Annotated in this window: 60 protein-coding genes (2 of these 60 running past the window's edge); 40 read left to right on the forward strand and 20 right to left on the reverse strand. The window is 45.3% G+C overall.

Going from position 1 to position 56,937, the window contains the following annotated elements; all coding sequences use genetic code 11:
* The 4 genes from atpD to OPS25_RS10350 form a co-directional block, all read left to right on the forward strand.
* Positions 1-315, forward strand: partial view of a F0F1 ATP synthase subunit beta gene (gene atpD / locus OPS25_RS10335; protein ID WP_265617642.1) — the final stretch only. The gene continues 1,074 nt to the left of window position 1, outside the view; the window shows 315 of its 1,389 coding nt (coding positions 1,075-1,389); its start codon lies off the left edge, out of view; it ends in the stop codon at positions 313-315.
* A gap of 59 nt (positions 316-374) precedes the next feature.
* Positions 375-791 carry a F0F1 ATP synthase subunit epsilon gene (locus OPS25_RS10340; protein ID WP_169211212.1) on the forward strand — a complete coding sequence of 139 codons (417 nt, stop codon included), beginning with the start codon at positions 375-377 and terminating at the stop codon, positions 789-791.
* Positions 792-899: 108 nt separating this feature from the next.
* Complete coding sequence (locus OPS25_RS10345) at positions 900-1,319, forward strand: GFA family protein (protein ID WP_265617643.1); 420 nt, start codon at positions 900-902, stop codon at positions 1,317-1,319.
* Positions 1,320-1,338: 19 nt separating this feature from the next.
* Complete coding sequence (locus tag OPS25_RS10350; RefSeq protein WP_265617644.1) at positions 1,339-1,692, forward strand: VOC family protein; 354 nt, start codon at positions 1,339-1,341, stop codon at positions 1,690-1,692.
* Here the strand turns inward: OPS25_RS10350 and OPS25_RS10355 are convergent, their stop codons facing one another.
* A complete protein-coding gene (locus OPS25_RS10355; protein ID WP_265617645.1) occupies positions 1,693-2,274 on the reverse strand; it encodes a tRNA-uridine aminocarboxypropyltransferase in 582 nt (193 codons plus the stop codon).
* A 27-nt stretch (positions 2,275-2,301) separates the two neighbouring features.
* Here OPS25_RS10355 and OPS25_RS10360 point away from each other — a divergent pair, with 27 nt between their 5' ends.
* The 5 genes from OPS25_RS10360 to OPS25_RS10385 all read left to right on the forward strand — a co-directional run bounded on the left by OPS25_RS10360 (position 2,302) and on the right by OPS25_RS10385 (position 7,410).
* Complete coding sequence (locus tag OPS25_RS10360; protein ID WP_265617646.1) at positions 2,302-2,643, forward strand: MGMT family protein; 342 nt, start codon at positions 2,302-2,304, stop codon at positions 2,641-2,643.
* Between the two features lie 68 nt (positions 2,644-2,711).
* Positions 2,712-3,941, forward strand: coding sequence for an HD-GYP domain-containing protein (locus tag OPS25_RS10365; RefSeq protein WP_265617647.1), 1,230 nt, complete (start codon positions 2,712-2,714; stop codon positions 3,939-3,941).
* 190 nt (positions 3,942-4,131) lie between these two features.
* Positions 4,132-4,770 (forward strand): OmpA family protein, encoded by a 639-nt coding sequence (locus OPS25_RS10370; protein WP_265617648.1) that lies wholly within the window; start codon positions 4,132-4,134, stop codon positions 4,768-4,770.
* A 327-nt stretch (positions 4,771-5,097) separates the two neighbouring features.
* Positions 5,098-5,808 (forward strand): NlpC/P60 family protein, encoded by a 711-nt coding sequence (locus tag OPS25_RS10380; RefSeq protein ID WP_320411956.1) that lies wholly within the window; start codon positions 5,098-5,100, stop codon positions 5,806-5,808.
* 276 nt (positions 5,809-6,084) lie between these two features.
* Positions 6,085-7,410: a DUF3883 domain-containing protein gene (locus tag OPS25_RS10385; RefSeq protein WP_265617649.1), complete on the forward strand. Its 1,326-nt coding sequence runs from the start codon at positions 6,085-6,087 to the stop codon at positions 7,408-7,410.
* A 143-nt stretch (positions 7,411-7,553) separates the two neighbouring features.
* On the opposite strand, the gene OPS25_RS10390 is transcribed toward OPS25_RS10385, so the two are convergent.
* Complete coding sequence (locus OPS25_RS10390) at positions 7,554-8,417, reverse strand: YicC/YloC family endoribonuclease (protein ID WP_265617650.1); 864 nt, start codon at positions 8,415-8,417, stop codon at positions 7,554-7,556.
* Positions 8,418-8,646: 229 nt separating this feature from the next.
* Here OPS25_RS10390 and OPS25_RS10395 point away from each other — a divergent pair, with 229 nt between their 5' ends.
* Positions 8,647-9,534, forward strand: a complete 888-nt coding sequence (locus OPS25_RS10395) for a MaoC family dehydratase (RefSeq protein WP_265617651.1) — start codon at positions 8,647-8,649, stop codon at positions 9,532-9,534.
* A gap of 29 nt (positions 9,535-9,563) precedes the next feature.
* Here the strand turns inward: OPS25_RS10395 and OPS25_RS10400 are convergent, their stop codons facing one another.
* A complete protein-coding gene (locus OPS25_RS10400) occupies positions 9,564-10,325 on the reverse strand; it encodes a 4'-phosphopantetheinyl transferase family protein (RefSeq protein ID WP_265617652.1) in 762 nt (253 codons plus the stop codon).
* 204 nt (positions 10,326-10,529) lie between these two features.
* Here OPS25_RS10400 and OPS25_RS10405 point away from each other — a divergent pair, with 204 nt between their 5' ends.
* The 10 genes from OPS25_RS10405 to OPS25_RS10450 all read left to right on the forward strand — a co-directional run bounded on the left by OPS25_RS10405 (position 10,530) and on the right by OPS25_RS10450 (position 18,997).
* A complete protein-coding gene (locus OPS25_RS10405) occupies positions 10,530-10,793 on the forward strand; it encodes a phosphopantetheine-binding protein (protein WP_265617653.1) in 264 nt (87 codons plus the stop codon).
* A 213-nt stretch (positions 10,794-11,006) separates the two neighbouring features.
* Positions 11,007-12,185, forward strand: coding sequence for a beta-ketoacyl-ACP synthase (locus OPS25_RS10410; RefSeq protein WP_265617654.1), 1,179 nt, complete (start codon positions 11,007-11,009; stop codon positions 12,183-12,185).
* Position 12,186: 1 nt separating this feature from the next.
* The gene (locus OPS25_RS10415; RefSeq protein ID WP_265617655.1) at positions 12,187-13,002 is read left to right on the forward strand and encodes a beta-ketoacyl synthase chain length factor; all 816 of its coding nucleotides are present in this window, start codon (positions 12,187-12,189) and stop codon (positions 13,000-13,002) included.
* Between the two features lie 8 nt (positions 13,003-13,010).
* The gene (locus OPS25_RS10420; RefSeq protein ID WP_265617656.1) at positions 13,011-14,582 is read left to right on the forward strand and encodes an NAD(P)/FAD-dependent oxidoreductase; all 1,572 of its coding nucleotides are present in this window, start codon (positions 13,011-13,013) and stop codon (positions 14,580-14,582) included.
* The gene (locus OPS25_RS10425) at positions 14,582-15,175 is read left to right on the forward strand and encodes a COG4648 family protein (RefSeq protein WP_265617657.1); all 594 of its coding nucleotides are present in this window, start codon (positions 14,582-14,584) and stop codon (positions 15,173-15,175) included. The genes OPS25_RS10420 and OPS25_RS10425 overlap by 1 nt, the downstream gene beginning before the upstream one ends.
* The gene (locus OPS25_RS10430) at positions 15,162-15,545 is read left to right on the forward strand and encodes an ApeI family dehydratase (protein WP_265617658.1); all 384 of its coding nucleotides are present in this window, start codon (positions 15,162-15,164) and stop codon (positions 15,543-15,545) included. Before OPS25_RS10425 ends, OPS25_RS10430 begins: the two co-directional genes overlap by 14 nt.
* The gene (locus OPS25_RS10435) at positions 15,542-16,285 is read left to right on the forward strand and encodes a glycosyltransferase family 2 protein (protein WP_265617659.1); all 744 of its coding nucleotides are present in this window, start codon (positions 15,542-15,544) and stop codon (positions 16,283-16,285) included. Before OPS25_RS10430 ends, OPS25_RS10435 begins: the two co-directional genes overlap by 4 nt.
* 3 nt (positions 16,286-16,288) lie before the next feature.
* Positions 16,289-17,296 carry an LpxL/LpxP family acyltransferase gene (locus tag OPS25_RS10440; protein ID WP_265617660.1) on the forward strand — a complete coding sequence of 336 codons (1,008 nt, stop codon included), beginning with the start codon at positions 16,289-16,291 and terminating at the stop codon, positions 17,294-17,296.
* 5 nt (positions 17,297-17,301) lie between these two features.
* Complete coding sequence (locus tag OPS25_RS10445; protein WP_265617661.1) at positions 17,302-17,772, forward strand: ApeP family dehydratase; 471 nt, start codon at positions 17,302-17,304, stop codon at positions 17,770-17,772.
* A complete protein-coding gene (locus OPS25_RS10450; protein WP_265617662.1) occupies positions 17,762-18,997 on the forward strand; it encodes a beta-ketoacyl-ACP synthase in 1,236 nt (411 codons plus the stop codon). The genes OPS25_RS10445 and OPS25_RS10450 overlap by 11 nt, the downstream gene beginning before the upstream one ends.
* A gap of 48 nt (positions 18,998-19,045) precedes the next feature.
* Here OPS25_RS10450 and OPS25_RS10455 read toward each other — a convergent pair whose 3' ends face one another.
* Positions 19,046-20,416: an AMP-binding protein gene (locus OPS25_RS10455; RefSeq protein ID WP_265617663.1), complete on the reverse strand. Its 1,371-nt coding sequence runs from the start codon at positions 20,414-20,416 to the stop codon at positions 19,046-19,048.
* A 199-nt stretch (positions 20,417-20,615) separates the two neighbouring features.
* Between OPS25_RS10455 and OPS25_RS10460 the strand changes: the two genes are divergently transcribed.
* The 11 genes from OPS25_RS10460 to tusA all read left to right on the forward strand — a co-directional run bounded on the left by OPS25_RS10460 (position 20,616) and on the right by tusA (position 29,420).
* A complete protein-coding gene (locus tag OPS25_RS10460) occupies positions 20,616-21,554 on the forward strand; it encodes a chorismate transformation enzyme, FkbO/Hyg5 family (protein WP_265617664.1) in 939 nt (312 codons plus the stop codon).
* 31 nt (positions 21,555-21,585) lie between these two features.
* Positions 21,586-22,371, forward strand: a complete 786-nt coding sequence (locus tag OPS25_RS10465) for a lysophospholipid acyltransferase family protein (RefSeq protein ID WP_265617665.1) — start codon at positions 21,586-21,588, stop codon at positions 22,369-22,371.
* Positions 22,372-22,406: 35 nt separating this feature from the next.
* On the forward strand, positions 22,407-22,673 hold the full coding sequence (locus OPS25_RS10470; RefSeq protein WP_265617666.1) for an acyl carrier protein: 267 nt from the start codon (positions 22,407-22,409) through the stop codon (positions 22,671-22,673).
* A gap of 6 nt (positions 22,674-22,679) precedes the next feature.
* Complete coding sequence (locus tag OPS25_RS10475; protein WP_265617667.1) at positions 22,680-23,105, forward strand: acyl-CoA thioesterase; 426 nt, start codon at positions 22,680-22,682, stop codon at positions 23,103-23,105.
* Complete coding sequence (locus OPS25_RS10480; RefSeq protein WP_265617668.1) at positions 23,092-23,796, forward strand: LolA family protein; 705 nt, start codon at positions 23,092-23,094, stop codon at positions 23,794-23,796. The genes OPS25_RS10475 and OPS25_RS10480 overlap by 14 nt, the downstream gene beginning before the upstream one ends.
* Positions 23,757-26,108: an MMPL family transporter gene (locus OPS25_RS10485; RefSeq protein WP_265617669.1), complete on the forward strand. Its 2,352-nt coding sequence runs from the start codon at positions 23,757-23,759 to the stop codon at positions 26,106-26,108. Before OPS25_RS10480 ends, OPS25_RS10485 begins: the two co-directional genes overlap by 40 nt.
* The gene (gene fabG, locus OPS25_RS10490) at positions 26,098-26,829 is read left to right on the forward strand and encodes a 3-oxoacyl-ACP reductase FabG (protein WP_265617670.1); all 732 of its coding nucleotides are present in this window, start codon (positions 26,098-26,100) and stop codon (positions 26,827-26,829) included. The genes OPS25_RS10485 and fabG overlap by 11 nt, the downstream gene beginning before the upstream one ends.
* Positions 26,830-26,862: 33 nt before the next feature.
* Positions 26,863-27,675 carry a hypothetical protein gene (locus tag OPS25_RS10495; RefSeq protein WP_265617671.1) on the forward strand — a complete coding sequence of 271 codons (813 nt, stop codon included), beginning with the start codon at positions 26,863-26,865 and terminating at the stop codon, positions 27,673-27,675.
* 124 nt (positions 27,676-27,799) lie between these two features.
* A complete protein-coding gene (gene rph, locus OPS25_RS10500; RefSeq protein ID WP_265617672.1) occupies positions 27,800-28,513 on the forward strand; it encodes a ribonuclease PH in 714 nt (237 codons plus the stop codon).
* Positions 28,514-28,524: 11 nt separating this feature from the next.
* Positions 28,525-29,172 (forward strand): orotate phosphoribosyltransferase, encoded by a 648-nt coding sequence (pyrE, locus tag OPS25_RS10505; protein WP_265617673.1) that lies wholly within the window; start codon positions 28,525-28,527, stop codon positions 29,170-29,172.
* Positions 29,172-29,420, forward strand: coding sequence for a sulfurtransferase TusA (gene tusA / locus OPS25_RS10510; RefSeq protein WP_265617674.1), 249 nt, complete (start codon positions 29,172-29,174; stop codon positions 29,418-29,420). Before pyrE ends, tusA begins: the two co-directional genes overlap by 1 nt.
* Before the next feature lie 17 nt (positions 29,421-29,437).
* Here the strand turns inward: tusA and OPS25_RS10515 are convergent, their stop codons facing one another.
* The 6 genes from OPS25_RS10515 to OPS25_RS10540 all read right to left on the reverse strand — a co-directional run bounded on the left by OPS25_RS10515 (position 29,438) and on the right by OPS25_RS10540 (position 34,197).
* Entirely contained in the window at positions 29,438-30,277 is an 840-nt protein-coding gene (locus OPS25_RS10515; protein WP_265617675.1) for a DUF1206 domain-containing protein, read from the reverse strand.
* 56 nt (positions 30,278-30,333) lie between these two features.
* Entirely contained in the window at positions 30,334-30,519 is a 186-nt protein-coding gene (locus OPS25_RS10520) for a hypothetical protein (protein WP_265617676.1), read from the reverse strand.
* A gap of 78 nt (positions 30,520-30,597) precedes the next feature.
* Positions 30,598-31,182: a YqaA family protein gene (locus tag OPS25_RS10525; protein WP_265617677.1), complete on the reverse strand. Its 585-nt coding sequence runs from the start codon at positions 31,180-31,182 to the stop codon at positions 30,598-30,600.
* A gap of 14 nt (positions 31,183-31,196) precedes the next feature.
* Complete coding sequence (locus OPS25_RS10530) at positions 31,197-32,480, reverse strand: metal-dependent hydrolase family protein (RefSeq protein ID WP_265617678.1); 1,284 nt, start codon at positions 32,478-32,480, stop codon at positions 31,197-31,199.
* A gap of 303 nt (positions 32,481-32,783) precedes the next feature.
* Entirely contained in the window at positions 32,784-33,356 is a 573-nt protein-coding gene (locus OPS25_RS10535) for a DUF1285 domain-containing protein (RefSeq protein WP_265617679.1), read from the reverse strand.
* The gene (locus OPS25_RS10540) at positions 33,343-34,197 is read right to left on the reverse strand and encodes a DUF3014 domain-containing protein (protein ID WP_265617680.1); all 855 of its coding nucleotides are present in this window, start codon (positions 34,195-34,197) and stop codon (positions 33,343-33,345) included. The genes OPS25_RS10535 and OPS25_RS10540 overlap by 14 nt, the downstream gene beginning before the upstream one ends.
* A 276-nt stretch (positions 34,198-34,473) precedes the next feature.
* On the opposite strand from OPS25_RS10540, the gene OPS25_RS10545 reads away from it, so the two are divergent.
* Entirely contained in the window at positions 34,474-35,721 is a 1,248-nt protein-coding gene (locus tag OPS25_RS10545; protein WP_265617681.1) for a sterol desaturase family protein, read from the forward strand.
* A gap of 80 nt (positions 35,722-35,801) precedes the next feature.
* On the opposite strand, the gene OPS25_RS10550 is transcribed toward OPS25_RS10545, so the two are convergent.
* Positions 35,802-36,635, reverse strand: a complete 834-nt coding sequence (locus tag OPS25_RS10550; protein ID WP_265617682.1) for a hypothetical protein — start codon at positions 36,633-36,635, stop codon at positions 35,802-35,804.
* Positions 36,636-37,108: 473 nt separating this feature from the next.
* On the opposite strand from OPS25_RS10550, the gene OPS25_RS10555 reads away from it, so the two are divergent.
* Positions 37,109-40,252: a ligand-binding sensor domain-containing diguanylate cyclase gene (locus OPS25_RS10555; RefSeq protein ID WP_265617683.1), complete on the forward strand. Its 3,144-nt coding sequence runs from the start codon at positions 37,109-37,111 to the stop codon at positions 40,250-40,252.
* Positions 40,253-40,703: 451 nt separating this feature from the next.
* Here the strand turns inward: OPS25_RS10555 and OPS25_RS10560 are convergent, their stop codons facing one another.
* Genes OPS25_RS10560 through OPS25_RS10580 form a run of 5 tightly spaced genes read right to left on the reverse strand, consistent with a single transcriptional unit; the run spans position 40,704 to position 48,182 of the window.
* The gene (locus OPS25_RS10560; protein WP_265617684.1) at positions 40,704-42,185 is read right to left on the reverse strand and encodes a c-type cytochrome; all 1,482 of its coding nucleotides are present in this window, start codon (positions 42,183-42,185) and stop codon (positions 40,704-40,706) included.
* A 20-nt stretch (positions 42,186-42,205) separates the two neighbouring features.
* The gene (locus OPS25_RS10565; RefSeq protein WP_265617685.1) at positions 42,206-43,714 is read right to left on the reverse strand and encodes a c-type cytochrome; all 1,509 of its coding nucleotides are present in this window, start codon (positions 43,712-43,714) and stop codon (positions 42,206-42,208) included.
* On the reverse strand, positions 43,715-44,173 hold the full coding sequence (locus tag OPS25_RS10570) for a hypothetical protein (protein ID WP_265617686.1): 459 nt from the start codon (positions 44,171-44,173) through the stop codon (positions 43,715-43,717).
* 56 nt (positions 44,174-44,229) lie between these two features.
* Positions 44,230-45,234, reverse strand: coding sequence for a catalase (locus OPS25_RS10575; RefSeq protein WP_265617687.1), 1,005 nt, complete (start codon positions 45,232-45,234; stop codon positions 44,230-44,232).
* A 26-nt stretch (positions 45,235-45,260) separates the two neighbouring features.
* Positions 45,261-48,182 carry a peroxidase family protein gene (locus tag OPS25_RS10580; protein WP_265617688.1) on the reverse strand — a complete coding sequence of 974 codons (2,922 nt, stop codon included), beginning with the start codon at positions 48,180-48,182 and terminating at the stop codon, positions 45,261-45,263.
* A gap of 330 nt (positions 48,183-48,512) precedes the next feature.
* Here OPS25_RS10580 and OPS25_RS10585 point away from each other — a divergent pair, with 330 nt between their 5' ends.
* Both OPS25_RS10585 and OPS25_RS10590 read left to right on the forward strand, forming a co-directional pair.
* Entirely contained in the window at positions 48,513-49,283 is a 771-nt protein-coding gene (locus tag OPS25_RS10585; protein ID WP_265617689.1) for an AsmA family protein, read from the forward strand.
* 71 nt (positions 49,284-49,354) lie between these two features.
* Entirely contained in the window at positions 49,355-49,495 is a 141-nt protein-coding gene (locus OPS25_RS10590) for a hypothetical protein (protein WP_265617690.1), read from the forward strand.
* A gap of 132 nt (positions 49,496-49,627) precedes the next feature.
* Here the strand turns inward: OPS25_RS10590 and OPS25_RS10595 are convergent, their stop codons facing one another.
* From OPS25_RS10595 to OPS25_RS10605, 3 genes are all read right to left on the reverse strand, one after another.
* A complete protein-coding gene (locus OPS25_RS10595) occupies positions 49,628-49,975 on the reverse strand; it encodes a hypothetical protein (protein ID WP_265617691.1) in 348 nt (115 codons plus the stop codon).
* Between the two features lie 105 nt (positions 49,976-50,080).
* Entirely contained in the window at positions 50,081-50,605 is a 525-nt protein-coding gene (locus tag OPS25_RS10600) for a DUF6702 family protein (RefSeq protein WP_407080233.1), read from the reverse strand.
* Positions 50,592-53,054, reverse strand: a complete 2,463-nt coding sequence (locus OPS25_RS10605) for a M1 family metallopeptidase (protein ID WP_265617692.1) — start codon at positions 53,052-53,054, stop codon at positions 50,592-50,594. The genes OPS25_RS10600 and OPS25_RS10605 overlap by 14 nt, the downstream gene beginning before the upstream one ends.
* A gap of 225 nt (positions 53,055-53,279) precedes the next feature.
* Here OPS25_RS10605 and proB point away from each other — a divergent pair, with 225 nt between their 5' ends.
* Together proB and OPS25_RS10615 are read left to right on the forward strand one after the other, a co-directional pair.
* Positions 53,280-54,371, forward strand: a complete 1,092-nt coding sequence (gene proB, locus OPS25_RS10610; protein ID WP_265617693.1) for a glutamate 5-kinase — start codon at positions 53,280-53,282, stop codon at positions 54,369-54,371.
* Complete coding sequence (locus tag OPS25_RS10615) at positions 54,372-55,313, forward strand: NAD(P)-dependent oxidoreductase (RefSeq protein WP_265617694.1); 942 nt, start codon at positions 54,372-54,374, stop codon at positions 55,311-55,313. It abuts the gene before it with no gap.
* On the opposite strand, the gene OPS25_RS10620 is transcribed toward OPS25_RS10615, so the two are convergent.
* A complete protein-coding gene (locus tag OPS25_RS10620) occupies positions 55,300-55,563 on the reverse strand; it encodes a hypothetical protein (RefSeq protein ID WP_265617695.1) in 264 nt (87 codons plus the stop codon). The two genes, OPS25_RS10615 and OPS25_RS10620, sit on opposite strands and share 14 nt — an antisense overlap.
* Positions 55,564-55,727: 164 nt before the next feature.
* Between OPS25_RS10620 and OPS25_RS10625 the strand changes: the two genes are divergently transcribed.
* The 3 genes in view from OPS25_RS10625 to can are tightly spaced (at most 38 nt apart) and all read left to right on the forward strand, a layout consistent with a single transcriptional unit that may run on beyond the window.
* A complete protein-coding gene (locus OPS25_RS10625) occupies positions 55,728-56,228 on the forward strand; it encodes an RNA polymerase sigma factor (protein WP_265617696.1) in 501 nt (166 codons plus the stop codon).
* Positions 56,218-56,790, forward strand: coding sequence for a hypothetical protein (locus OPS25_RS10630; RefSeq protein WP_265617697.1), 573 nt, complete (start codon positions 56,218-56,220; stop codon positions 56,788-56,790). The genes OPS25_RS10625 and OPS25_RS10630 overlap by 11 nt, the downstream gene beginning before the upstream one ends.
* Before the next feature lie 38 nt (positions 56,791-56,828).
* Positions 56,829-56,937, forward strand: partial view of a carbonate dehydratase gene (gene can, locus OPS25_RS10635; protein ID WP_265617698.1) — the 5' end (the start) only. Its footprint extends 479 nt past the window's final position; 109 of the gene's 588 nt are visible here — the first part of the coding sequence; the start codon lies at positions 56,829-56,831; its stop codon lies off the right edge, out of view.

The following is a 56,937-nucleotide window of genomic DNA, read 5'->3' on the forward strand; positions in this document are numbered from 1 at the left end:
GCTCGTGGCGTTCAGACTGTATTGCAGCGCTATAAAGAGCTTAAAGACATCATCGCCATCTTAGGTATGGACGAGCTGTCTGATGAAGATAAATTAGTTGTAACAAGAGCGCGTAAAATTCAGCGTTTCTTGTCGCAACCTTTCTTCGTAGCTGAAGTATTTACTGGTTCACCTGGTAAGTATGTTTCTTTGAAAGACACAATCAGTGGCTTTAAAGGCATTCTTGCTGGTGAATACGATGACCTGCCAGAACAAGCGTTCTATATGGTTGGTTCAATCGAAGAAGCAGTAGAAAAAGCCAAAAAAGCTAAATAATGTAGACCGGCTGCGGCCGGTTTAACTTATTTTTGCTGGGCACCTATTCGGAGGTTTAAATGGCAGCTATGACAGTACATCTGGATGTAGTAAGCGCAGAAGAAGCAATTTTTTCGGGTCGCGTTGAAACTATACAGGTGACCGGAAGCGAAGGTGAGCTAGGTATTTATCCTGGTCACGCGCCTCTGATCACTCCAATTAAGCCTGGTATGGTGCGTTTGGTTAAGCAGCATGGTGAGGAAGAAGTAATCTACGTGGCGGGTGGAATTTTAGAAGTTCAACCTGGTAACGTAACCGTTCTTGCAGATACCGCTGTTCGTGCAGAAGATTTGGATGAACAGTCCGCTGAAGAAGCTAAGCGCCGTGCTGAAGAGCACATCAGTAATCCAGGTGCTGACTTCAATTATGCAGAAGCGGCTCAAGAGTTAGCTGAAGCGATCGCTCAGTTACGCTTGATTCAAAAATTGCGTAAGTAAGGTTAGATTAAAACTTTAAAAAACCCGGTGAACTCACCGGGTTTTTTTATGGTGAACTTTCAGTAATCGGTATAAGGTTATAGTTGACTTAACGAACAAGGATGAGTCATGAAAGATCGCCCCCATCAAGCAAAATGTCTGTGTGAATCAGTCACACTTTCCATCGCAGAGTCCATCTCCGAATTACATGTATGCCACTGTTCAATGTGCCGACAGTGGGGAGGAGGGCCTATGATTGTCGCCAGTTGCGGTACCGACGTCACGTTTGAGGGAAAACAAAATATTGAAAGGTATCACTCGTCAGAGTGGGCAGAACGTGGTTTTTGTAAACGCTGTGGTACCCATTTGTTTTATCATTATCTGGAATCTGGTAATTACTTTGTCCCAGCGGGGCTAATGAAATTGCCTGAGAGCGTGCACATGGCATCGCAGATTTTCATTGACGAAAAGCCTCATTATTATGAATTTTCTAACGCTACAACGAATATGACCGGCGCTGAGGTAATGGCCAAGTATTCTGACTCCTAGTCAGAAGAGGAGCAAGCCAATGCCTAACAATTTGTCAGTAAACTACCTGGAAATACCCAGTCAAAATATTCCGCTTACCAAAACATTTTTTAAAAACGTGTTTAACTGGTCCTTCACTGATTACGGCGAAGATTATGTCGCTTTTTCTACGCCTGAAATAGAAGGCGGCTTCTATGCAAGTAGTGAGGCATCCCGTGTGAACAAAGGAGCAGCACTGATTGTTTTTTATAGCGATAATCTTGCACAGACGCAATCATTAATAGAAAACGCAAACGGTATCATCGTTAAACCAATTTTTTCATTCCCAGGTGGTAGGCGTTTTCACTTTATTGAGCCTGGGGGGAGCGAATTCGCTGTATGGTCAGATAAATAGTTATTTGCGCCGATGAGCTAGGGGGGAACGCCATTTTTGCTGAAAGGCTGCTTGCAGTTTAATCAGGGGGGTCGTATCTGCACTAAAGAGGGTTGTGACAGTATGACTAACCGCCTCCAGGGTTGAAAGACTGTTTTGCATTTTCACATGGCGGATTTCGTAATCACTTTTCGGCGCGTTATTTAAGTGGAACTGGGGTAGCGCGTGCAACCACGAATTAGCCTTCCAGATTGCATATGCTTGGCGCCAACTGCCATCAATAAAGATAAGTTGTTTAAAGGCAGGCTTCACAGTGCTATTGGCATAGTTTTCCAGAGCAACACTGTTTGCAGTGGGATAAACTACAGCACAGGCGTTCGGCATTATTTCAGCGCTTAAACCAAGAAAATCTTCAGTCGTTTTACCTTTGATAATGCGCGTTTCTGGAATCGCGAGTTTCAGTAGTCTCACCGTGTTTTTAGCGTGCGATGCTTCATTACTATGCTGGAGTATTATAAGCGAAACGGGACATGATACAGGCGCTATGTATTTACATAAGCAAGTAGATGCTGGGTAATGGCAGTGAGAACAATAAGGTCGCATAGTAATGACCACTGAGCTTCTAAAAATATGTCGGATCAGAGAAAGCTACAAATTTACCATACAATTAAGCTTGTTCCTGAAGGAAAAGTGGCAAGCTATGCACAAATAGCTGATTTGGCCGGCTTACCTCGCAGAGCCAGACTGGTAGGCTATTATCTCAAACAACTCGAGTCGACAAACACCATCCCGTGGCATAGGGTAATAAAATCTAATGGTGAAATTGCCTTTCCAAACGACTCTGAGATGGCTAAAAAGCAGTGCCAGTATTTATTATCAGAGGGGGTCTCAGTTACAAATTTTCGTATCAATATGAAAAAATATCAGTGGATGCCAGAAATTGTCGATATACTATATAACTTAAAATTTTAAAGACTTGTTACTACGAGCAAAGTTAGGTAACGTCTACTTTCTAAAATTAGTACTTTAGTATAAAGCTTATGTCTGATAACACACTCACAAAAATAAAAATTAATGAGCTCAAGCCTGGAATGTATGTGCATCATATAGATGAACAGTCGGGGAAGGTGCAAATCAAAAGTAAGGGACGTGTTACCAGCCAAGCAATAGTGGATAGTTTGAAAAAAAGGGGTGTAAAAACCTTAACCATTGATGAATCAAAAAACTTTACTGCTGAAGGCGAAATTTCTTCTTTAGAAAACAATGATGCAGCTTCTAATTCTACTTTAGAGCAATCAGCTGTGGCGAAAAAGGAAGGTGAAGAGCGCGTAAGTTTTAATAAAGAGTTGTTACGAGCAGAGCGACTTCACAAACGCGGTAAGGCAATTCAGAAACAATTGCTTAATGCGGTGAAGAAAGGATTGCCTTTTGATGATAAAATTCCGCGTGAGTTCAGTCAGAATCTAGTGTCTTCCATTGACCGCAATCCTGATGCATTAATTTGTCTAACCAAAATCCGGGAAAAAGACGATTATTTACTAGAGCATTCTTTAAATGTGGCTATTTTATTGGCCAATTTTGGACGCTATCTTGAAATGAGCGATCAGGAAGTAGAGGATTTAGCTTACGCCGGCTTTTTGCATGATATCGGTAAGATCAAAATACCCGATAGTATTCTTCACAAACCTGGTAGATTAGACGAGATGGAAATGAACGTGATGAAAGATCATGTTTATTATGGCGTAAAAGTATTAGAAGAAATGAGTATAGCTTCGCATTTAGTGCAAGCGGTGAGTGAACATCATGAACGACTCGATGGATACGGTTATCCTAATGGCGCCCGCGAAGAAGAAATTAGCCAAGCTGGCCGTATGCTAGCCATTGCCGATATGTATGACGCCTTAACGGCAGACCGCTGTTATAAGGCAGGAATGCCTAGTCAAAAAGCGTTACAGATTCTGCTCTCAGACACCCCCCATAAACTGGATGCAAAGTTGGTTCATTTGTTTATTAAATGTATGGGAATATATCCTGTCGGCAGTCTGGTTAAACTGGATAACGAGCGTCTGGCTATGGTAGTAGAACAAACTGACTCTGCCACAGCCCCGAAGGTGAAGGTGTTTTATTCGTTACGAGGTAATCACTTTCTGGAACCCAAGGATATCGATTTAAATGCATCTTCAGTGACTGCGAAGATAGAGAAACCCGTACTGGCTAGTGATTACAATATTAATTTCAATTCGTTTTTCGAAAAATCAATTTCTATTTAAGTACAAGATATCGTTTTCCGCTTAGTCGTTTCTTTAAGACATAAGGGGGAATAAGTTAGCTTGTGCTAGCTCTTCCCTACACACCATAATCATGAACCTATTCTGCATTCCCTTACGTATGAAACCGCAATAGTACATAGAATCTTTCGGTACGATGTGTGTGTTAGATTTCAATAAGGATGAGTTAAATATGAAAAAAGCAGTCATAGTAGCAATAATGAGCATAGCGGTAGTAGTTGCAGGATGTGCAAACGACCCTTCTAATACCCAAAAAGGTGCAGCGATTGGGGCAGTGGTAGGGGCCTTGTTAGGTAAAGCCACTGGCGATCACGACAAAAGTCGTTACGCATGGGGTGCAGCCGTTGGAGCCATTGCAGGAGGCGCAATAGGCAAGTACATGGATAAGCAAGAACAGGAATTACGCGAAGAGCTAGCTGATACCGGGGTGGATGTAGTTCGCGATGGTGACAATCTGCGCCTGATTATGCCTGGTGATATTACTTTTGCTACTGATAGTGCGTCAATCAGCCCTAACTTTAATCCCGTTTTAAATGATGTAGCCAAAGTGGTCAATAATTATGAGAAAACCGTTCTGATGATCAAAGGGCACACGGACGACACCGGCAGCGACCAATATAATCAAGGGTTATCCGAACGTCGGGCAGAAGCGGTCAAATCACAATTAACTTCTTATAATGTTAACCCCACCCGTATAACCACCGTTGGTCTGGGCGAGTATAAGCCTAAAGTACCCAATGACAGTGCCGCCAACAGACAGATGAACCGTCGCGTAGAGCTGGAAATTCGCCCACTTCGCGAAGGCGTTTAATTTAATCCACTCCGGGGGCCCCGGAGTGGATCCCTTATACGACTCATTAGTTTGCGATAGCCAGTCTGTCGCAGTCTTTACTGTCCTTTCGGTGAACGGACTAGTGGAGAACCCCGCCAGTTAACGATGATTTTCCTATAATTAAGTAGATTTTTGAACACAGCGAAGCTTGGTTAAATTACTGTCCGATAACAGTGTTAAAATGCTTACGCAGTTCAATGAATATTTAAATGTCCCCTACAATCCATTGAGCATTCTGTAATTTAAGCTATACCTCTTATAACCCGTTTATTTTTTACACTCGTGCACCCTTCTAAGGTATCGACAATGAATACCAAAGATATTCAACAAGCATTGTATGACCGAGGTTTTGACCCCGGCCCAATAGATGGTTTTCCCGGTCGGCTGACTACGAATGCGATTAAGCAATTTCAGCGGGCTAATGACCTGAAAGCAGACGGCCTGGTAGGACCGAAAACCCTGGCCAAATTATTTCCTCAAATGTCGACAATTGCTCAAGATGAGACAAGCCTTCCGCTTTCGCTACCCTGGCTGGAAATAGCTATGAACCTTCTGGATGTGAAGGAAGTGGTGGGGCAGGGTTCTAACCCGTTAATTATCGATTGGGCAGCCAAGTTAGGCCTCTCTGATTACCACGACGATGATATTCCATGGTGCGGATTATTTGTTGCCCATTGCATCAGTACGCAACTTTGCGAAGAGTCTATTCCGAATAACCCGTTACTAGCGAGAAACTGGCGAAAATTTGGAAAGCAAACCACACCAGGGTTAGGTGCGGTGTTAGTGTTCTGGCGCGAATCGAAGGAAAGTTATAAGGGACACGTAGGACTATATTGGGCAGAAGATGATACGGCCTATCACGTTATAGGCGGCAATCAGTCCAACGCTGTTACTGTCACGCGAATTGCAAAAGATAGACTATTAGAAGCAAGATGGCCTCACACTGGACTCGATGAACATCCAATCATCCGCATGGCTACCAATAAAGGGTATTTGTTGTCTACGAATGAGGTTTGAGGAAGGAACCACTAGATTACTAAGAAAAATATTTGTTGAAAACCTGTGATGAAGTTCGTAGATAAGTAACAGATACGAATAGTAATTTACACGTGCAGAAACTTGCATTATGTACAACTCTACATTGGTGTTTTCAGATATATTAATCTAGGGAGAGATTAATATAGGTGCGTTCTGCAGTTGGTTAAAGTAACGCTCAATTTCAAAGGTTTTGCATTCATCGACAAAATTGTTTAATAATGCTTCGAATTTAAAGATTATAAAAAATTAACTAAAATGGAATTAGTTTTACTAAACAACAGTAGACGACGAGATCACGAATCATTATTTGGTAATGGTGCGTTTTACGATCTAGATGTAATAGGGGGTCAGAGTAAGTATTTGACTGAAATTTCATATGGTCAAATTTGTGTAGTAGCCCATTTTAAGGATATCAGGACAAAAAATGTAGTTGTATTTAGTTGGTATAAATTTGAGTCTATAAAATATTTGATAGATGATAAAAATACTAAAGTCAGAGCCTTCTTTGGTATCCTATTATATGAAGATGAATATTATTATCATGGATTGAATGAGCACATTATTTATGGAGAATTATTTAATAAAAACTCAGTATTTAAACAAGTATCGGTTAAAACGAGCCATATCAATATTCAAGATCTGCCTGACCCAATTAAGCAAGATTTAATCGGTCAAGACCGTGAACACATTATCAAAAAAAAAATTCAGCTATCGAGTAGCCCATCTAAAAATAAGAAACTGCTGCAGCCAGTTATTGTAGACCTATTGTCTCAATATGGCTTTAGCGAAGCAATGTACGGCTTCAATGGTGACCTAAACTGTCATCATGTAATCTCTGAAAAATTTGGGTTTGTGCATATTACTAATACTTTAAGTGCAGAAAAGATAAATGGCTACGACGTAGCGGGCTACATTAGAGCTAGTTTAGTGGATCATTATGCATTAAGCTTTATAGATATTAATAGCAACACAGTAGAAACATATGTGTTGACATCTATTGCATGTCAAGAATTAGCAAGAGAACACGGTGCTTCGCTTCCCAAAATAGCAGTTTCAGAAAAAAGCCTAGTTAATTTTTTATCCGACCTTTCAAAATATAGTCTTGAAAAGACCACTCGCCCAAATAAGAAACCTTCCACTTCACGAAAAAGTAATACACACATAACATCAGAAGAATACCTAGAAATTTATAAAGAAAATCATAGGAAGGGTGAAATCGGCGAGCAATTTATTCTGGAGGTTGAGCGCAATTTTTTGATTAGCCAAGGTAGAGAAGACTTAGCTAAAAAAGTGGAGCATACTGCATTAACTGCCTCATCAGCTGGATATGATATTAAGTCATATTTTGTTAATGGGCATCCCAAATATATAGAAGTAAAAACTACATCTGGTAATCAAAATACCCCTTTCTTTCTCTCAAAAAATGAACTAGCTACGTCTAAAAAACTATCAGGCTCATATTATATCTATCGAGTATATATGGTTGAAAGCGAAAAAGAGAAAAGCTTTTTTATAATTGAAGGTGATTTGCAAGTAGAATTAAATCTAGAGCCAGCGCTATTTTCCGCTACTTTTCAATGACCGCATAGTCATGACGGTGTAAAACTTCTTTAATTAGTTACACTCATAATTAACGTTTTTCAGCTATGCTCAGTGAGTTGCCTAAAGATAGGGAGCCCTAAGCATTAAAGGGCTCATAGGGTGTTGTGAATTTTTCTTAATTCTTATTCAATATTCTGGATCTGCTCGCGCATTTGCTCAATCAAAACCTTCATTTCTACTGCGGATTGAGTGATGGAAGTATTAATTGATTTGGAGCCCAAGGTATTTGATTCGCGGTTAAATTCCTGCATCATAAAATCTAAACGGCGGCCGATTGCTCCGCCCTTTTTCAAAATTTTGCGGGTTTCGGCAACGTGGGCTTTTAAGCGGTCGAGCTCTTCGGCAACATCGATTTTTTGGGCAAGCATGATCATTTCCTGTTCAAGCCTGCCTGGCTCCAGTTCTACTTTTGCTTCTTCGAATCGAGACGTAATACGGTCTCGCTGCCATTGCATAATATCTGGCATTTCCTGTTCGACTTTTTTTACTTCCGCTTCAATGCCATCCAGACGCTGCTCGATCATTGCCTCTAATGCATTCCCTTCACTGGCGCGCGCCTGTAAAAAGTCTTCGATAAGAACGTCGAATTGTTTTAACACTTCGCTGTTAATGGCGTCCATATCGGCTTCTTCTGCCGCGATGACACCGGGCCAACGCAAAACATCCAGAGGATTAACTCCGGTTGATTGACCATGAGATTGTACCCAGTCTGCTGCGTGCAATACCTGTTTTGCCAGTTCTTCGTTCATGTGTAACTTGCTGACATTTGACTCATTTGCGGTGAAACGTAAGGTGCACTCCACTTTACCCCGCTGCAGTTTTTTACGCAGTCGCTCCCGAAGAACCGGCTCTAAGGCTCTGAACTGCTCAGGTAAGCGAAAGTAGGTTTCTAAAAAACGTTGGTTGACCGAACGAATTTCCCAAACGGCGGTTCCCCAATCTTGTTTAACATCGCTGCGCGCAAACGCGGTCATACTGTAAATCACAATTCACCTATGAAGTTATTAATTTCTGTATAAACAAACAGCCACCAGCGGCTCTTTGCGCCATTAAAAGTCAAATTGACAGAAACTTTGCATGTTCATCTTAGCTCATTTTAACCATGAAAAATGCGATCGCATTGTTTTTAATTTGAGGTATAACTTTGCACAGGCATTGACACCAGGTATAAACCAAGCAAAAAATAGCGAAACGGAATCATTTATTAGAAACTTCATGCAATTAATTCGCGCGGCATTGAAAAGAGGGAATAAAAATCAGCTCAATGCGTGGTTTCATAGCGGTCAGCCGATTGCGCTTCCTGACATCGTTTCTTCAATCCACTTTACTGCCACGGACTTTGACCCAAAATTAGCAGCGTTTAATCAGTTACATGACTGGCATTATTCATATCTACACCCGTGCTTTCCCCAGTTTCTCGGGTTGCCCCAGACCATTGACGCCTTGGCCCATCACCGTTCTCCTTTTCCGTTGATGGGGTTGGTTCACTTAGAAAACCGTATCGAATCGATTAAAAAGCTACGTAATGACGATTTACGGATAGATTGTCGGTTAAGTGATATTGCCACTCACGCTAGGGGCGTCACCACGACAATTGAAATGAGCGTCTATCAGTTTGATAAACTGTGTCTTCAGGCAAGCAGTAAATATTTATATCGAATAGTGTCGGACAAAGTTACACCCAATCCTTCTCACACGGACTCAGCCTCATCTGCGCCCATTTCCCGCGTGCTGGAAGACGCAGGAACGATGCGCTTTGGTGAAAATGCCGGTCGCAAATATGCCAGTTTAAGCGGTGACTACAATCCTATTCATCTATCCAAATTGACCGCCAAAATATTTGGTTTCAAAACGAATATCGCGCACGGCATGCATGTCCTCGCCCTGACATTATCTAAACTCAACACTAATTTGTTTGAACAACCCTATTTATTAAGTAGCCAATTCAACCATCCCGTTGCACTCCCCTGTACTGCTCATTTAAAACGTTCAGCTCACGTAATGCCTACAGAGCAGGATTTATCATTTGAGCTGCATGATCCGACTGCTTCGCGCCGAAAACAGGTGGTGTTAACGGGCACAGCATCGGCGCATATAGCTTAGGGGCTGGAATAGATATCAGGGTGCGTTGGTTAGCTTATATCGTCCAGGGCTAAGCGTTGGACGATGCTCACTGCTGTGTGCGAATCCTCAGCCACCCCTTCAAAGGCCATCGCTAAACTATAGTTGTCTGGAGTAAATTGGTGGTGAAACCGCCACGGGCACGCTGGCTTAAAATCAGCTGCGCTGTGCAATGTTACCTGTTTACTATTTACATCGCTGAAATAAAATGAATCAAATGGCAACGCTAAACCTTGGCCTTCCGCTTTGCTCAACGCTTCTTTTAACGTCCATAGCTTGTAAAAGCGCCGCATGTTTAATATGCAATTTTGCTCGACTATTTCGTCATTCCACTCAGTTGGATGAAAATAGTGCTGGGCTATATTATTGAAATTACGCGAGCGGTCCATGTACTCGATATCGACCCCTAATACTCTTTTATTTGCCACCGCTATCACCACTTTATCTTTTGAGTGGGAAAGATTGAAGTGAAGCGCTTGGGAGTTAGGGACAAGTTGGGGTTTTCCCCAGGCATTCTGGGTGAACACAAGCGAGTCAGGTGTACTATTGGCTATGTATGCACTGAGAATCTTTCGTAGTAGCATGCGCGTTAGCACAAATAGATGGCGACGGGTAGATGACCGAAACGTCTCCATCCGCTCGCGATCCTGTTGTGGTAATAGTGACGCAAACGCTGTTATCGTAGTCGGGTTTATGTCATCACGATCAAGTAGCCATACATGGACTTCATGAGAGCGTGGCGCACTAGAAGAAAGATGACGAAATCGACTCATAGCTCTACTTTACCCGCGTATAGTAATACATTAATTAGCGGGCGCCTTAGGCATTACCCTGCTTTTTCCCCCTTTGTGGAGAATATTTCAATATAAACAGATTCTTAACTTTTTCAAACCGTGAAAATAGTTTTTAACCCAACATTAGTTTAAACTAGCCACCCCATAAGTTCGAAGTAAAAATGGATTAGGACTGCAATACCAATGGCTACACAAACTGAATCCGAATTAAAAATGGCACAACTTATTGCGGAAGCGATAAATTTAGAAGATATGGAGCCAGAAGAGATCGATCCTGAAGAACAATTATTCGGTGATGGTCTTGGGCTGGACTCGATTGATGCGCTGGAAATATCGTTGGCAATTTCCCAAGAGTATGGCGTGCAAATGAAGGCTGAAGATCAAACCACTCGTGAAGCGTTTGCCACGTTGAGAAGTTTGACCGCGTATGTTGAAAGTAATAAGTAATTTTCCTCAGAAAAACGCTGTTCATGTTATTGAGACATCTCCAATCTGATTACATTTTCGTTTCATTGTCTACCAGCCACTGATAACTTCATGTGATCCTGATAATTTTAAAGGATGCTCATTTCGCTAATAGGCAACCCCTGAGTGGCCTTATGTGCACACGTAACATTGCCGTGGCGTAGGATATTGAGATCGGCTGTAAAAAGTATACGAATGAAAATAGATATAATCGATTATGACTCTTGTTCAGCAGCAGGTACTAATCTGACTGAACTGCGTGAATCACTTCAGCATTATAGAAGTGGCCTGATAAAGAATAATATACCGGGCTCTACGCTAGATACCTGGATAGGCAAAGTAGAGCAAGTTGATGCGATTACCGATTTAAAGCAATGGCAAAGTCGCAATAATGCGCTTGCTGCCCTCGGTCTGGAACAGGGTACGCTTAAACAGACACTTGCCGGGTTACTTAAAAAATACGGTAACACCCGTGTGGGCCTGGTAATGGGTTCGAGCACATCCAGTATCGACAGAACTGAAACCGCGTATACTGACTTGGACGAAGATGCCAATCTCAAGCCCCAATATCAGCAACCTTTGGTGCATAATCCCCACGCTCCCAGTTTATTTGTGGCCCATTATACTGGTATTGAGGGACCCTCCCTTACCATTAACACTGCCTGTTCGTCTTCCGCTAAAGTATTTGCCACCGCGGCGCGCTGGCTGGAATATGGAATTGTCGATGCCGTGCTGGTGGGGGGAGTAGATACGCTATGTTTAAGTGTATTGCATGGGTTTAATTCTCTGCAGTTGTTATCTGCTAATCCTTGCAAACCTTTTGATCAGCACCGAGACGGTATCAATTTAGGCGAAGCTGCGGGCTTTGCAATTTTACAGCGGGCGGGGGAAAACCCTAATGGCCTGGGCATTCTGTTAGCAGGTTACGGTGAAAGCTCGGATGCGTATCATATGTCCCATCCTCATCCAGACGGATTAGGGGCGCGTCATTCCATGACGCAAGCTTTACACCGCGCTGGTTTAGAGGCGAATTCCATCGACTATATTAATCTACACGGTACTTCGAGCCGAGCAAATGACTTGATTGAGGGGCGCTTAATAGCCGATCTGTTTCCTTCCTCAACCCAATGTTCGTCCACCAAGGCCTGGATGGGGCATACGCTCGGCGCGGCGGGGATCACGGAGGCGATTATTACCATGGATACCCTGCGTACCCATTTTATTCCTGGCTCAAAAAATTTAGAGCAGCTTGATGATGCGCTGAATTTTTCCATCCAGTCGTCGCATAAACAAAGAGTGTGTCAGCATGTCATGACTAACTCATTCGGTTTTGGCGGGAATAATTGCACGCTTCTGTTTAGTAGGGCTGAGTAATATGCAAACAAGAGACTTAACCTGTAAAGTGGCAAGTATTGGCGCGTGGGGGAGCTATTTTGATAGTTGGGAAACCCTTCAACAATTGATGCAAACTAAGTCGGTGCCCGCAGCGAAAAATAAAGGTCCGAAACCTGAAGTCATCCCTCCTAATGAACGTCGTCGCGCCCCCCTTCCCGTTCGGCTCGCGGTAGAAAGTTCGTGGCAAGCTTCCCAATCAGCAGGGATCGCACCCGATACATTGACCTGTGTATTTGTATCTGGCTTAGGCGATACCGATTTAACCGATTATATGTGTAAGGTACTGGCATCTGAGCATAAAGAATTATCGCCTACTAAGTTTCATAATTCAGTGCATAATGCGCCAGCCGGTTACTGGACCATCAGTACGAAAACCATGTGCGCGGCCAACTCGGTGGCGGGTTTTGAGGAATCTGTTTCGCTGACTTTGTTAGAAGCCATGATCCAATGTGAATCCGAAGGGGTCCCTTTATTGGTCACCTTTTACGATGCGCCAGTGGCGGACAGGTTAAAGCCACTTTTAACCAACCAGGAACCCTTTGCCTTTTCGCTGATTATTTATCCTCTATCTGCAGATATCGAGGGGATAGCGCTAAGAGCGCGTGTCAATAATAGTCAAACGGCCACCTGGCCAGTGTTATCCACCGAAAATCAATATATTTCAGGGTTATACACTGACAACCCAAGTGCGAAAATTCTGTGTTTGGCTGAAATATTCAACCAAAAGAACAAAGCACATGAGGGGATAAACCTGCCTTTAAGCAAAGGTACCTCCATCACGTTTTATGGTTCATAGGTTCTGATATGCAACACGTAGCTACGGATATTATTATTGCAGGTGGCGGGTTGGCGGGAATGAGTCTGGCGCTACAGATTCACAATCGAAACCCGCATCTGGCCATTACCATTATCGAGAAAAACACGTTCCCCGTACCGGATACCACCGCCAAAGTGGGTGAGTCAACCGTAGAGATAGGCGCACATTACTTTACCGAAGTATTAGGGTTAAAGGAGCATTTTCAGCAAAATCACTTACAGAAATACGGCTTACGTTGTTTCTTCGGTAATGTTCAGGGTAATTTCGACGAACATGACGAACTGGGTGTGAGTGAGCTCTTCGGCATTCCGGCTTATCAGATTGAGCGCGGTACATTAGAAAACCATCTTCACCAGTTGCTAACCAACAAAGGTATCACCATCGTTGATGGTGCGGTGCCGGAAAATATTGACCTGGGTGACAAACAACATACAGTGATATGTCGCAAGGGAAATAAGCAGCACGCCTTTACCGGTCGATGGCTTGTCGATGCGGCAGGACGGCAGGCCCTACTAAGAAACAAACTCAATCTGAATAAGGAAACTGGCCATAAAGGAAACGCGGTCTTTTTTCGGGTGGATAAAAGAGTCATTATCGACGACTGGTCTGAAAACCAGGTATGGCAGCAACGCGTATGCGAACCGGGAAAACGGTGGCTAAGCACCAATCATTTGATGGGGCCCGGTTATTGGGTCTGGGTCATTCCTTTAGCATCGGGAGCCACCAGTTTCGGTATTGTAATGGACGATCAGGCGCTAAATGATAGCAATATCCAATCGTTCGAGGATACGCTGGAGTGGTTAGCCAAAGAGCAGCCTAACTGTGCCCGGTCTTTACAAGGAGCAACATTATTAGATTTTAAAGTGATGCGCGATTATTCCTACGGTTGCAAGCAAATGTTTTCTGATCAGGGCTGGGCCATGACAGGGGAAGCCGGGGCATTTTCAGATCCATTCTATTCACCGGGCAGCGACTTTATCGCGTTGAATAATACCTTTATCACGCATTTAGTCGAACGGGATATGCAAGGTAAAGATATCCGCCTTGAAAGTGCGTTGTTTCACAAGTTTTACGATTCTTTTTTTGAAAATACCTTGTCACTTTATAAAGATCAGTACGGCGGGTTTGGCGATCGCAAAATGATGTCCGTCAAGCTGGTGTGGGATTACACCTATTACTGGGGGGTCTTCGCCCTCCTGTTTTTCACCGATGCTATCGGTGATATTGAGTTAATGCGGAAAATCACGCCGAACCTGTTAAAGTCACAAAAATTGAATAAAAAAATGCAAACGCTGCTAAGACAACGGGCGCAGAAACGGGCAGTGCTGCCCGCGAAAAGCATTTTTATGGACCAGTTCCTGGTCCCCTGCCTGAGCAAATTAAACGACGTATTAAAGACAAAAGACGTCAATGTTGAACATGCGCTAGAGGCAAATATCGCCATCATGCAGCAGGTGGTCCCATATTTTGAGGACATGCTTAGCGACGATCCGTCTATTGATATCGATGAAACCGAACAGGCCTTATTAGGCCATTATCGTCAAAGCGTGCTGGCTTAATGATGGCGCGCAGTCAGTTTGGAAAATCGGCATTGTTTACGCTTATTCTGCTATTGCTGATGCTCGCCTATCCTCTCGTGGTTTATCTGCACATCGACGAAGTGAGCCCGCGCTGGTATGGCGCAGTTTTACTTACTGTGTTGCTAATTCGTTCTGTACTCACTGGAGCTCGACGCGTAAGCGATTGGCTGATAGTGGGGCTGGTCAGTGTGTATTGTCTTTCTATAATGTTTTTCGACAGTCAGCTACTGGTAAAATTTTACCCTGTGCTGATGAGTGTTGGCATGGGATTGCTGTTTATTGCCTCGCTGTTTGATTCAGAAACCCTGATAGAAAAATTCGCCAAAGCAGGGGGAACAACGCCACCGCCCCAAGCGCAGAACTATTTAAGAGTATTGACCCTATGTTGGGGCGGGCTGTTACTATTGAATGGTTTGATAGCTGCCTATACTGCTTGGTTTGCCAGCTTGTCAGCATGGGCAGTCTATAACGGCGTCATCTCCTATTTAATTTTTGCATGCTTTGCCGCTATGGAGTGGGGTTATCGTGGGTATTACAAAAAGAGACACAATATTATCGATGATAAACCTTAACACGCTTAACGCCTTGTTTAAAAAGAACGAGGGACCAACGGTCACCGCGATTGAGTCACTCAATGAGAAAGTCATTATCGCCTTACATGTTGATGAGAAACTTAGCTGGTTCGAAGGACACTTCCCTGACCACAAGGTTCTCCCTGGCATCGTACAGGTCAACTGGGCAGGTACCATCGGCAAAGCGCTACTTGTTAAAGAATGTCGTTTTAAACAACTGGTAAATATCAAATTTAAAACCATGGTGCTGCCCAATATTGATATGAAACTTGAGTTAAGCTATAGCGCGGAAAAAGGCAGTCTTAAGTTCCATTATTTTAATGAAAACGAGTCGTTCTCGTCAGGTAGCTTTAAATTTATCCCATCATGAAATATTGTATTATCGTTCCACATTACAAACACGAAATTCTGTTCGAACAGTTTTTACCCTATCTGGCTCAACTCAAGTTGCCTTGTATTGTTGTAGATGATGGCAGCGGCGCAGCGAGTATTGCCAAGCTAACCAACATGTTGGCTTCTTACCCTGACTTTCATCTGGTACAGCACCAATCTAATAGGGGAAAAGGTGCCGCGGTGATCACTGGCTGTTACCATGCCAGTGCGATGGGATTTTCCCACGTGCTCCAGCTTGATGCAGATGGCCAGCACAATATAGAGGATGCGGAAAAACTGCTCAATTACAGTAAAGCACATCCATCTGCCATTATTTCTGGCCAACCTTATTTTGATGAAACAGCGCCCTTTATTCGCAAATACGGACGTAAAATTACGGATTTTTGGGTGGCCCTGGAGACATTGTCTTTCAGGATCAAAGACGGTCTCTGTGGGTTTCGCGTGTACCCGCTAAAACAAGTTGAACACTTGTTTGATAATTATTACTTGGGCCCGCGCATGGATTTCGATCCAGAACTACTGGTGAAAGCAGTATGGGCCAACATTAATGTGCATTTCATCCCAACTAAAGTCATTTATCATGAAAATACGGTTTCACATTTTCATTATCTGCAAGACAATCTTATGTTGATCAGACTCCATGTTCGATTAATGTTCGGTATGCTCATTCGCCTGCCACGTATTCTCTATTCGCGTATCGCCGCTATTTTCAGGTAAACCATGAACGTCACTAATTCTAAACAGTCTACCGACAATCCGCAGCACTGGTCGCATATTAAAGAGGCCGGTACGCTAACCGGAATGCGGCTTATCTATTGGTTATATCGACTGTTTGGACGCTGGTTTTTTTCGTTAATAATGTATCCGGTTGCGCTCTACTTTGTTATGACCAAACCGACCCAGAGGCAGGCTTCGCGCCAATTTTTAAAGGCACATTATAAGATAGCCCCCCATCGTTGGCGCATGCCACCCAATAACCTGCATGTTTTAATGCACTTTAAAAGTTTTGCCGAAGTGATACTGGATAAAGTGCTTGGATGGCTTATAAAAATTGATGAAAGCGACTTTGTGTTGACCTCGCCGCAAACCGTCGACACTTTGCTGGCCGATCCACGTGGTCAACTTATTATCGGCTCCCACTTTGGTAATCTGGAGTTTTGCCGTGGCTTTATGCACCGTTACAGAAGCAAGGTGATCAACATCTTACTGTACGACAAGCACGCCGGTAATTTTGTGAAAATGATGCAAAAGCAGAATGATGAGTCACGCCTGAACGTGTATCAGGTAGACGAGTTTGACATGACCACCATTCTGACGCTGAAAGAAAAAATAGCGGCAGGTGAATGGGTGTTTATTGCCGGGGATCGCATTCCACTAAGTGGTGTGGAGCGGACAGTGGAGGTGGATTTTCTTGGTGATAAAGCGCCATTGCCTATTGGGCCATATATGCTCGCCAAGGCGCTCGCCTGTCCGGTCAATTACATGTTTGCTTATCGATACCCCGCTGCGGGAAATAAAGTGCTGTTTGATGTGATGCCGATGGGCGATAAAGTGGCAATTTCCCGCAAAAACAGGGAGGCCGACATCCGCTATTATGCCCAGCAATTTGCCGATAAACTGCACGAGCACTGCTTAAAAGCGCCCTATCAGTGGTTCAACTTTTATAACTTCTGGCAACCACTCAAACAGGATAATGATGCCCTTGATAACACACGGGAAAGAGGGTGAACTGGATGCCGCCACGTTTCGATAAGCGCTTATATGATCTTATTCCCCATCGCCCGCCCATGCTGCTTATCAACAGGGTGTTGACGGTTAATGCATCTTCATCCTCTGCGCTGGTCACTATTGATCGCGAGACATCGTTTTACGAGGCCGAAAAAGGCGTGCCGGCTTGGGTGGGTCTTGAATACATGGGGCAAACAGCGGCACTCATTGCCGGTCACCAACTTCAACAAGGGTTGGTGGCACCCCATCTAGGATTTTTACTGGGCACCCGCTCCTTCAATGCTGAATGTGACTATTTTGAGGCTGGTACAATCAAAGTCAGTTGCAATGAAAAGGCAGTGGTGGGAGATGGACTGGCCACATTCGAGTGCAAAATTGAAATATATACTGAAGAGGCGCAACAAGCAGCATGTCTGGCAACAGCCGCATTGTCAGTTTTTCGGCGTCCACTAAATGAAGGGGCTAATGGTGAATAATAATTATAGACGCGTGGTTATTACAGGAGCCGGTGTCGTGTCATCACTGGGTGATGACTGGCAACAGGTCAAAGCAAGACTGCAGGGAATGAAGTCTGGCGTATGTTTCATGGAGGATTGGCAGAAATATGAAGGGTTAGGTACCCACCTTGCCGCCCCCATCCATGACTTTGAACTTCCCCCTCGCTACACCAAAAAGAAAAAACGCAGCATGGGCCGCGTGGCTCAACTGGGTGTGCTGGCGACAGAGCGAGCGTTGTCGAGTGCTAATTTACTTGATGATCCGCTCATTAATTCGCACGCCACAGGGGTTGCGTATGGCTCAGCAACGGGCAGCAGTCAGGCAGCCTTAGAATTTGCGCCAATGCTTGAGAATCTGTCTACAGCGCGCATTAACAGCAGCACCTATTTGCGCATGATGAGTCATACTGCTGCGGTAAACATAAGCGTGTATTTTGGTACGCAAGGGCGTATGTACACCACTTCCAGCGCATGCACGGCAAGTAGTCAGGCAATTGGTTATGCATTTGAAGCTATCCGTTATGGACAGCAAGATATAATGATCGCCGGTGGTGCCGAAGAGCTGTGCCCCTCACAGGCGGCAGTATTTGATACCTTGTTTGCCGCGAGTACTAAAAACGATACACCCGAAGCCACACCGCGTCCATTTGACAAAGATCGGGATGGGTTAGTATTGGGGGAAGGGGCATGTACGTTAATTCTAGAATCGTTAGAACATGCTAAAGCACGCGGCGCAACCATCCTTGCCGAGGTGGTAGGTTATGCCACCAATACCGATGGGGCTCACCTAGTCAAGCCGAATATGGATACGGTTAAACGGGTAATGTCGGACGCATTAAAAGATGCTAGTGTCAGCGCCGAACAAATTGGCTATGTTTCAGCGCACGGTACGGCCACCAGTCACGGGGATATTGCCGAAAGTAATGCTACCTATCAGGTAATGGGCGAAAAACCCGTTAGTTCTTTGAAAAGCTATACCGGGCATACACTAGGTGCATGTGGCTCATTTGAAGTATGGGCTACCATTATGATGATGAATGAGAACTGGTTTGCGCCCACACTGAATCTGGTGAATGTCGATCCTGAATGTGGACCGCTGGACTTTATTCAACATGAATGTAGAAATATTGAAACCGAGTATTTTATGAGCAACAACCTGGCTTTTGGTGGCATTAACACGTCGTTAATCATCAAACGCGTGTAGGGTATATCTTTTGCCTGGCATGGTAGTAATGCCAGGCGAATAAATTCGCTATGAAGACTTAACCACGCGCAACGATTCCAGTAACGCATCAATTTTTACTTTTAACAGCTTGCCATTATGTTCTCTGGGTAATGTTTCAACCAGATAAACAGGTCTGGGTATGAAGGCACTATCCAGATGCAGGCGCAGATAATCGAGCAATGCGGATTTTGTGATGCCAGGTTTAAGCGACACGATGGCACATAAACGGGGCACCGCTTTATTTGAGTCAGGAAAAATTACCACGCCGTCATTCAGGCCCTTAAAACCAAGCAGCGTTTGGTTAATTTCGAATAGTGACCCCCGTTTTCCCGCAATTTTGATCAGATCTGTCGCCCTGCCGGCAAGGGTAAAATGCTGCGGATCAATTACGTGAATAAAATCTTGTAATACGGTTGGTAACGGTAGATGATCCGCGCTGGCAACTGTTCCCTCACTTTCTTCACTAAATCGGATGCCGTCAAAACGGCGCCACTTTTCTTCCACAGCGGTTCGTCGGACAGCCATCGAGCCTACTTCACTGCAACCATAGACCTCTTTTAGGGTGGTGGAGAATTTTTGCTCCATTTCTCGTGCCAGTGCTGCGGTTAAGGGGGAAGTGGCGCACAGTACGAGCTTAAGCGGGGTAACCTGGACTACTGCGGTTAAAGCTCTTAAGTGGATCGGCGTCGACACCAGCATTCTAGGCAGAGGTAATCGCTCTAGCGTTTCTATAATATCCTGTGGGAAAAGGGGTTTTGCATCGCATACGCACACATTAGTGAACATGGGCATCAATACTGACGTTTCTAACCCCCACATATGTTGGGCTGGTACAGTAGCTAACTGAAAAAGTGTTTGTTCGGGTGCGTTGAGCATAAACGCATAGTTGATTGCCGTGCTGGCATGCAGAGTTCGCCAATATTTCAGGTTCGGCTTAGAATGCCCGGTAGAACCTGAGGTAAAACTAATACAAGCCAGGTGGTCGTTTGATATGTCAGGTACATCAGACAGCCCCTTCTGGGCCGGCGGCATTTTCACGTCAATGATATTAAAGCTCGAACTCGCTTCTGTAATTGCGATGCCGTCGTGAACGATATAGCCGTCGTGATAGTCCTGGAGTAATTGTTGTTGCGTGGCGATATTTTTATTGGGGGGTAATAAATTTGTTTGCCCTCGTAATATTACCGCGCAGAAGCTAACCATAAATAGATAGCGGTTTTCACATAAGTTGATTGCAAAGTGACCCTGTGGCAACTGCTCAGCCACCGCATTCACGTGGCAAAGAAAGGTGCGGGTATCAACTTTCCCTGCTGCCAAGCCTGTTGAGCTGATGGGCGTGGTCAAATAGGCAATAGGGTCATCAAGTTCTCGAGTGATTAGAGGAAATGTATTTGGCATCGCGGCCTTGCTTGTTGGTATTCACTTCATTTTTATCTGCCGCTAGTTTAAACTAATGCAAAATTAAACACTAATATTGTGCCCACCGGTTTCAGTCAACGTCATAGTTTGTGTTAATCAACAAGTTGTAATGAACAGAGAGTGTCGTCAGCGTCAGTCTCGACTTAAATTCACACTAATGTAGTAAGCGTCATCTAGCATGTTAAGTCACACTTTTTCTTCCTCTTCTACCTTCGAATTGTTATCCAGAAAAGATACCCTGGCCGTCATCCCGCTGGTTAAAAATTGCGAACCCTTCGAAGCAGGGGTGATTCCTGCGGGGCTTGAAGAGGCCAGTTCACAGCAAATGAATGAGGTGTGGACGGTATCTGATAGCGTTAGCAGGGGTAAAACGGGAAAGTGTTACTGGAGTAAAACCTCCGATTTGATATGCGTGGCGTATTGGCTGAGTAAGGACGATTGCGGCAATATTGAGGACTCAACCCAAAGAGGGTACGAAGCCATGTTAGCTTTGCTGGAAAAGGAAGGGTTTATTTATCCATTTCGGTTCTGGAATTATTTGCCCGGGATCAATGTAGGCCAAGGCGACGAAGAGCTATATAAAAAGTTTTGTACAGGTCGCTTAAACGCCTTCGAAAAGTCAGGTCTGACACCCGATAACTTTCCTTCTGCCTCAGCATTAGGTCATCATACTGAAGGGGCCGTGTTTTATGTTTTTGCCAGCGCCATAAAACCACTTCATTTTAACAATCACCACCAGGTTAATGCGTACGAATATCCGCGTCAGTATGGTATCAGCAGCCCTTCATTCGCCAGAGCTACCGCGTTAACATTGCAGCGCGCGCCATACTTATTTATCTCTGGCACCGCCAGTATTATTGGTCATGAAACTGTTGAAGCGGGAAACTTGGAACGCCAGTTAGAAGTCACGCTGAACAATATTGAACATCTGATGGCAAACGCCAATCCTGATAACTGTTCTTTGTCTACATTCAAGGTATATGTGCGTTATCCTGAGCATATCCAGCGCACTAAAGACTGGCTAATGCAGCGTTATCCGCACGTGGGGGCGGTGTTCACTCTTGCTGATATTTGTCGTAGCGATTTGTTGGTAGAAATAGAGTGTTTCTGTCGATAACCTTCGCCATCACTTGCCGTAGACTGTGTGCATGAAATATCTCAGCTTAAGTAAAATTAGGCAGCTCATCAGTGCGGCTGTCTGTTACTTCCTGTTCGGTCTTGGGGCATTATCAGTGGGCATTTTTTTCCGCTTACTACATCCTGTCCCCTTCATTTCCTCTGCTACCAAACGAACATGGATCCGTTGGTGCATTCATAAAGGATGTCACTCATTTATCCGCATTATGCGGGCGTTAGGGTTAATTCGTTATTCATTCGATGTGAAATCGATGATACGTGCCAAATCCGGCCATATTATTATTGCCAATCATCCAACGTTAATAGATGTGGTGTTGTTATTAGCAGTAAACAGGCAAATGTGCTGCTTTGTTAAAGGGGCGGTGTGGGATAATTTTTTCACTGGAGCAGTGGTAAAGCAGGCGGGGTTTATCCCTAACCACACCGAACAGCTCCTTCCCATGGCTGCTGCCAAGCTTGAAGCGGGTGAAAACATTCTTATCTTTCCAGAAGGCACGCGTACCAAGCACGATAATGTTATTCACTTTAAACGCGGGGCTGCTAATATGGCGGTAGCGGTGAACGCGCCGATTATGCCGGTACTGATAAAATGCTATCCTGGGGCGTTAAAAAAAGGCGATAAGTGGTATGATATTCCCGATGGTGGACCTGCATTTGAGTTGAAATCTGGCCCCTTACTTGAACTCGATGAGTGCATCGATACGTCACTACCGCGACCCAAACAGTATCGTCACTTGACCCAGTTTCTAGAGCAATATTATCAAGACTGGGTGGCTGTTGAATCCCCAAAAAAGTAGTATAAGTTGCAAACAAAAAATGTAGTGGATGTAATATGAACGAACAAAGAGAAAATATATTAGCGCAAATCAGAGCGACCCTCGTTGACCTATTTGAGCTGGATGGATCTGAAATTGTACCCGAAGCCCGGCTTTACGAAGATTTGGATATAGATAGCATAGATGCAGTCGATTTGCTGGTGGACCTGAAAAAAACCATCAGTGTGGAAATTACGCCTTCACAGTTCAAACAAGTTAGAACAATCCAAGATGTCGTCGATGTCTTTGCTGAGTTATCTGCAAAAGCACAAGCAAAAGCGTAAGATTTTATGAAGCGGATAGCGCTGGATTACGACATACCGTTTTTCGATGTGGATGCATATCGAATTGTTTGGCACGGCAATTACCCAAAATACTTTGAGATGGCACGTTGTGCCCTGCTCAAAGCCATTGGCTGCCCCTACAGCGTGATGGAAGAGAACGGGTTTTTCTTTCCTATTGTGGATATTCAGGTTAAGTACGTAAAGCCTCTGCTTTTTGAACAACAAGTGGTAATTGAAGCGTGGCTGGCGGAGTGGGAGAACCGGCTTATCATCAAATACGCAATTAAAGATAAGAAAACGGGTGATGTGTATACTAAAGCCAAAACCAAACAGTTTGCCGTATCCGCGTCCGATCACGTTACTCATTATGTTTCACCTCCGTTTTTAATCGACGCGGTGGATACATGGATGCAGCAAGATGCAAATAGCTAGGTGTTATCAAGTTTTGTTGGCAGGCCTGCTTTTTCTGTGCATGGCTGTGCCAAGTGTGTTCGCCAACCCTAAGGGGGAAAGTGAAATAGCCTTGCTAACAAACCTGTTCCCTCAAAATTGCCATTTTTCTGGACAGTTCCTTCAAAAGAAGAACGTTGAAGGCTTACCTATACCCCTTCATTCCACGGGAGATTTCTTTTTTTCCTGTGACCTAGGCCTTATCTGGCATACACAGGAACCTTTCAGGGAAGCGATTTTATATGTTAACAGCAGCAATAATTTTCGCGTCCACGAAGACGGCTCCCTCACCCCACTGACAGGTGTTACCCGCTATATAATGTCGAATGTGTTCGTTAAGTTGCTAAAAGGGGATACACAGTATTTTGTCGACGAGTTCGCCATTAAATTAGCTGACGATAATACTTCAGTGGAGCTAAAACCCGAGAGTGACTTTATGAAAAAAGGCATCGACAGTATTCGCTTTCAAAAAAACGATAGCGATGAACTGGGTATCACCTTATTGGTAGACGTTACGGATGTAACGGGCCAAGTTACTCATGTCAGTATCGACAAAATTCGGGCTTACCAGATAGAGGGAAAAAGAGGGGCATTTGAACAGTGTGAGAAGCTGTATTCGGATAACTCGGCCTGGTGTCAGGTATTACGTTCGCCCGCCCATATTCGTCGATGATTACCCTGCTGACGAGATCCATTTTTTTTATCGCGGTATTGCTTAGCGTACTGTTCTTTTCCTTTAATTATCAACACATCCGCATCGACACCAACCTGAATGATCTCAACCCGGAAAAGATCGCGGACGTGGGCTTAAAAAGCGCTCTGAAGACACTTTCGCAGGATATCAGTCATCGTTTTGTGGTAGTTGTAAAAGGGAATAACACGGATCAGGTTGGCGCGGCCAGTCAGGCATTACAGCGCGCGCTTAATGCACTTCCCGGGCTAAAGGTCATTTCCGATCAAACTGTGCAGCAAAATTATCTGCATGCATTGTCGCCTTATCGATTTAATTTACTGTCGGATAACCAGCGTCAAGCGTTGGAAGATAAAAGTCCACAGCTTCTGGCAAATGATGCCCTGCGCAAACTTTACCAATTAGGGGACGGGTTCAGAGTCATACCATTCGAACAAGACCCCCTCGGCTGGTTCTCTGCGTATGTTTTATCGCAATTTGACGATTTAGACGTCGCCAGTGATACGTTTAGTCAAAACAGAAAAAACGTCACCTCATTTGTGGTCTCGTTCAGTGAATATCCACAGAGTTTAGACGAACAAGAAAGCCTGTATCAGTTAATCAAAGCAAGAGAAACGGCGGTTCGTAATAAGTTTCATGTATCAGTATTGCATTCGGGCATGTTCTTTTTTGCGGTAGATTCAGCCCAGTCTGCAAAAGCCGATATACAACTTATTGCAGTAGGCTCGATCATCGGTATTTTATTGCTGATGATAGCTATCTTTCGTTCCTTGCTACCGCTATTTCTTTCCCTAAGTTCAATTGCTATTGGCATTAGTTTTGGGGTGTTATCCAGCCTCTATGTATTTGGTTCTATCCATATCCTCACGGTGGTATTTGGGGCGAGTCTGATTGGGATTGTAGTAGATTATTCGCTGCATTATTTTTACCATTATCTCTCTCACCCTCAGGATGAGCGTATACGTGGCAGAACCAATACGACACTATTTCGCGCAATGTTACTCAGTGTGCTGACCTCCCTGATTGGTTATGGTGCATTGGGGCTATCAGATTTGTTGATTCTGAAAAAAGTGGCTTTGTTCTCGTGTACGGGTTTGGTGATGGCATGGTTAAGTGTCATGGTGTTGGGTCCTTTTGCGACCCGACGGCCCATTCACGCACGCCAGGCGGCGTTACGCCAAATTATCGCGGGTTGTCGCGCAGTGTTTGCTCGCCATCCACAGCGGTTAGCTGTCACCGGGCTGGTGTTGGCCTGCGCTGCGGGCGTATTTCTGTTCGCGGGACAGGCAGAAACCAATGACGACCCCAGACGTTTCTTTCACGTATCACCTACGTTACTGGAACAGGAACAGAAAGTCGCCCAGCTAACCCAAATCTACGAGGCGGGACGCTACCTGCTTATCCATGGACAGACCCCCGCCGCTATATTCGATTCACTAAACTCAATGTATGCATTGCTTGGCGATGAAAGTAAATCCTTATCCAGCGTGCTTGATTGGCTGCCCGCGCCTGAATCCCAAGTTAAAAATTACCAACTCCAGCATGCCCTTTATTCCGAGGATGGTGTATTGGATATTTTCACCACTCGCATAGGATTACCGAAATCAGAGTTCACTGATTTGAAAACGGCGTATAAAGAAGCAAAGGGTAAGACGTTAGATTTTACCGCGCTAATGAAACAACTGCCTTCCCTGCCGCCGCTGTGGATCGAATCTGAAAATACTATTTATAGTTTTGCACTAATTCGCAAAGACAGTGACTTGAATAAAATAGCAGCGGTAAGTCGCGATGTGGATGGAGTTCAGTATGTTAATACGTTGGCTAATGCCTCCGCTGCGCTCAAAGCACAACGGGTAACCGGCTCACAATTATTGTTATTAGCCTATGTGCTGATCGCTTTGATGCTGGCTGGGTATTATCGAAAACTCTCCACTATTTTCCTTTTGTTAATCCCTCTTACAGCCAGTGCAATTACGCTGACGGCAGTTTCATTGCTGGGACAATCCATTACCGTTTTTCATATTATGGCGTTATTTTTGGTCTTGGGACTGGGAATGGATTACATTATTTTTGCTAAGGAAATGGCTGCCCAACGCGAAACCACCCAACAAGCCATTATGCTGTCCGCCGTCACCAGTTTACTTTCCTTTGGCTTATTAGCATTCAGTTCCATGCCTATTGTGCAGGCCTTCGGCAGTACCATCCTCATCGGTAACACGATCAATTTTATTGCGGCAATCAGCCTGTTTAATGAACAAAAAAAGAGTCAGGAGAGAAGACCTCATGTCAGATAAAAAAAGAGTCTTAGTCACAGGTGCAAGTGGCGGGATCGGCAAAGCCACCGCCTATAAGCTGGCCAGCCAAGGGTATGCCGTAGCGGTGCATTATCGCAGAGGAAAAGAAGCGGCCATGGAGATCGTAGACAAAATTACTGCCGAGGGTGGAGCGGCTAATAGCTTGCAATTTGATATCGCCGACCGTGAAGCTACTCGCGAAGCGATTGAAGGTGATATTGGAAAGCACGGCGCTTATTACGCCGTGATCTGCAATGCAGGGGTTACCCAAGACACCGCGTTTCCAGCTATGACGGGTGAGGAATGGGATGGGGTGGTGCATACCAACCTGGATGGTTTTTATAACGTCTTACACCCCACCATTATGCCAATGATTCGTTTACGACAGGGTGGCAGAATTGTTACGTTATCATCGGTTTCAGGCTTAATGGGGAATCGGGGACAAACGAATTACAGTGCCTCTAAAGCGGGAATTATCGGTGCCACCAAAGCGCTGGCTGTAGAATTGGGTAAACGTAAAATCACGGTTAACTGCGTCGCCCCAGGAGTAATTGATACTGGTATGACTGACGGCGTGTTTTCCGAGGAAGCAAAAAAAATGATACCGCTGGGAAGCTTTGGGCATGTGGATGATGTGGCAGAAACAATAGGTTTTCTTGTATCTGACAGTGCAAAATACATCACCCGTCAGGTGATTAGTGTGAATGGCGGCATGTACTAATTATTAACAAATGAATGGAAACAGGAACTTAAGATGAAAAATGTATGGTTGTCGCTTCTTACAGTTTTACTCTCATTTAGTGCAGTGGCAAAGCTTACTCAAAGTGAACAAAGACTGGCTGACAGGTTGCTTTCTGGTGAGTTAAGACAGGTAAAAGTGGCTGCACAGAGGATATACGAGCAGGACATCAGTAACCCTGAATTAATCGATATTGCGGCCGAAGTATTGCTAAAAAAATACCCCCACGCCTTTGCAAATGATGTTGATACGCTAGCATGGGTGGCCAGAGCCATCGGGGCCTCAGAAAATGACCGTTATTACTCGGTGTTAACCGAGGTAATCGACAATACTGAGCATAAAAAGCTGCGTAAACATGCGGACAAGGCGCGCGACAATCTTCCACAGCCAGTCAATGAACAATACATAGCAGGCACTTTCCCGTTACCCGCTAAGCTGTATGCAAAGGAAGATGAATCTGAGCAGATTCTTCGGATTAAAGAATTAATGCTGGCAGGTGACTTAAGTGGGCTGAAACAAGCAGCCAGAGAAGTAGTAAGTAAGCGTGTAAATAATCAGCATATTCTGGATATGGCGGCGGAAATTTTACTTCGACATGCGGCAACTGCGCAAAAACACCAGGTTGATACCTTTGCCTGGTTAACTAACGCGCTTGGAAGCTCTGGTAATGCGCGTTATGTGCATACCCTGATGTCGGTTGAAGAAAGCAGTGACTTTAGAAAGTTACGCAAATACGCCGAAAAAAATCGTGAAAAGCTCGGTCAGGCGAAGGGCGAACAATATAAGTCAGGTATGGTTGACGAACCCTTACCCGATTATGATTACTAAAAAGGGCAATTACGCCCTTTTTTCACTTATGAATAGCGTTTAATGGCAAGTTGATTTTCCCGCTGAGGCGGGACTGCGTTATACTTGCCCCTCATCATTAATGCTTTTTCCAACGGAGAACACTATGCGTCCAAGCGGCAGAACCGCCAGTCAGATTCGACCTGTCACCCTTACCAGAAATTATACCTGTCATGCAGAAGGCTCAGTATTGGTGGAATTTGGCAACACCAAGGTATTGTGCAACGCCACCGTAGTGGAAGGCGTACCGCGTTTTATGAAAGGCATGGGTAAAGGCTGGGTTACTGCGGAATATAGCATGCTGCCAAGAGCGACGCATACGCGTAGTGATCGCGAGGCAGCGCGAGGCAAGCAAGGGGGCCGTACACTAGAAATTCAACGGTTAATTGCGCGTTCACTACGTGCCGCGGTTGATCTTAAATTATTAGGGGAAAACACAATTACCCTGGATTGTGATGTCATTCAGGCGGATGGCGGCACCCGTACAGCCTCAATCACCGGCGCCTGTGTTGCCTTGGTGGATGCGCTGACCTATATGCGCAGTAAAGGAATTATCAAAGCGAACCCGCTCAAACATATGGTAGCAGCCTTATCAGTGGGTATTTATCAGGGCATGCCCGTGGCGGATCTGGAATATACCGAAGATTCGGCGGCCGACACCGATATGAATATTGTCATGACCGAAACAGGTAAACTTATCGAGGTACAGGGTACTGCAGAGGCGGAACCTTTCTCCTTTGAAGAAATGACCGAGATGCTTGAAATTGCTAAGCACGGTTTACGTGAGCTGTTTGATATTCAAAAATCAGCGCTGGCGTAAAGGGGTAAACCATGCAGGATTTTCAACGAGAATTTATCGAATTTGCCATAGCACGAAAGGTGCTTAAATTTGGTGAATTCACATTAAAGTCTGGTCGTCAAAGTCCTTATTTTTTCAACGCGGGGCTGTTTAACAAAGGCAGCGATTTAGCCAAATTAGGGCGTTTTTATGCCGCTGCGCTGAGCCATACCAACATACAGTGCGATATATTATTTGGTCCCGCGTATAAAGGTATTCCTATTGCCACGACTACCGCCGTGGCCATGTACGACCAATATGGCGTGGATTTACCCTATTGCTTTAACCGCAAAGAGGCCAAGGCGCACGGCGAAGGCGGCACATTAGTGGGAAGTGAGCTAAAAGGCAAAGTGATGCTGGTGGATGATGTGATTACTGCGGGTACCGCCATTCGCGAATCCATGGATATCATTAATGCACACAATGCGTCGTTGGCAGGGGTGTTAATAGCCCTTAACCGTCAGGAACGCGGTAAGGGCGAACTGTCTGCGATACAGGAAGTAGAACGTGATTACGACACTAAGGTGGTAGCGATTGTCTCGCTCGATGATGTTATCAACTATTTGAAAGAAGAGGGACAGTCGACCGTGGATGTAGAAGCAATCGAAGCATATCGCAATCAGTATGGCGTTACAGATTAATGCGTGATTCAGCAGCGCCAGACAGTGATAACAGGTTAGATGCACTGGGTTTGCGTTGTCCTGAGCCAGTCATGATGACGCGCCTGACGCTGCGCAAAATGACGCCTGGGCAGACGTTATTAGTGATTGCAGATGATCCTTCAACAGCGCGGGATATTCCAAGCTTTTGTCAGTTTATGCAGCATTCGCTGGTATTTAGCCAGACTGATACCTTGCCTTATGAGTTTGTTATAGAAAAAGGGGCTTAATGCCCCTTTTTTATTTGCTAGGCATTGGCACGATTATATTTTTTAGCCGTCTGCCGGTAGATGGCTTCAAAGCCACAGAATACCCCGAACATCGCTATACCCACACCAATCGCCATTAATGCCCAGTCACCAAAAGGTTGTTCCATAATCGATTGAAATGCTTCTTTCAACCCACCTGCTTCATCAGGGTCATTGGTCCACCCCGCCTGAATAAAAAAGGCTCCTATTAAGCTGTAAACCACGCCGCGCGCAGCATAACCTAACTGACCGACCTTTCGACTGGCATTAATTTCTTTCGAGGACATATCAGAGGTAACAAACTTGTCCATGTAATCGGCTTTATAAGCATGCTTAAATTGTATAAAAGCAAAAATGATGATGATAATGCCAAGAGCCATTACCAGATATCCACCCCAGCTTTGCTCCATTAAGGTTGAGGCAATGCTTTCACTGGAGTTACTCCCTTGACCACTCCCCCCGTCATCACTACTTTGTCCCGTTAATACCTTGACCGCCGCATAAGCCCCTGTGGCATAGATAATGCCGGAAATGAACAGAAAAATACGCATAACCATATCTTTGGCTTTACCCATATCCAACTCTTCTGTATTAAGAAAGGTTTGCAGCCAGCGCCAAATCGAATAACACACCATACCGGCAATGACCGCCATGAGCATGTACTTCCCAAAGGGCTGTTGTAAAATTTTAGTAAAAACCGTTTGTTGACTCGGATTTTCAGCCGAGAAGGACGATATTGCAGAGCTGATGACAAAAATGCCTAGCAAAATATAGATAACAGTTTTCGACGCATAACCAGTACGAGCAATTATTTTTATCCAGGTTTCGTGATCAGCCATATTTGTTCTCAAAAGTGGTTGGTGGTTATTTATATAAGGAAATTAGGCTTTTTTGATCATAACTGCCTGATAGTATTTGACGTTGCCTGCAGTAACAAACGCTGCAGAAGCTTTTTATCGGTCGGCCTGGCACAATGTAAATCACAAATATGAACATTATGTGAAGCCAGTATGTCGACCAGCGTCGAAGTTTTAATATCAATATTAATAAAGCGGTCAGATTGATTTATAGGGGAGGTCATCGGCTTCTCCTGTTAACACTCTTACAAACATATAGCATTAATTTATTGCAAATGATAATTATTATCAAATAGAGTTTGTTAGAGCTGCGTGGTTACCCACCAGAGAAGTACGATAATTAATGTTAAAGCAATAATAGCCTTAGTTTTATACTGGCGAATCAGTTTTTCCGCTTTGTTACCCCCGTAGTAAACGGCCGCGGCCAACCCGAAATAGCGGATGGACCGGGCGATTAAGGTAGCTAGCAAAAAACTCAAAATGGAATAATGGGTCGCACCAGCGGCTAACATGGCGATCTGAAAAGGGATAGGTGCAATACCCAGTGTCATCACAAACCAAAAGCCTTCTCTTTGCATTTTCTGCTTTATACCGTCGAATTGCTCTGGCGTGGAAAAGGTTTGAATCACCCACTCTCCCACCATATCAAACAGAAAAAAGCCCAACGCATAGCCGAACACAGCCCCGATAATGCAACCGATGGTCGCCATCAGGGCGATCATCCACAGACGCTCGCGCCGCGCCTGCATGAGGGGGACAAGGATCGCTTCTAGTGGAATGGGTATGATTGTTGATTCTAGAAAAGAGGCGACGGTAATGCTGGTCAACATATGATTCGAATGAACCAGGTTATGCGTTTTTTGCTTTATCGCGCCTTTAATCGACATACCAGCCCTTAATTTTACTTATACACGCGCCCGTCTTTCATGACGAAACTTACCTTTTCCATTATGCGAATGTTGTCTAACGGGTTACCCGGAACCGCAATAATATCGGCGAGTTTACCCTTACTTATTGAGCCTAGTTCGTCTTCTACGCCTAGCAGTTTCGCTGCATTGGTGGTAGCACTGTGCAGCGCTTCAGCGGGCGACATCCCTGCCTCGACCATAAGAGCTAATTCTTTTGCATTATCGCCATGAGGTGATACGCCACTGTCAGTGCCAAAAGCAATGTTGACTCCTGCTTGGTACGCTTTGGCAAAAGTCTGCTGGATCAAGGGCCCGATAGAAGCCGCTTTTGGCCTGACGAGCTCAGGAAAAAAACCATCAATTTTGGCTTTTTCGGCTACAAAATTTCCCGCCAGGATCGTGGGAACATACCAGGTCTGGTGTTGCTTCATTAGTTGCATGATTTCTTCATCCATATAGGTACCATGCTCAATAGAGTCCACCCCGGCCTGAATAGCACGTTTCATTCCTTCTTTACCATGCGCGTGCACAGCCACCCGCATACCGTAATCTTTGGCGGTAGTGACGATTGCCTCTAGCTCATCCTGCATAAATTGCGGGTTCTGACCACTTTTGGCCACACTTAAGACGCCACCGGTGGCGGTGATTTTAATTAAGTCTGCCCCGTCTTTGTAACGCTGGCGTACCGCTTCTCTGGCCTCTGCAACGCCGTTAACCACCCCTTCTGTGGGCCCCACATCGGGTCTGATACGTGTGGCCATGCCGTTACTCGGGTCGGCGTGCCCGCCAGTGGTGGCGATTGATTTGGCAGAAGTAAAAATCCGTGGACCGGATTGCTGATGTTTATTAATAGCATTACGCAAGGCAACCGTTTCGTTATAACCATCCCCTAAATTTCGCACACTGGTGAAGCCAGCAAGTAAGGTTTTTTCAGCGTAATATGCTGCACGTAACGCTACATCCGCTTCATTTAAGGTATAACGTTCAAGATAGGTGGTAGGCCCGCCATGTTGACCCGACAGATGCACATGCATGTCCATTAAGCCCGGTAACACTGTGGCCGATTTTAAATCAATAATTTTGTCGTCCTTCCCGGCCTCTTTGAACCCCGCGACAACTTCAGTTATTTTATTATCCTTGACCACAATGGTCATATTTTTTTGCAGTTCATTACTTTCTGCGGTAAACAGATGCCCTGCGTGAATAAGCGTCTCTGCAGCGACGTGCGTTACTGCCCCCCACAGGCTCAGTGCGGCTATAAAACAGATTCTTTTCATCTTCTTCTTACTTTTTTTATGCTGAAATTTACTTTAGATTAGGCCCATATAAAGCGCAACCTAAACCATAGACTGCTTTTTACTTTCTGATCAAACAGATAGTTTATTCTCAATCGAAAACGCTGTTGAACCCTAGCTGATTTTTTCAAAACCACTGCTGAAAAAGGAAGCAATCACACTGCCGTTGCGTAATGACATACTTTCGCGCAGTCATGACTTTTAACTAGATGCCTGCGTAGAAAAAACATATCAAGTGCATGGTGGCTCGGACTTAGTATAAAGATAGGGGCGAGCAATATAAATTTATGCCAAATCGCTCGATAACGTACCGATACAGTGGTTTTTACCCTGACTATTAAGGTGCAAGTGGATGCGGCCATCATCCGTTTTGCTTTGTTCAGCTTGCTCAATTAACTGGTAATAAACGTTTTGATTAAAGCGCGCCCATAAATTTCGTCTTACCCTTATGTAAGGGATTGGCGTGGCCTGTGGATCGCTTAATGCTCCCGGTGGATGCCGTAATTCAATGGGATGGTCATCATCCAGTGTGAGCTCATCACCTGTTTGGGTGGTGAAATGGTAAACGCTATCTTCGTGTTTCCATTGTGTAATAAGAAAGGGGACGTCCTCTACGGTCAATCCAACTTTTTCCACCGGCGTGACAAGAAAATACTGCTCACCCTCTTTTTTGAGTACTGAAGAAAATAATTTTACTAACGCAAGCCGCCCGATAGGGGAGTTCTCGTAAAACCAGCGACCATCCAGCTTTATCTGCATATTCAGGTGACCACAAAAAGGCGGGTCCCATTTTTCCACAGGTGGCAGGCCATCACCCTGATGGCCTGTGATCTGGGTTTGCAGCTTATTCAGATCCATTTCGTTCTTCAAGCAACGTTTTGATTTCCCGTAGCTTCGCTTTTATTCTACGCATGTTGTCTGGCCCAGTACGTAACAACTGTTTTTGCGCATCGTTAAGTTCTTCTAGGCGTTCATCTGCATATTTGTAGGCGACAGAATCACTGTATACCTCTACCGGTACGGGCACCTCAGGGGTATTGAGCAATTGATCGATGGCGTCGATAATCACTTCATTAAACGGTTTATCCGGATTTCCAATTTCCGCATATTTCGCTTGCACGTCATCTTTATACTGGTCGTATAAATCAATCAATGCTTCATTCTCGAACGACTCAAGCATATTCACGTAAGGGGTGTAGCGCTTATAACTTGCGGCATCAATCCACTCTTTGCCAGCTTGGTTATAAGTGCGAAATTCTTGCTCTGGCGCTTTAAATAACTGGTGGTTGGGTGTTACCTCATCGTTAGCCAGGTTAGTAACGGATACCACGAAGCGCTGCAACAACCCGTCTTTTACTAATAGCTCATCGGCTTTAGCCTCCTCACTGATTGATTTTAGCGAGGCACGAATACCGTCATCCGTGGTGTCCATTGGCTCAGGTTCCACCTCCGGTGTTTCAGGCATAGGTTCAACTTCTGCATTTGGGTCGATTTCCACAGGCTCAGGCTCAGGCGTGGGTTCAAATACTTCAGGCTCTTCCACATCCAGAGGTTCCTGTTCGGTGACCACCGGCTCTTCAACCACGTCTTCTTCAGGCTCACTACTTGGCCAAAGCAAAATGGCCAAAATAACCACAATAATAATCGCAATGATGACAACATGCGGTGCTAGCGTTCGCTTTTCCCCAGGTTCACTCATAATTTTTCACCTTAGATATAATTAATTCCCTTCGTGCAATTATAGTAACAAAGACAAAATAGTCAGGTTTTATCTTATTCTTTCAGTCTACGCTTAATTTTTACAACTTACTATTTTATAAAAACTTTCTACTTTAAATGTAGAGAATACGATCGCTGCAGCAAACAAAAAGCTCAGAGCATGTAATGAATATTTAATAATCAGCGTTGGGTTGAAGTATTTTGCTATATACTGTCGCAATGGACGAAGTGATTAGTTTTTAAGCTGGATTAAACAATGACGGTGATTTTATACGCCATTCCCTTTTTCTTTTTGCTGATTGCGCTGGAACTTTGGGTTGACCGGGTCCGCGGTACGGGGTTTTATCGGCTCAATGATGCGATTACCAGCTTAAGTGCAGGTGTGTTGTCTCGTGTAATGGTAGTCGCCCATCAACTTATCCCCATCACCGTGTATGTTTTGGTGTTTGAACAGTTCGCCCAATTTTCTCTGTCCGCTATCTGGTGGCTGTGGCTACTTGCCTTTATTGCATACGATTTTTTCTATTACTGGAATCATCGGCTAGGTCATGAAATGAGTATTCTGTGGGCCGCACACGTGGTCCATCATTCTAGCGAAGAATACAATCTCACTACCGCACTTAGACAAACGAGTGGCGCTATCTTTAGCTGGATCTTCTACCTGCCCATGGCGATTGCAGGTGTACCACCTGAGATGTTTATCACGATAGCGGCATTGAATCTGGTGTATCAGTTCTGGGTCCACACCCGTCATATCGACGATTTAGGCTGGATGGAAAAAATCTTTGTTACCCCCTCAAATCACCGCGTTCATCATGCGCAGAATAAAATCTACATTGATAAAAATTATGGGGGCGTATTTATTATCTGGGATCGGCTCTTCAACACCTTCAAGCATGAAGAAAAGGACGTTGAAATAATCTATGGTATTCGTGGTGCGCTTAACAGTTTTAACCCGGTGTGGGCAAACTGTCAGATTTATGCACAATTAATTAAAGACAGTTATCATACCAAACGCTGGCAGGACAAATTGCGCGTGTGGTTTGGGCGTACTGGCTGGCGTCCCACTGATGTGTCACAACGTTTCCCTTTGCAGAAAACCTTGCTCGAGCACTTTGTAAAATTTGACCCGTCACAATCACCCCTTACCAAGCTCTATTGCACCCTACAGCACGGTATTATGCTAACCGTAACGCTTTATCTGTTATTGGCATTACAAAGCATAAACGGCACGGCGCAACTCGCTTTGGTGTTGGCGGTACTGAGCAGCGCGGTAATGACTGGGTTCATCCTGCAAGGCATGCCAAGAGCGTTGAAGCTGGATAGCATCAGACTAATCTCAATAGCCGTTTTACTTGGTTTTATGGATGTGGCTACGTGGTTGCAAATCAGTATAGTGGCGCTGCATTGTGTGAGTTTGATAATTGGTTTAATGGTGCTACGTAAAGTAGCACATCAAATTAACGAAACGGATGATTTAAGTGATGAGCCAAGCTCATCATAGGGAGAGTCAGAAAACAGTAAAATAATAAAGCTCCAGTAGAATAGAGCTTTATTAGTGTCTATAGAAGTAAGGTCACTATACTATTTTCTTCTCGCGAAAAACGCTAAGAGACCAAGAGCAACAACTATCGCAGTTTGAGGTTCTGACACCTGTACCCTGCTAACTCCATTGCCGACATACCCGTACATATAGTGCTCTATTTCTTGGTTATCATTTGCCAGGTCGTAAGTTGTACGATGAAATAACTCGTTGTATCGGAAGTTCAATTCGGACGATGAGAAAAGCATATTTTCAACCTGTGGCATTGAGTATTCTAACATACCATCATGTTGGTAGGTTACTTCCATGTGACTGTGAAGTACCCGTTCAAAAGCATATTCTTGTCCTATCATCTTTTCAAAGTCTTCGGTAAACAAACTGCCGAAGGATTTGGTGAACCGAAAATACTTAAATGAATTTTCTTCTAGCAGTTCTCCGCTCTCAATATCGACAGCGATTTGCTGATAAAACGATAATTTCTGCTCAATATACAATGCGCTTTCGTCGTCCCATGGTATCAGTGAGAGTAAATCATTGGTAAATGGTGACGTTGGAGGGACCCACTCAGCATATATTTCAGCAGCAAAATACGAATAGAGAACTCCACTTCTTTCGCTCGTATGTGTAAAAAAAATAGGCCCATTCTCTGGTTCAGAGGAGAGGGGAGACCGTTCAAAGTCAATATTAAATTGCAACTGTAAATCCACAAGATCGACAGAATTGTAAGTTTGGTCACTGACGCTATCAATTACCACGGTTTCCACATTATCTGTAATCTGGACATCTACACTTAAAAGTGCACCAAATGCAGGGAGCCCCACCAAGCTACAGCAAAACGTGACCACTTTTACCATTTTATTATATTTGCATTCCATTAAAACTACTCATAGCTAAAAATTCGCAATTATAATTAGCAATATTTACGCCTTTTATAAAAACATATATAAATCAGACTTATAGTGTTACGTGAGAAATGTGTTTGTAAAAATATCTGACACTTAAGTCGTTGTATTCGATAAGCAGGTAAACATTTTTTGAATTTATTTTTTTCTAAAGGTTAACATTATGCTAATGCACCTTTATCCGACTAGCTGTTTGAAGAGCATTAGTCAAATGAGGGAAAGTAAAAGTGGTTCGGGTCTGAGCTTTTTAATTGAAAGTCCGTCGAGTGTTTGAGCAACTATCCCGAGTAAGTAAAAAGCTAGGCACCAAATAGATGATCTTTAGACTATTCATAGTTGACTTGGCCATTCCCATTGCAACGATCTGTGCAAGCCGATACTCTATCTGCTCTTGAATACTAGCTGCGTTTAGTACGCCTACAATAAAAACAACTCGCGAGAAACGCATGAAAATCCAGGTTCGGTTTTCACATTGTCTGTGGTGTGTCCTCTTTTGGTTATCTGTTGGGCCAAGTGTGCAAGCTGACACCTTATTTGAGCACCCTGTTTTTCACTCTCCGTTAGAAAATGTATCTGGCGTGGATGGTGATATCGTATCCATCACCGAAGACAAGCAAGGATTTATCTGGTTTGTGGCGTCTAATGGCTTATGGCGATGGGATTCGCATATTGCTGAGCGTGCTAAGTTTGTCGGTGCATTCACTGACAAATTTACCCCAATAGTCCAAACCGCAGTAACTGACACGCATGGACAAGTGTGGGTGGGAACAAATCGTGGGGTATATCGACTGGATAGCGAAAAACGCACGTTGATTGCGGTATCCCCTTCTCTTTCAGGTTTGTCTATCCAGGATGTAGTCGTTTTCAATAATCCCACCACTACGATGTATTTTTCCACTGACCGCTCGGTGTACCGCTACCAGCCAGGACAAGACCAGCTTGAATCAATCGACATGCCATTTGAGGCCCGAGTCCACGCGCTACATGGGCTAGGCCAACAGCTTTATGTGGGTAGTGGTAAGGGCCTGCTACAATTGGATACCGCGCAAACCCCGCTGCGTTTGCTACCGGTGCCCGGTTTCCCTCCTGACATTCGCATCAGCGCTGTAACCTCAACTTTAGCCCAGCAATTACTGGTGGGCACAGCCAGCCACGGATTGTTCGAGCAAACCGGTGCACAGGTATTTGAGCAAATCAGTTTTGATGCCGAGGCCGAACCCTGGATTTATGCCTTGTCAGTGATTAACCCGTCAACAGTATTGCTGGGTACGTTTGGTAAGGGTTTAATATCCCTCGACCTGACTTCTGATTCATTTAAGCGCACAACATTTGATCCGCTGCATCCGGCCGGGTTGGCCAGCGACAATATCTGGACTCTACATACCGATTCCCGTGGATTGGTGTGGATTGGGGCCAATACTGCTTTGCAGTTGTATGATGCGAATAATCGAGGTGTAAAGCATATACTGGGCGGCGTAACCGCGGCTGGGGGACTCTTGCAAAGGCAGGTACATGCGGTTCAGGCATATGATAAATATCTGATCGCCGGAACAGGGAGTAGCGGGTTGGAAAAACTTAATCCTGTCAGCGGTGAATCAATTACGCTATTGAATGAGAGCAATGACCCTATCGAGACGTTGGCACTCATTGATGCAAAGCGCTTATTTGCCTCAAGTAACTTTGCTTCAACGCTGATTGATTTGTCGACAGCTACACATCAGAGTTTGCAGATCCCTGGCCGGCCGGTAAATAAATACACTGCTGCAATCGTGCAGACTGACGATACTCTCTGGGTAGGTGGCACTGATGGCCTGTGGGCCTATCAAGCTGAGCAAGAGTCTGTGAAAAATTGGCTGACCGATGCATCATACGAACGGCGCGTAGCTTCATTACTTGCCACCGATGAGCGGCTTTGGATCGGCACTTGGCAAGGTTTGCATGTACTCGACAAACCTTCTGCATCAAGCAAAGTGGTTGTTGCACCGCAAGCTCCTGCGCTTCTGCAAGAACAATTTATTGCAGATATATATTTGGATAGCCTTGAGCAATTGTGGGCCGCAACCAGTAACGCTGGCTTGTTTATCTACCGGAAGAACAATGGGTGGCATCAAATCGATGTTGATGTAACACAGGCAGGTGGCACGGTAGAGGCGATTGCGGGCGAAGTGAACGGCCACATTTACGCCAGTACTGCAAAAAGTATCGTGGCGGTGGATATTGAAACATTGCACGTTTCTCCGGTGGTACATGGACCAGGCGCTATTAACGCCCCTTTTCGTCGCGGCGCAGCGACGATTGCGCACAATGACGTAGTGGTATTTGGAGGCGCAAACGGGCTTACCCTGCTTGAGCCGGATGCGCTAACCTGGACACCATCACCGCTCCCGATAGTGTTCACCGAAAGCACTATTTTAACTGCCGACAATAAAACACTTGCGCCGTCATTATACGCGAAAGAAATTCAAACCCCTGCATTAGCTAAACGACTGAGTTTTGAATTTACCGCACTAAACTATGTGACCCCACAGCAGATTGTTTACCGGTATCGATTACATGGTTTTGACGACAGCTGGGTAATGGTGGATTCCAAACACCGAGTGGCAACATTCACTCAACCTGATCCCGGCGTTTATCAGTTGCAGATACAGTATTCGTATGATGGGGTGAACTGGCAAGCAAATGGCATTGAGCGCATAATCAATGTGCCTGCTGCCTGGTATCAGACGTGGATGGCGAAAGTCACCTTGCTAGTAATCTTAGTGGTTGTCACAGTGGGATTGCACCGTATGCGTGTGAGAAAGCTGCACTCGCGTCAGTTAATCCTTGAACAAAGGGTGGCAGCGCGCACGGCTGAGTTAGTCAATGCGAACAAAGTGTTGCAGCAACAAGCGCAGGCCTTGCGCGATGCCAGTTTAACAGATGCGTTGACCGGCCTGCATAACCGTCGATTTTTGGCGCAAAACATTGAGCGCGATGTGGCTAAGTTGGATAGGTATTATGCAGACTGCCAAAAAAATGCGGTCATTCCCGATGATACCAGCGATTTACTGTTTTTCCTGATTGATATTGACCACTTTAAATCTATCAATGATAACTATGGTCATCCAATCGGAGACAAAGTACTCATTGAAACAGCTGCACGGCTTACCCAGGTATTCCGGGAGATTGATTATTTGATCCGCTGGGGGGGCGAAGAGTTTTTAGTTGTAGTGCATGATACGCCGCGCGCAGAGGCCGCCACACTGGCAGAGCGTGTACGAAACTCTATCAGCACGCAACCCTACAGCATTAAGGAAAGTGAAACCATCGATGTGACCTGTTCCATCGGCTATGCTGCTTATCCTCTAAATTGCTCATACTTTTCCAGTTTGTCCTGGGAAACCACTCTTGGTATTGCCGATCTTGCGCTTTATGCGGCTAAAAATAACCAACGCAATACCTGGTTCGGTTTCACTATGACAAACGAAAAAGCGAACAAAGCGGCCATGCAGAAAATACAGCACGAACCTGCTTTTGTTTTCGAATTCGGCAAAATTGAAAAACCCCAGCCGCACGCCGCAAACAAACCACGTCATCGTCCGCACACATAACTTGTCATCCGTCGCACACATAACTCGTTATCCTCCGCACACATACCTCGTCATCCTCCGCAAACATACCTCGTCATCCTCCGCAAACATACCTCGTCATCCTCCGCGAAGGCGGAGGAACTCCCGCGTACTGCGCAGAAGTTTAAAAAACCGCTTTCTTTTCCCGTCAATATTCGTTTGGAAGATTCCCACCTTCGTGGGAATGACGAGGTTTTTTGAGATAAGGTCGCTAGGGAGAGGCAAATGACCACTCGCCAGCGGTGTAAGATAGTCATTCTCCGTACCCATAATTCGTCATCCTCCGCGAAGGCGGAGGAACTCCCGCGTACTGCGCAGAAGTTTAAAAAACCGCTTTCCTTTCCCGTCAAAATCTTCGTTTGGAAGATTCCACCTTCGTGGGAAAAACGAGGTTTTTTGAGGTAAGGTCGCTAGGGAGAGGCAAGTGACTCCTCTAAAGCGTTTTCATATACTCCATCAACATCTCTTTATCTTTATCGCTTAACTGTGTACCAAATTCATGCCCTTGATTACTATTGCCTCTAACACGTGTATCCAACAAGGTTCCAACGCGCCGGGCATGTTTGCCTTGGCTGATAAAGCCGATATTTTCTTGGTCGTAAACATCATAACCACGGTAAAACGTGACAGCACGCTGAGCAGGGGGGCGCAGCAAATCACGGAGTGTGGGAACGGAGCCATTATGTAAATAGGGCGCTCGTAACCATATACCATCTAAAAATTGAGCCACATAGCCAGGCAGCGATTCTTCCACTAAGCCAGCTCTTTCTATTCCCAACTGGTTAACGACTTGATTAGCATCAATGGCATTCTGCTTATTCCACGTTTTGAGTCTTGCCTGGCTGGTTCCTATCTCCGAGATAGGCAGAGGTGTGCCCGTAAGCTCACTGGCGTGGCAACGGGCGCATTCCTGCTTAAATATGCGCTCACCTTGTTGGGCTAGTTGCTGATTAAGTGCGAAGGGCCATTTGGGTGGGGGCAGATTGCGTAAATAGTCTTCCAGCCATTTTACTTCTTGTAAAAAATCATCGGTATCGTGGGGTTCTGCACCTAAAATCCCTAGCGCTGAATCAATGATGACTGAATGCGCGTCATGGGTCGCTCCATCCCAGTTCAGGCTAAGTTCTTTTTGGTCATATTTTTTTAGATTCCAGATGGAAGGGATGTCAGCAGGGCCGTAGGAATCGTCCATCGAAAGGTTTAGCATAAAATACTTGGTTAAATTCATCGGGTCATCGCGTCCCCTTCCCCAATCTGGAAAGTCTTCACGGAACATCCAGGCAAACTGCGCCTCTCGTTCGCTTAATCGCTTTTTGGTAATAGGGATAATGGCGAATCGATAGAGCAGCTTATCAACAAAGGATAGCGGGTGAATCATAGCTATGTGATCAAGAATGTTGTCTGCGTTAAAGCGCGGGTCTTTTGCGCTTTTGATCAAAAATGTGAACATGCCTTCGATATCCACCGTATGCCCTGCACCAGCAATTACGTAAACCGGTGGAGAGGATTCACTTGTCCGATATGGAGTGGTGTGACACATGCCACAATTATTTCCTACTCTGGGGAAACCTATGGTTTTTTTGGTAAAGCCAACGGGTAATGCCTGGCCTTCTTCCCAGGGTAACCCTAACGAGGCATAGCCACCGTTGCCGGGGAGATATTCAGGGAACATCTGAGGCAGCACCATGTAGATCCAATAGGGTAGGCCTGCTTCATATTCAGAGCCGATCGAACCGTATTTAAAACGCATTTCAGGTGTCGATATGACCCAAGCGGGTTGCGGTTCGTCCCGAAAAAGCTTGTACCAACCCACAGCCGCAACAATACTGCCCAGACCTAACAGTATTATTATTACCGTCAACCACCAGCTAATTGTGCCTGTGGCGTTTATAGGGTTATTTTTCACCTGTAACATAGTTCAAACCGCCCATGGTGTTAGAAGGTTTTTAAATATTCAATCAAAGCGTTTTTTTGTGCACTGGAGAGCAATGTGCCGTATTTTTCGCCCTCGTGGCCCTGATTGCCGTTGCCCTCAATACGAGTATCAAATAAGAATAAGGGCCTTGCGTAAGCATGTTGCTGCTTACTGACAAAACCGAAGTTTTGTTGATCAAAGATGTCGTTTCCGCGATAAAAGCGGACTGGCCGCTCTGCTGCAGGTTTCAATAGATCACGTAGAGTGGGCACCGAACCGTTATGTAAATAAGGAGCTCGCAACCACAGCCCGTCCAGTGGCATGTTGGCGTAACCGTGGGTTTTGCGGAATCGTTTAAATCGGTGCTGTTCGCGGGTGCTATATAACGTGCCCTGATTTTGCGCTAATTCGCGGGTATAAGAATCCAAACGCCATCTATCGGTAGCAATGTCGTCAATAGGTTGCACATGCCCCACATATTGACCGGTAAAGTCATTCCCCGATTTACCGTGGCATGACGCACAATACTCACTATATAAAGGTTTACCTTGTTCAGCCAAGGTCTGATCAATGGCAAAGGGGTAGCTTGGCGCGGGCAAGCTCAGCAACCAATTTTCTATGCGAGACAGTGCCGCGTGGTCGATATTGGTGGGTGTGGCACCGGCGCCAAATGCAGCAGACAGATTACGCTCTTCAACCGTGTCATTGTTGCCGTCCCAGTGCAGTTCCATCGGTTTTGAATCATCTCGCACCTTGCGTTGACCCTGATTCCAGATCGATGGAAAATCTGCCGTACCGATCATTTCCTCAGGGTGGGCCCTTTTCCAGTCCCAGTTAAACACCGCTTTCGCTGCATTAAAGGTATCGACCCGACCCGGGCCCCATTCTGGTTGATGTTGATAGAAACTTAATCTGCTTTCAAGCAATGCTAATCGCTCTTGAGTCAGCCAAATGGCAATAGGATAAACCAGATAGCGGTCGATAATATCGAGATTGGCACCAAGAGATTGCACCAGGGGAAGGATATTGGCACGGTTGAATTTCTGGTTGGCCATGCAGCCGAAAAAGATTTTCTCAAATTGCATTAAACGAAAGCGATTTGCAGGCATACCCAATACCAAGGTGGGTTTAGCGCTGGCTGATTCGCGCACTGTACTGGTATGACATACGGCGCAATTAAAAAAAACTCGGTCGAGGCCCAAATGACGGCGCTTGGAAACGCCAACCGGTAGACTGTTACCTGGCTCATACAGCATACCGATAGACTCAAAACCCACATCATCCGGTTGTTTCTGGGGTAATAATTCTGGGCATAAGAGGGGAACAGATTGCCATAACCAGTACGGAATACCTAAGTTGCGTTCACCCCCCAGCGAGCCATATTTAAAGTGTTCCTCAATATTCTTAAAGTCGACCGCCCGATCAGTAAAAAACCTGTTAGCAAAGTAGGTGCCGACAATGATGCTTACGCCACATATCCCAAGCAGGATAAGGGCGCTGCAACTTATCTTACCAGAGGTGGTCATCATTTATGCTCTTGCTTTATGGCTGTTGAGTGCGAAGTCGAGAATACGTTTTTTGCCCCACCAGACTTTTCCCAAATAAAGCCCGTCTTCAATTTCTCTGATTTCATCCCGTACTTTTTTAGCTAAGATTGACGTAGAGCTGTAGTCGATAACTATGGTTTCCTTACCGTCCATCCAGCTTTTATCGCGATAGACCTTTGCCACAATCATTCCCAGCCCAGCAGGAAGTACTTTATTAATTAAAATACCCCTTTCAAAATTGGGTGGGAAAATATCGAAAACTTTTCCTTGCCATGCCAATGCTCTGGCGAACCTGGCAAACGTTTTCGCCCGTGGCGAACCAGCTACAATAGCAGTCCCTTGCGTATCGCCATGGGGTAACGAACCCGCTGAATGGCTGATATAAATATCATCTAATTCTTCCCGGTTTAACCGCAACCAGTATTCTATGGTTTCATTCATTTCCCTATGCTCCTTTGGCAGGCAGGTATGAATAATTAATCTACTTTTGCCGCTGATTAATTCCGATTATTCCTAAAGCGTGAAAGTGCGTAATACACATGTTTGCGAACGTAGTTCATTCTACCGAGAGGCTTATGCGCGGCGAGGCTTTGCCAGGGGTTGAACGCCGTTTTTTCACATTGTGCGATGTCTGCCGCGGAAATAAAGGATTGCGGCTGAATGATCAGCCGAGCCACCGGGATAAACGGAGAATCATCTTCATTCCACTTTGCAGACGCATCCTCAATGGGCATATCCTCGTTGTTGGTTTGCCGCTGAACCATAAAGTCAAAACAAACCTCTGCGTTGTTTAGATGCTGTTGCATTGCGGCGCGAAGGTAGTTATTGGTAAGTTCTGCTGGCATCTCGCTTTGATAACTTGAACAGGATTGGAGCGAATACTTCACCGCTTGTTCTTCGCCGAGCTGATAAGGTGTGGTGCTCCAGTAACGAATATCGAATGGGCTGGCAGGGTTACTTCGTGCCGATAATAAAATATATAAGGTATCCCAGTTTGTCGGTGTGAGGAGGTGCCAGATAACACTATCGTTACGCTGCGCTTCAATAAACGCTAAAAATTCCTCAGGGTTAGCGGCAAAAAGAACCGGGTGACTGTTAAGTACAAAATCCTGATAACCTGCCTTACCCCACACAGGTTTTCCCTTTACACCGCTAACCCGGATAGATAAACCGCGTAAGTCGCTTTTGGCATCATCAGTGGTACTGGCGTTGGCGAAACGCACTAACGCGCGGTGACTGCCGGGTTGAGCAAAAATTCCGTGCTGCAGAGAAGGATTTATATCTTTTTTTACAGTAAAGGTAGCATCAAAACAGCCTAACGATTTTGCCTGATTAAAGCGTTTCATTGCCCCTGCTGAGTAGCGTTGTCGAACGACTTGTTTTATCGTGTTTTCCATTTGTCGGGCTAAGTTATCTTCATTGCCTTTAAAATTTTCACCAGGAAAACTCTGCGCCGCGCTCAAGGTAGAAAACAACAGCAATATCAGTATTTTGTTAGCCACATTTAATCTCACACTATCAACGAAGGTTACTGAAGGAAAGCAGGATCATCTGCTGCGCCCTTACGAGGCTTCCATTCCAAGGAGTAATATTCTCCGCGGTCACGGGCCCAAGGGTCAAATACATTGACGACAGGCATCAATTGCTCCTTCAGTTCTGGCACATTACGCATAAGTAAGCGTTTAAGAGGAGATACCGCAACGGTATGGCCATTAGACTGGCTAGGCTCATTGCACTGGGTTACGCCATCGTTACTGGTTTCCAGCTCAAAAGGGCACTCATCTAGCGGCCCGTTGTTTAGCACCCAGTTGTAACCTAATGTCGAATAAAACTCTGGGCGAAAACTGGACGTAAAGAAACGGTCACTAAACAGGCGACGGGAAGCGTTGATTATAAAAATATGGAACTGGGTTTCGGAAATGGCGAATCCATGCGGCCGGGTATACTCTGCAAGCCAACCTACTGCCAAGTCCACATCTTCAATATTATCCACTTCGCTTCCATCCGGGGCACCGTGACAATCGGTAATGGGATGACCTTCATCAGTGAGTTGCGCATTAGTGATGATTTTAGTGGCATCACATACGTGAGTGCCGTAGATAGTGCGAATCTCACTAACTATCTTTTCTTGCGCAATACGATTGGGATCACTTTTATCCAGCCTCTGATCGACAAAATCATCGAAACTGGTCAGGGTTTTTAAACCTATTTGACGACGGAACTCGTTAAATCGGGGAATGCCCCGCTCACGATCGCGAATGATATCCAGCGCTGCCACATCGATTTGTTGACTCGGTGAGTCAAGATGGGGCATGGGCAGGTTTTGTAAAAAGCGCGGGTGGTTTTGTAAATGCAATACCCCGAGTCGCTGACGCCCCATCGCTAATGCCCAATTTTCAATACCAAACCTACGCATCTGCGCCGTTGCCTCACCCCGCACAGTATTGATGACAGGCACTTTGGCGGTGATGCGGTTGGCCGTCTGGTAATCGCGCATTTCTATTAAATCTGGCACTAAGGGGTGTAAACGGTAAACCGAGGTAAATTCTTCTGGAAAATTAAACGGCGAACCAAAATGGTTGACCCCACCATTTACATGTTCGGGATTGCCGATATCCCATTTATCCTTTTTCCACCACAATGCGCCTTCATGGCGGGCGTTTTGCAGGCCAAATATGCCAGCACCAGAGGCAAATACCGAATACCAGGAATTGGCTTTTTGCGGCTGCTCTTTGTCTCTAAAAATACGCGCTAGCCATTGAGACATGCGGCTGAAGTAATTTTCTTCGTTGTGGGTAATTTTCTTGAGTACAGATGAGACCTTGCTACTTTCTTCCAGATTAAATAAGCCGAACCAATTTGAATTCATCCCGCGATAAAGGGGATCGTTATATAGCAGTTGGGTCGTCCATTCGATGGTATGAATTTTGGCGATCATTGCTGCCACCATCAGGCGTGCCGCATTGTAAAGCTCTTCATCAGTCACCTGATTGTAAGCAATGATTTGTTTGGGCCGGTCAGGATGACGTAAACCCGAATCCTGATTGGGTTTAGCTTGTTGCAGAGCGCGAAAACGATCGACAAAATAGTTGTGCTCGCGCACAAAAAGATTGTGATAAAAGCTTAACCCAATGTTCCAATTGTCGGGAAAGGCGGTGGCTTCCTGACCTCGCCATTGAGGTTGCACCTCACACTCCTCACTACTGCGTGTATCACAGGAGGGCAAAAGTGGTAGATACCCATCTGGCATGTTTAGCTTCGCTTTATCTTGCGGATCACGCAGCACTCTTTTTTGCGAAATCGCATCATAGCCATAAATTTGTGACGCGTCCCACCACGCGGTGGTGGTGTTTTTAGTGGTCATGTAGGCGCGTTTTAAATATTCTTCTTTGTTATGGGTGAAGGTGGCAGGTTCGCTATGTTGCGCCACTAGCGCAGGTTCCATGCGGTCCCCAGGCCGACAGCCTAGCGTTTCTGCCCTATCCGTTTTACATCCTACCGACACCAGAGTGGGTTGATTACGCCCTTCTTCCAGATGAGAAAACCAGTCATGCGTCATAAACTGGATCCAAAAAGCCGCCAGTACGTTGAAAAATGGGGCTTTGATATAATCACACTCATCACTGGGTGCATCATTGCCCGAGCCTAAACCATTATTGCAGTGATTATCGCTTTGCTGCTGGCGGGTAAATAGAGCGCGAGAGATAAGTTGTGGATCGGGTGTGAGCAAGCTCAACCGCATCCCATTTTCACTGTCGCTGTGACGATTGCGGACTAATTCCGTTTTACCTAAGCGGGGAAAAGTAGACGCAAAATCCACGTTCCGCGCAAAATAAGTGCCGTTAGCACCCATTTTGGGGTTAATAAGGTCATTGCAAATGCCACTTAATGTGCGATGACGGATGAGCTCGCCTGAACAGACTTGTTCACCCTCACCCCCTACTGCTGCATAAAAGGGATCATCTTTATCCAGTCGCATTTCGTCCCACTGGTTGATAGCTGGGCCTTCAACACTGCCGCGGCCTTTGATGTAGTCTTCATACGTGTAATTATCAAACAAATTGAATTTGATTAACTCAATACGCTGGTATTCCAGGTCCATCAACGAGCCGTCAATGCCTCTGCCATTAGGTTTAAGGTGTTCTCCGATGATTGTTTTTGCTTTGCTTCCTTCCCTCAACGAAGCGGTGTCACCGGTTCCCCAGTAATTTGCCCAGTCGACCCAGGGTGTGGTGCGATATTTTGCGGCTTTTTCTCCGCCCCGACAAAGCGCCGTATCTTCGGCGACCTTGCCTAAAAAACGTGTTTGTCTATTTTCATCGATAGGGCGAAAGCCCTCTTTCACCATGCTAATGCAGGCACGCTTTTCTGTTTTTTCTGCGCTTGCTCCGATTGAAGCGAAACAACCCATGAAGGTGATAAGTATGGGTAAAATGTGTTTTGCAGTCATCCCCGGTACCCCTCTGTGAGATTGGTATTGTGGTTTGACAGCTAAGGTAAGACACTTAAACAGCGAGTAATCCTTTACTGACAAAATTAAATATAGTTTGTTTTGTGTACAGTTAGTAGGGATGAACCATATATTTTTTAGCCGATATAGGCAGTTGGGTGCAGATTATGTGATCCCATCACTGTATACCGCTGGTATGGGCAGCGAATTAAAGCCAGGGGCACTGCCGTTTAATTTCATGATACCTTGCTTAATAATCGCTATCGCTATTTCAAACCACCTTTGCGGTTTTCAGGTATAAGCAATAAGAACATCACCTTGGAGCAAATAATGAAAAAAATTTTTCTTGGTTTACTAATAGTTATCATCGTAATTGGTGGCATCGTCTGGTACGTAATGAGTGGCGCCAATGAGTTTTTAAAGTCGCAAATCGAACAAAAAGGCAGTCAGTATCTTGGCACCACAGTTAGTGTCTCAGGCGTCGATCTCAAGTTTCGCGAAGGGCGTTTAGAGATCCAGGAACTGGAAATTGACAATCCTGAGGGCTTTAGCGATGAAGATGCGTTAAGCGTAGATGGATTAACCTTTGATTTGGGCAACTCCTTAAAAGAGCCTTATCATGTACAGGAATTGACCATTAATGCGCCTGAAATGTTGTATGAAGTTAATGCGGACGGGACCGGAAATTTAATCGTATTAAAAAACAATCTTCAGTCTCACCTGCCGGAAAATAAGCCTGCTGAACCCTCTAAAGAGCCGGCCCCCTTAGTGAAGGTGGATAGTGTGACGGTGGCTAACACCCAATTGACCATCGATTTTGAAAAATATGAAATTCAAGGCATACAACTGGATAAGAAAAAATACGAAGTCACGCTTCCTACTTTTAATGCAGGGCCCATTGGACAACCCAACGGTCTGCCCGCCGATGAAGTAGGTGCTGCGATTGTCAACAACATGCTGGACAACGTGATCGCTGAAGCTAAAAAGAAAACCCGTGACCTTGCCAAGGATAAAGCCAAAGAAAAGTTTGAAGAGGAAAAAGACAAGCTGCTGGAAAAAGCGGATGAAAAACTGAAGGATTTGCTTAAAAAGGATATTTAACAACGCTTGCCTGATAAGAATCACCGCCCTGTTTCATCACAGGGTCGGTTTGCTTGTCATGGCAACGCGATATGCGGCAATTAACTTTCGGCAAGACAGCTGAAGAGTCGTCGGATATCGCATTTTTTGTGAATGTTTTGGAGTTAATCTGTCAGGTAGCAATCAGCGAATTGAGCCGTTACGTTAAGTGCTGGCAAGAGGGGGTTAATTAGAACTTAAAATGGAAGCTCTTACTTTTCAATAAGGGGGCGCTAATATGAGGGGGCAAATCACACGCGAAACAAGTCAGTGCAAATGGCTACCGCGCCGTTCCCATCAGCGGGCAACCTAATTTTTTGCTAAGGTTATGGCGTAAATACAACCACTGCAACCTTGGTTAAAAGCATACACACACCATAACCCAGTATAACAATCGAACGCCTACGCCGTTTAGGTAACAGCTCTTTGATAATAACCGTATGCGCATTTTTTAACTTGGCTCCCCATAGTAGAAACCAGTAAACATTTAATGAGTACGGTTTAGAATGAATCTGGATAACAGCGTTATGCTTAGGCCAGAACAACAAGTATTTAGAGTAAACTGCACTTCCGTCCACTTTAAGTTCAAACTTCGTGGTAAAGCGATCATATGAGACGTCGAGATCGCTACCGGCAACGAGGTGTTGATGTGTTTGCAACCTTTCAAAGCTCATTTGCGCTGACACCTAACGCTCTGTGGAAGGGGCGGATAGCGTCCACGCTAACCAACAATAGCGTACGACTTGAGTTTCCGCTGGGGCTCTATACGATAGCGCGAGCTAGTGCGCTCGCTCAAATTTAACTTCAAGCAGTTCTACATTATCGCGGAATTCTAACGTTTTCAGCTCGCCATTACCTTCCACATTGATCGTATTAATTTGCTGAGGCCACAAATCTCTTAACGCATCATGCCTTATACTCAATCCCTTCAGGATGGGGGGCTGCTCAGTCTCCTGATATACCCAAAAATGCTTGCCTTCTACCTCAAACCCCACCAGCTTTAATACCAGTGATTGATTATCGCTATCACGCAAGCTAAAGCGCTGTGCCGCATACTCGGCAAAACGCAGTTGCGTCTGTTTGTCCTTTAAAATATCTGACTGCTTATCAAACATCGTTTTTACCGCATGCTCGGCGTCATGCAAATTGAAGCGGTGCATGATCTCAATATTTTCGGTGCGTGGATTAAACAACACGGTTGAAATGGCTGCTTTAATCTGATGGGCGTGAGCAACGCCTGCTAACGCTAAAAGCAGGGCGAAAACGCCCCACTTTTTGAGTGAAAAAATACTAGTCTTTTTCACTTTCTTCCTCGTCCTGCTCAAGTTCAGTGGTGATATCGTGCATGATATCGCGACGAACTTTATCGGCACGCCTTTTTGATTTATACGCTTCAATACGCGAAGGGACAATACGACGCGGATAATAGTTGTTTTCCACGTCTACGTCGGCCGTTTCCCAGCGCGGATCAACGGTTACACTGACCAGCTCTTGGTCTTTGTCGGTGACAATCAGCTTACTGACAGCATTTGGTGTGCGCCGCCAGATTTCTGCCGGGATCCGCATCATCTGCGTGCTCTCGTCAGCAAAGGTTAATTCAAGAATGATTGGCATCACCAGACCGCCCTGGTTGGAAAAATCGAGTACGTAGTAGTTTTTATCTTCTTTTACTGCGCGCTCAAGGGCTTTTAATTCCCACGGCTCAAGTTCCTTTAAAAACTTTCTGTATTCATTGCGTTCTTTATTCGTCACCGTGAACTGATCGTTTTCATCGTAGAAATCTTTAATATCTTCGAACCGATCAACCCATAGCTGTTTGCCTTCCTGTTGATTGCGTTCGACGGTTAACGAAAGCGGCTTGTCCTGTTCAAATTGTCGTTCCCTTGCAAAATCAATATCAGGATCTTTAGTGTCCAACCGAAGCTTGCTCACGCGGTCAAGCGAGATATCCACGTGGTCAGTCGTGTAAAACCAACCGCGCCAGAACCAATCCAGATCAACACCTGACGCCTCTTCCATGGTACGAAAGAAGTCTGCAGGGGTTGGGCGTTTATACATCCAGCGTTGGGCATATTCTTTAAAAGCGAAATCAAACAGTTCTCGGCCCAAAATGGTTTCTCGCAGAATATTCAAGGCTACCGCAGGCTTAGTATACGCGTTTGGCCCTAAGTTCCACACGGAATCCGATTGGGTCATCACGGGAACCTGATTTTGCGACTTCATGTAGCCCACGATATCGCGCGGCTCCACGCCCCATGGAATATCCGGGTCCCATTCGCGACCGGCCACGCCATCTAAAAAGCTATTTAAGCCTTCATCCATCCAGGTCCACTGGCGTTCGTCGGAATTAACAATCATGGGAAAGTAGATGTGCCCGATTTCGTGAATAACCACACCAATCAGGAAACGTTTCTCCGCTAATGAATAGGTGCGAGATCCATCGTCCTGTAATTCAGTGCGAGGGCCGTTGAAGGTGATCATAGGGTATTCCATACCGCCCACTGGCCCATTCACCGATTGCGCGACAGGATAGGGATAATCGAATGAAAAGCGTGAATACACTTCCATGGTGTGGATCACCGACTCCGTGGAGTATTTCTTCCACAAATCCCCGCCTTCTTTTGGATAGAAAGACATGGCCATTACAGTGGGCTGAATATCGCCACCTTGTTGGTAGCCCCGCGCATCCCACATGAATTTACGCGATGAGGCCCAGGCAAAATCACGCACATTATCGGCTTTAAAACGCCAGGTCTTGGTTTTATTTGTTCCTGCCTTTTCGTTTTCCAGGGCTTCTTCTGGCGTCACAATAAAGACTGTACGCTCAGCAGTTTTTGCTTTTTCCAAGCGTTGGCGCTGTGTTTCGGTCAACACGTCTGCGGAATTTTGCAGCTCACCTGTGGAAGACACAATGTGGTCAGCGGGTACCGTAATACTGACGTTATAGTTACCGAACTCTAACGTAAATTCCCCACGACCGATAAACTCTTTATTTGTCCAGGCCTCGTAATCCGTGTAGGCCGCTAGTCTTGGAAACCACTGCGCTAACAAGAAAATATCATTCCCACCTTCGCGTTCGTCATCAGGAAAGTGTTCATAGCCGGCACGGGCAGAAACCGCGTTTTCTTCTACGATATTAAATCCAAAGTCGATGGAAAACTGGGTGCTTTGGCCAGGTTTCAACGGAGAATCTAAATCCACCCGCATTAAGGTGCCGACGATGACATGGCGTAGATTTTTGCCCTGTTTTGAAGCGACTTTTTTGATTTGATAACCTAGTTCGTGATCTTCCACAAAATGTTGTCGGCGTAATGCTCCCAGACTTATCTTTGCAGGCTCTTTATCTGATGCAGATTTTGTTGCCGGGCCACGATTCCCGATACCACCAAAGGTGGTAGTGAGCGCTGACATTGAGTCGTCACGGAATTTGTTCTGGTCAAGCTGGATCCACAGATACTTCAATGTATCAGGAGAGTTGTTGGTATAAGTAATGGTTTCACTGGCATCAATGCGGCGCTTATCCTCGTCCAGTTTCACATCAATTGCATAATCAACTTTCTGCTGCCAATATTGATGGCCGGGCTCACCAGCTGCATTGCGGTACACATTCGGCGTAGCAAGTACTTCGTCTAATTGACGGAACTTATCTTCAAAGGTGCCTTTTGTCTGTTTAATCGCGGCTTGGGTGCCAGACACCAGAGATAGCCCCAAAAGTGGGATCAGCCATGCCCAGCGTAAATTGTTAAGTTTCATTCCCCGTCCTTCTATAAAGCGAACCAATGGCTCAATATGTGACAAGCTCAAGCCTGTTCTCAAAATCGAGTGAGTGTATCAAGCCTGCGGGGGGGCTTTCCAGTTGCTGGCCGATTAAGCTGGTTAGTTCATCGACATTAGCGAACCTGGGGAGCAAATCTGCCGCTTTGTATCTTCTTTGACTTAACGTATGCTTGAGGCTTTCCATCGTGAGGATATAACACAGTGTTTACCTGGAAGAGGGCTGTACTTAAAGTCGGGAGTTCGTTAATTGCGCCTGACAGCACCCATTGCAGCGCAAAATACCTGCTGGCTATCGCCCAATTTATCACTGCAAGTCGAGAAGCAGGTAAAGAAGTGCTGGTGGTGTCATCTGGCAGTGTGGCCGCCGGTCGCAACAGTGTGAAAGTCAATCATCAACCTTCCATAGCGGAAAAACAGGCCATGGCGGCGATCGGCCAAACCCGTATGATGGCGAACTGGCAACGCTTTTTCGACTTCCCTTGCGCCCAAGTGTTGCTTAGTGCAGAGGATCTTCGTGACCGTACACGTTATGTCAATATCGCCAGTACCATACGTGAATTGCTTACCCATCATGCTCTGCCCATTATAAATGAAAACGACACCGTGGTGACTGACGAACTGAAAGTGGGAGATAATGATAATCTGGCGGCTTACACCGCACTGGTAGCGCAAGCAGATACGCTTATTATCTGTTCTGATGTGGATGGCCTCTATTCGGCTGATCCTCGCTGCAATCCTCAGGCATCATTAATTAGTCAAGTGGACGTCATTGATGAAGCGACCTATCAGTTAGCCGGAGGTGCTGGGACAAAAATGGGCACAGGGGGCATGCAAACTAAATTGCAGGCCGCGGAAAAGTGCATGCATAGTGGCATTCAAACTTTAATTGTAAATGGGCGCAAGCCCGCCGTGTTTGCATCACTGCAGCATGGGAAGGCGATGGGGACTTTGTTCAAACCTAAGCAGTCTAGTCGACGTGCCCGCCAGCTCTGGATCCACCATACTTTAAAAAGCAAAGGCTGTATAAAGATAGATGAAGGCGCAGCGGCAGCGCTAACCGACCATGGCGCATCTTTGTTACCGTCAGGTGTAAGCGGATGCGAAGGCGAATTTAGAGTAGGCGATGCGGTGAGCATAGAATGCAACGGCCGCCCTGTAGCGAAGGGGTTAGTACTTTTTTCAGCCGCTGAGCTTACATTGGCCCAAGGGCGCAGAACCTGTGAACTAAGTCAGGTACTGGGTTATCAATCGAATGGCTTGGTGGTACACCGTGACGATATGGTGGTGTTTTAGATGGAAAAGCTTACCGCTGTTTTCTTAGATGTTGCAACGCTGGATCTGGAATCAATCGATGTATCGGCGCTAAGCAAACTAAACGTAAACATTGAGACGCATGCTCACACTCATCCGGATGAAGTCGTGGCGCGCATTCGCCATGCCCATATTATTTTTACCAACAAAGTAAAATTATCTGCCCAAATAATGATGCAAGCTCCCCTGTGTCGATATATCGGGATCCTTGCAACTGGCACCGACAATGTAGATGTTAACTGGTGTCAGCGTAATGGTGTAACCGTGCGAAATGTTAAAAACTACGGCAGTGTGGCAGTCGCTCAACACACTTTAACGCTGCTGTTAAATTTAACTACGTCTTTTTGTCTGTATCACCATGACGTTGGTAAGGGGAGGTGGAGTGAAGCGAAGCAATTTTGTTTGAATCACCATCCAGTATCCTTGCTAGCCGGTAAACATGCGGTATTGATTGGCAGTGGCGCCATTGGCAATCAGGTCGCTAAACTGTTTCAGGCCTTGGATATGCACGTATCTTTTGCTGCCAGAGTGGAGGCTGAAAATGATCCTCGCCCCTCACTTGACAGCCTGCTGCCCACCGCCGATGTGGTGAGTCTGCATTGTCCGCTCACCGACGCCACCCGCAACCTGATAAACGCATCCCGGCTTAGCTTGCTGAAGCCTACTGCATTTCTGCTGAATACGGCGCGCGGTGAATTAATTGATGAGGGCGCATTACTCGCAGCCTTGGAGCAGGGGAGATTGGCTGGGGCGGGTCTGGATGTACTAAGTGAAGAGCCGCCTCCGCCGGATCACCCTCTCATCTGCGCCGGGTTGCCTAATCTGCTCATCACCCCTCACTGTGCCTGGGTGGCAAACGAAGCCAGACAAAAGTTATTCGACACCGCGATAGCCAATTTGGCGGCTTTTCTCAAAGCTGATTAATTTTTTTATTCAGCTCGTAAGCCGGTTCCGTAACGATGGTTTCCAGCGTCTCGATTCGACGCTTTAGCGCGTCAATATTTTCATTATTTGATGCCTTTTTTGAGCGCGATTGTTTCGGTTCAAACGGATTAACGTTTTCACCATTTAACCACGCAAAAAAGTTAAGGTTCAACTTTGAATCGATAAAGTGCACGATTAACATCGCTCCCATGATTGCAACAAAAAGGAATATAATCAGTAAGCCACTCATAAGTTTCTCCAGTTACCAAAAGTAAATTAGCTTATTCCTATCAGTCGGACTTACTTAAAAAATATTACACATTACTCGTAATTTTTTTTTATAGTGTCTGACTCATTCACTACCAAGCTGAAAAACACACAAGTTGCAGGGAAATAATAAGTGAAAAGTGAAAAGTGAAACTCAGTTTTAAAGAAGTATGGGATAAGTATGGTGCGTTACTCAGCCGTGTGGCCAGCAGTTACGAAGCAAATGATGCGCTAAAACAGGAGTTACTACAGGAAATTGTGATTGCTGTATGGCAGGCTCTGGAACGGTTTGAAGGCCGCAGCAGCGTGAAAGTGTACGTGCTCAAAGTGGCGCATAACCGCGCGGTCAGTCACGTGGCCAGCCAGGTTCGGCATCCTCAGGCTGAAGAATGGGATGATCAGGCTTACTCACCCTCGTCACCAGCCGCTACTCCCCATGGTCATGCAGAACAAAATCAACAACTGGACAGGTTGCTTGCCGAAATTCGCCAGCTTCCACTGGAGCAAAAGCAAGTCATTACCATGTCTTTAGAGGGGTTAACCTATGAAGAAATTTCGCAACTTAGCGGACTCACCCAAACGCATGTGGGCGTCATGATTAATCGGATTAAAAAGTCTTTATCGAAGAGGTTGAACGATGAGCAGTGATAACCAAAACCTCGAACAGCTGTGGCAACAACAGCCGGTGCAAAACCTGGACATTGAGAAAATTGAAAAGCAGTTTAAAGGGCAACGGTGGAAACAACGTTGTTATGTTATTGCGGATATTGCCTCAATGCTACCTATTGCCTATATCCTTCTTTTTATGCAGGAAAAAATGTCAGAATTGGCTTTTACACTTATTGTTATCGTAGGATTTTTGGCTTTAGTATACGTGGCTACGTTGATTTATTTTCGTCGCCATGCCGCTTTCTTCAGAAGTAAAAATACTCAGGATTTCCTGCAAATATTACGTAAGCAAATTCACAATAATGTACTGATAGCCCGTCTGACCAGATATTTTTGCTGGGTTGTTTTCGTCGGCATGAGTACTTTTTATGGCATACTTTATTGGAACAACGAACTTAAGCCAGAGCGTTGGCTCGTTTATGTGATGGCACTGGTATTTAGCGTAGTCAGTTTAACCGCCACTTATATCTGGGCGCAACGACGGGAAAAACGTTTTGAGGCTGAAGCCACACGCTTGAACTCGTTAACGAATGTACAGTAAAAGTACCACTTAACAGTTAACAAACCGACGGGAGAACCATGAAAGACATCGAAAAGTTACTGGATAATAATGCAGAATGGGCGCGTCGTACACACGATGCCGATCCTGAATTCTTTAGTACGCTCTCAAAACAGCAATCTCCTCAAT

The sequence above is a fragment of the Alteromonas aquimaris genome (assembly GCF_026183695.1).
GTDB classification, from domain to species: Bacteria; Pseudomonadota; Gammaproteobacteria; order Enterobacterales; family Alteromonadaceae; genus Alteromonas; species Alteromonas aquimaris.

What these genes read in the sequence shown, in the direction of transcription:
- OPS25_RS10360 (WP_265617646.1), top strand. Translation starts at nt 2,302, where the DNA reads ATGTCGGATCAGAGAAAGCTACAAATTTACCATACAATTAAGCTTGTT.
- OPS25_RS10580 (WP_265617688.1), bottom strand. Translation starts at nt 48,182, where the DNA reads ATGACTGCAAAACACATTTTACCCATACTTATCACCTTCATGGGTTGT.
- OPS25_RS10555 (WP_265617683.1), top strand. Translation starts at nt 37,109, where the DNA reads ATGAAAATCCAGGTTCGGTTTTCACATTGTCTGTGGTGTGTCCTCTTT.
- OPS25_RS10515 (WP_265617675.1), bottom strand. Translation starts at nt 30,277, where the DNA reads ATGGCTGATCACGAAACCTGGATAAAAATAATTGCTCGTACTGGTTAT.
- OPS25_RS10345 (WP_265617643.1), top strand. Translation starts at nt 900, where the DNA reads ATGAAAGATCGCCCCCATCAAGCAAAATGTCTGTGTGAATCAGTCACA.
- rph (WP_265617672.1), top strand. Translation starts at nt 27,800, where the DNA reads ATGCGTCCAAGCGGCAGAACCGCCAGTCAGATTCGACCTGTCACCCTT.
- OPS25_RS10445 (WP_265617661.1), top strand. Translation starts at nt 17,302, where the DNA reads ATGCCGCCACGTTTCGATAAGCGCTTATATGATCTTATTCCCCATCGC.
- OPS25_RS10420 (WP_265617656.1), top strand. Translation starts at nt 13,011, where the DNA reads ATGCAACACGTAGCTACGGATATTATTATTGCAGGTGGCGGGTTGGCG.
- OPS25_RS10545 (WP_265617681.1), top strand. Translation starts at nt 34,474, where the DNA reads ATGACGGTGATTTTATACGCCATTCCCTTTTTCTTTTTGCTGATTGCG.
- OPS25_RS10570 (WP_265617686.1), bottom strand. Translation starts at nt 44,173, where the DNA reads ATGAATGAAACCATAGAATACTGGTTGCGGTTAAACCGGGAAGAATTA.
- OPS25_RS10405 (WP_265617653.1), top strand. Translation starts at nt 10,530, where the DNA reads ATGGCTACACAAACTGAATCCGAATTAAAAATGGCACAACTTATTGCG.
- tusA (WP_265617674.1), top strand. Translation starts at nt 29,172, where the DNA reads ATGCGTGATTCAGCAGCGCCAGACAGTGATAACAGGTTAGATGCACTG.
- OPS25_RS10395 (WP_265617651.1), top strand. Translation starts at nt 8,647, where the DNA reads ATGCAATTAATTCGCGCGGCATTGAAAAGAGGGAATAAAAATCAGCTC.
- OPS25_RS10425 (WP_265617657.1), top strand. Translation starts at nt 14,582, where the DNA reads ATGATGGCGCGCAGTCAGTTTGGAAAATCGGCATTGTTTACGCTTATT.
- OPS25_RS10495 (WP_265617671.1), top strand. Translation starts at nt 26,863, where the DNA reads ATGAAAAATGTATGGTTGTCGCTTCTTACAGTTTTACTCTCATTTAGT.
- OPS25_RS10595 (WP_265617691.1), bottom strand. Translation starts at nt 49,975, where the DNA reads ATGAGCTTTGAAAGGTTGCAAACACATCAACACCTCGTTGCCGGTAGC.
- OPS25_RS10370 (WP_265617648.1), top strand. Translation starts at nt 4,132, where the DNA reads ATGAAAAAAGCAGTCATAGTAGCAATAATGAGCATAGCGGTAGTAGTT.
- OPS25_RS10350 (WP_265617644.1), top strand. Translation starts at nt 1,339, where the DNA reads ATGCCTAACAATTTGTCAGTAAACTACCTGGAAATACCCAGTCAAAAT.
- OPS25_RS10380 (WP_320411956.1), top strand. Translation starts at nt 5,098, where the DNA reads ATGAATACCAAAGATATTCAACAAGCATTGTATGACCGAGGTTTTGAC.
- fabG (WP_265617670.1), top strand. Translation starts at nt 26,098, where the DNA reads ATGTCAGATAAAAAAAGAGTCTTAGTCACAGGTGCAAGTGGCGGGATC.
- OPS25_RS10410 (WP_265617654.1), top strand. Translation starts at nt 11,007, where the DNA reads ATGAAAATAGATATAATCGATTATGACTCTTGTTCAGCAGCAGGTACT.
- OPS25_RS10440 (WP_265617660.1), top strand. Translation starts at nt 16,289, where the DNA reads ATGAACGTCACTAATTCTAAACAGTCTACCGACAATCCGCAGCACTGG.
- OPS25_RS10460 (WP_265617664.1), top strand. Translation starts at nt 20,616, where the DNA reads ATGTTAAGTCACACTTTTTCTTCCTCTTCTACCTTCGAATTGTTATCC.
- OPS25_RS10355 (WP_265617645.1), bottom strand. Translation starts at nt 2,274, where the DNA reads ATGCGACCTTATTGTTCTCACTGCCATTACCCAGCATCTACTTGCTTA.
- OPS25_RS10470 (WP_265617666.1), top strand. Translation starts at nt 22,407, where the DNA reads ATGAACGAACAAAGAGAAAATATATTAGCGCAAATCAGAGCGACCCTC.
- pyrE (WP_265617673.1), top strand. Translation starts at nt 28,525, where the DNA reads ATGCAGGATTTTCAACGAGAATTTATCGAATTTGCCATAGCACGAAAG.
- OPS25_RS10550 (WP_265617682.1), bottom strand. Translation starts at nt 36,635, where the DNA reads ATGGAATGCAAATATAATAAAATGGTAAAAGTGGTCACGTTTTGCTGT.
- OPS25_RS10535 (WP_265617679.1), bottom strand. Translation starts at nt 33,356, where the DNA reads ATGGATCTGAATAAGCTGCAAACCCAGATCACAGGCCATCAGGGTGAT.
- OPS25_RS10475 (WP_265617667.1), top strand. Translation starts at nt 22,680, where the DNA reads ATGAAGCGGATAGCGCTGGATTACGACATACCGTTTTTCGATGTGGAT.
- OPS25_RS10590 (WP_265617690.1), top strand. Translation starts at nt 49,355, where the DNA reads ATGCGGCAATTAACTTTCGGCAAGACAGCTGAAGAGTCGTCGGATATC.
- OPS25_RS10560 (WP_265617684.1), bottom strand. Translation starts at nt 42,185, where the DNA reads ATGTTACAGGTGAAAAATAACCCTATAAACGCCACAGGCACAATTAGC.
- OPS25_RS10480 (WP_265617668.1), top strand. Translation starts at nt 23,092, where the DNA reads ATGCAAATAGCTAGGTGTTATCAAGTTTTGTTGGCAGGCCTGCTTTTT.
- OPS25_RS10465 (WP_265617665.1), top strand. Translation starts at nt 21,586, where the DNA reads ATGAAATATCTCAGCTTAAGTAAAATTAGGCAGCTCATCAGTGCGGCT.
- OPS25_RS10620 (WP_265617695.1), bottom strand. Translation starts at nt 55,563, where the DNA reads ATGAGTGGCTTACTGATTATATTCCTTTTTGTTGCAATCATGGGAGCG.
- OPS25_RS10415 (WP_265617655.1), top strand. Translation starts at nt 12,187, where the DNA reads ATGCAAACAAGAGACTTAACCTGTAAAGTGGCAAGTATTGGCGCGTGG.
- OPS25_RS10630 (WP_265617697.1), top strand. Translation starts at nt 56,218, where the DNA reads ATGAGCAGTGATAACCAAAACCTCGAACAGCTGTGGCAACAACAGCCG.
- OPS25_RS10435 (WP_265617659.1), top strand. Translation starts at nt 15,542, where the DNA reads ATGAAATATTGTATTATCGTTCCACATTACAAACACGAAATTCTGTTC.
- OPS25_RS10540 (WP_265617680.1), bottom strand. Translation starts at nt 34,197, where the DNA reads ATGAGTGAACCTGGGGAAAAGCGAACGCTAGCACCGCATGTTGTCATC.
- OPS25_RS10455 (WP_265617663.1), bottom strand. Translation starts at nt 20,416, where the DNA reads ATGCCAAATACATTTCCTCTAATCACTCGAGAACTTGATGACCCTATT.
- OPS25_RS10585 (WP_265617689.1), top strand. Translation starts at nt 48,513, where the DNA reads ATGAAAAAAATTTTTCTTGGTTTACTAATAGTTATCATCGTAATTGGT.
- OPS25_RS10385 (WP_265617649.1), top strand. Translation starts at nt 6,085, where the DNA reads ATGGAATTAGTTTTACTAAACAACAGTAGACGACGAGATCACGAATCA.
- OPS25_RS10530 (WP_265617678.1), bottom strand. Translation starts at nt 32,480, where the DNA reads ATGAAAAGAATCTGTTTTATAGCCGCACTGAGCCTGTGGGGGGCAGTA.
- OPS25_RS10450 (WP_265617662.1), top strand. Translation starts at nt 17,762, where the DNA reads ATGGTGAATAATAATTATAGACGCGTGGTTATTACAGGAGCCGGTGTC.
- OPS25_RS10605 (WP_265617692.1), bottom strand. Translation starts at nt 53,054, where the DNA reads ATGAAACTTAACAATTTACGCTGGGCATGGCTGATCCCACTTTTGGGG.
- OPS25_RS10365 (WP_265617647.1), top strand. Translation starts at nt 2,712, where the DNA reads ATGTCTGATAACACACTCACAAAAATAAAAATTAATGAGCTCAAGCCT.
- OPS25_RS10430 (WP_265617658.1), top strand. Translation starts at nt 15,162, where the DNA reads ATGATAAACCTTAACACGCTTAACGCCTTGTTTAAAAAGAACGAGGGA.
- OPS25_RS10525 (WP_265617677.1), bottom strand. Translation starts at nt 31,182, where the DNA reads ATGTCGATTAAAGGCGCGATAAAGCAAAAAACGCATAACCTGGTTCAT.
- OPS25_RS10340 (WP_169211212.1), top strand. Translation starts at nt 375, where the DNA reads ATGGCAGCTATGACAGTACATCTGGATGTAGTAAGCGCAGAAGAAGCA.
- OPS25_RS10615 (WP_265617694.1), top strand. Translation starts at nt 54,372, where the DNA reads ATGGAAAAGCTTACCGCTGTTTTCTTAGATGTTGCAACGCTGGATCTG.
- OPS25_RS10520 (WP_265617676.1), bottom strand. Translation starts at nt 30,519, where the DNA reads ATGACCTCCCCTATAAATCAATCTGACCGCTTTATTAATATTGATATT.
- OPS25_RS10400 (WP_265617652.1), bottom strand. Translation starts at nt 10,325, where the DNA reads ATGAGTCGATTTCGTCATCTTTCTTCTAGTGCGCCACGCTCTCATGAA.
- OPS25_RS10565 (WP_265617685.1), bottom strand. Translation starts at nt 43,714, where the DNA reads ATGATGACCACCTCTGGTAAGATAAGTTGCAGCGCCCTTATCCTGCTT.